Consider the following 56,706-nt stretch of genomic DNA (forward strand, 5'->3'; position numbering starts at 1 on the left):
AGGTAGGTCACTTCGCCGCCGGTCGGCTCGATCAGGCCGGCGATGATGCGCAGCAGCGTCGACTTGCCCGAGCCGGAACGGCCGAGCAGCCCGACGATCTCGCCTTCGCGCAGCGACAGGTTCGCATCGTCGAGCACGAGCAGCTCGCCCTGCGACTTGTTGAAGCCGCGATTCACGTGCTCCACGCGCAGGATTTCTTCGCCGAGACGCGGCGGCTGGAGCGGCTGGGACGTCTTGGCGGGTGCGTTGATAACGGTCGAATTTTGCATCGCGCTTACTCTCAATCGAGACGGAGCCGGGATTCCGCGTAGGCGTACATCGGACGCCACAGCAGACGGTTGAATAAGGTAACGAACAGGGACATCACGGCGATGCCCAGGATGATCTTCGGAAAATCGCCGGCGGCGGTCGTCTGTGCAATGTACGAGCCAAGGCCGTGCGCGACGACCTTCGTGTCGCCCCACTGCACGAACTCGGACACGATGCTCGCGTTCCATGCGCCGCCCGACGCGGTGATGGCACCCGTCACGTAGTACGGGAAGATGCCCGGCAGGATCGCCTGCCGCCACCACTGCCAGCCGCGGATGCGGAAATTCTTCGTCGCTTCCTTGTAATCGTTCGGATAGGACATCGCGCCGGCGATCACGTTGAACAGGATGTACCACTGCGTGCCGAGCACGATCAGCGGCGACAGCCAGATATCCGCGTTCAGGTGGAAGTGGACGATCACGATCACGAACACCGGAAACAGCAGGTTGGCCGGGAACGCCGCGAGGAACTGCGCGAGCGGCTGGATCTTCTCGGCCAGCTTCGGACGCAGCCCGATCAGCACGCCGAGCGGCACCCATACCACCGACGCGATCGCGATCAGCACCAGCACGCGCAGCAGCGTGATGAGCCCGAGCACGAGCACGTGCCCGACCTCGCCCATCGTCACGCCGGTCGCGACGAAACTGACGACGCGCCACGCGACGTACGCCGTCAACAGGATCACGAACGTGCCCCACACGATGTCGCCGATGCGCGACGAACGGCGTGCCGACGCGCCGCGCGAGCGCGTGCCCTTCATCGACGGCAGGCGCAGCGGAATCCGCGCGGCCTGCGACAGCAGCCAGCCGGCCGGCACGAGCAGCTGATGGATCAGGTGGGTGCGGCGCATCATGTCGAGCAGCCAGGACTGCGGCGCATCGCCCGACGCGGTGTTCTCCATCCGGAACTTGTCGGCCCATGCGACGAGCGGACGGAACAGGAACTGGTCGTACGCCAGGATCACGACCGACATCGCGACGATCACCCAGCCGACCGCGCCGAGGTTCTTGTCCGAGATCGCCTGTGCGAGATACGCGCCGATGCCCGGCAGCGTGATGGTCTGGTTGCCGACGGTGATCGCCTCCGACGCGACGACGAAGAACCAGCCGCCCGACATCGACATCATCATGTTCCAGATCAGGCCCGGCATCGAGAACGGCACCTCTAGCTTCCAGAAGCGCTGCCACGGCGTCAGGTGGAAGCCGCGCGACACTTCGCTCAGGTCGCGCGGCACCGTGCGCAGCGACTGGTAGAAGCTGAACGTCATGTTCCACGCCTGGCTCGTGAAGATCGCGAAGATCGCCGCGAGCTCGGCGCCGAGCACGCGGCCCGGAAACAGCGCGAGGAAGAACGTGACGGTGAACGAGATGTAGCCGAGCACCGGCACCGACTGCAGGATGTCGAGGATCGGGATCAGCACCATGCCCGCGCGGCGGCTTTTCGCGGCGAGCGTGCCGTAGACGAGCGTGAACGCGAGCGACGCGACCATTGCCGCGAGCATCCGCAGCGTGGTGCGCAGCGCGTATTCAGGCAGGTTCGACGGATCGAGCGAGATCTTCTGCGTCTGCAGTACGCCGATCGGCGCCATCGTTTCGTGGAAACCGACGATCGCCATCGCGAGTATGCCGATGATCAGCGGAAACGCGACGGCGTCCCAGCGATTGGGGAGCACGCGCCACGCGGACGCGTTGGCGGTGCGGTTCGGGTCGAAGAAACTGAGATCCATCGGTAGCGTCTTGTGTCGAATTGAAAGTCGATGGGTCCGGCCGCGTCCCGCGCGGCCGGGCGTCGCGCCCCCCGGCGCGAATCAGAACAGCCCGTGCAGCGCCCAGTACAACGCAGCCGACAGTGCGATCGATGCGGGCAGCGTCAGCACCCACGCGAGCACGAGGTTGCGCACGGTATCCCAGCGCAGGCCCGCGCCGCTCGCCGTCATCGTGCCGGCCACGCCCGACGCGAGCACGTGCGTGGTCGACACCGGCAGCCCGTATGCGTCGGCCATCCCGATCGTCAGCATCGCGACGGCTTCGGCCGACGCGCCCTGCCCGTACGTGAGATGCGACTTGCCGATCTTCTCGCCGACCGTCACGACGATCCGCTTCCAGCCGACCATCGTGCCGAGGCCGAGTGCAATCGCGACCGCGACCTTCACCCAGGTCGGGATGAATTTCGTCGCGCGGTCCATCTGCTTCTTGAACGCTTCGAGCGCGCTCGCGTCCTCGACCGAGAACGCCGGCGCCTTCGCCTTCTCCATCAGGCGGATCGCCTCGGACGCGACGTACATGTTGTTGCGCACGTTGTCGACGAGGTTCTGCGGCACGCTCGAGATGCCGCCGGCCTGCGCGACCTGGTCGGCGATCGTGTCGGTGAGCTTGCCGAGCGCGGGAATCGTCACGGGCGCCAGCTTGTGCGTGCGCACGTACGCTTCGACATCGGCACGCGGGTTGGCGGACTGCACGGCCGGGTCCGCGTACTTGACGAGCGTGGTCGACGCATGGCGCGCGACCGCGACGAACGTGCTCGTCTGGTCCGGCGTCACGGCCTTGTTCAGTGCATACGCGGTCGGCATCACGCCGATCAGGATCAGCATGATCAGGCCCATGCCCTTCTGACCGTCGTTCGAGCCGTGCGCGAACGACACGCCCGTGCAGGTCAGGATCAGCAGCAGGCGAATCCAGAACGGCGGCGGCTTGTTGCCCTTCGGCTCCTGGTACAGCGCCGGCACGCGCACGAGCGCCTTCAGCAACAACAGCACCAGCGCGGACAGCACGAAGCCGATCAGCGGCGAGAACAGCAGCGCCTTGCCGACGCCGAGCGCCTGGTTCCAGTCGACGCCGCTCGTGCCCGACGGGCCGCTGACGATCTGGTTCATCAGGCCGACGCCGATGATCGAGCCGACGAGCGTGTGCGAGCTCGACGACGGCAGGCCGAAATACCAGGTCGCGAGGTTCCACGTGACGGCCGCGATCAGCAGCGCGAACACCATCGCGAAGCCCGAGCCGCTGCCGACCTGCAGGATCAGCTCGACCGGCAGCAACTGCAGGATGCCGAACGCGACGGCGCCGCTCGACACGAGCACGCCGCACAGGTTCCACAGGCCCGACCAGACGACCGCGAGGTGCGGGTCGAGCGAATGCGTATAGATGACGGTCGCGACCGCGTTCGCGGTGTCGTGAAAGCCGTTCACGAATTCGAAGCCGAGCGCGATCAGCAACGCGACGATCAGCAGCAGAAACGGGAGGACCGAGCTTTCCTTGACGGGGCTGAGATCGGCACTGAGATGAACGCCGACATAGACGATGCCGCAGGCAATGATCAGAAAAAACAGCGCGAGGCTGATGGTGCGCGTGCGGTTGCTGACCGCACCGCTGGTTTCCGTTGCCGCGAGATTCGGCATGAAGGGCTCCGGAGAGGTGATTCGGAGTGGCAGGCTATCGGGCGGCCGTGACGCAAATGTGACGTGTCACTTACAAGACATTGACAGGTCATCCTTCGGGAATCGCGCATCGCCCCGCAGGCAGCACACACGGGTGTTCGACCTTGTAACGCACGGGAATAAATCCGCCGCTTCGCCGGTATGGCATGCGAAGGCGCCGGCTTATTCCAGGACGATCCGGCCGTCCGGTTTCGTCACACGATTGCGAGGCTCACATGTCTTCATCGACCCCTACCCGCCCGTCACGCCGCAAAGCCCTGCAATGCATGGCCTTCGGCGGCCTCGGCACGCTGTTTACGCTGTCGGGCGGCATCCTGACGCCGTTCGACCTCGCGCTCGCGCAGACCGGCGACGCGCGCCCGGCCGATGCGGGCAAGCCGCTGTTCGTGCAGATCAGCGACACGCACATCGGCTTCAACAAGGACGCGAATCCCGACGTATCGGCCACGCTGAAGCAGACGATCGATCTGGTCAACGGGATGCCCGCGATGCCCGCGCTGGCGATCCATACGGGCGACATCACACACCTGTCCAAGCCCGAGGAATTCGACCACGCGTCGCAGCTGCTGTCCGCGCTGCGCGTGCCGGAACTGCACACGGTGCCTGGCGAACACGACGTCACCGATGGTTCGGGCGCCGAATATTTCGGCCGGTTCGGCAAGGCGTCGGACAACCGCGGCTACTACAGCTTCGATCACGCGGGCGTGCATTTCATCGGCCTCGTCAACGTGATGCATTTCAAGCCGAACGGGCTCGGCAGCTTCGGCGACGAACAGCTCGCGTGGCTCGCGCAGGACCTGAAGGGGCGCTCGTCGAGCACGCCGATCGTGGTGTTCTCGCACATGCCGATGTGGACCATCTACGAACCGTGGGGCTGGGGCACCGGCGACGCGCCGCAGACGATGGCGCTGCTGCGCCGCTTCGGCTCGGTCACCGTGCTGAACGGGCACATCCACCAGATCGTGTCGAAAGTCGAAGGCAACGTGACGTTCCACACCGCGCGCTCCACCGCGTTCCCGCAGCCGACGGCCGGCAACGGCCCGGGCCCCGTGCCGCTCACGGTGCCGCATGACCGGCTGCCGTCGATGCTCGGCGTGACGACCGTCGAATTCGCCGGCCATCCGGTCACGTCGTCGCTGCACGATGCGACGCTGGCCTGATCGACATAAGGAGACCGACATGATCCGCTTCAAGCCATCCCGAATCGTCGCGGCGCTGATCCTGTGCGCGGCAGCCGCCGGCACGCCGCTCGCCGCATTCGCGCAGGGCCCGGACGGCACGCTCGTGACGATCCGCAATTTCATGTTTTCGCCGATGTCGACCACGATCAAGGCCGGCACGACGATCACGTGGAAGAATCTCGACGGGGAACCGCACACCGTCGTCAACGATGCCGGCATCTTTCACTCGTCGGCACTCGACCAGGGCGACACGTACTCGTTCCGCTTCGACAAGCCCGGTGTCTACAAGGTGTTCTGCGGGATTCACCCGTACATGAAGGAGACCATCACCGTCGAATGACGCGGCCCGCCGCGCAACACGCGGACGAACGGCGGGCGGCGGCCGCCTACAATGGCCACCGTCCCATTCGCCCGCGTGGCAGACGGAGCCGCCCATGCCCAGGATCGACCTCAGCACCGTGCCCGAGCGCCGCGGCAGCGGCTATCCGCGGCCGTTCGACGCGCCGTGCGCGCAGCGCGTCCGCCAGCGTCTCGGCGACGCCGGCGGGCTGCGCGATTTCGGCGTCAACCTGATGCGCGTGCCGCCGGGCGGCTGGTCGGCGCAGCGCCACTGGCATTCCGACGAGGACGAATTCGTCTATGTACTCGAAGGCGAACTCGTGATGATCGAGGACGGCGGCGAGACCGTGCTGCGCGCCGGCGACTGCGCGGCGTTTCCGAAAAACTCGGGCAACGGTCATCACCTGGTCAACCGCTCGGACGCGCTCGCCGTCTATCTCGAGGTGGGCTCGCGTTCGCCGGACGACGTGATCACCTGCGCGGACATCGACATGATGAGCCCGAGCCGCGACGGCCGGTTCCTCCACAAGGACGGCACGCCTTACCCGGATGCGTGACGCGTGACGCCCGCTGGCGACCGGCCGCATCAAAGGGTCGGAAGCATCGGCCGAAGTCGACACCGCGCGTCATTGCATGGCGGGCGACCCCGCGCCGTCGATCGCCTAAACTGAATCGAACTGTTCGGATCCGACCCACCGTCACACGCAGCGAGGCAAGCCATGACCGCGAGCCAGCCGGCACGCATGGACCTCCCCGGGCAAGTCGTGCTCGTGCTCCAGGGCGGCGGCGCACTGGGCGCGTTCCAGCTCGGCGTCTTCCAGGCGATGGACGAAGCCGGGATCCGGCCCGACTGGGTGGTCGGCACGTCGATCGGCGCGATCAACGCGGCGCTGATCGCCGGCAATCCGCCGGAACGGCGCTACGAAAAACTGTCGGCGTTCTGGCAGCGCGTGACCGAACATACCCGTTTCGACACCGCGCCGCTGCTGCCCGGCTGGGACCGGACACTGGCCGAGCTGATGATCATCGGCGGCGGCATCGCGGGATTCTTCCAGCCCAATCCGGCGTCGTGGCTCGGGCCGATGGCGCGCCTCGGCGTCGACCGCGCGTCGTATTACCGGATCGCGCCGCTGCGCGACACGCTCGCGTCGCTGATCGATCCCGACCTGCTGAACGCGGGCCATCCGCGCCTGACCGTCAGCGCGGTCAATGCGTGCACCGGCACGATGCGCTATTTCGATTCGCGCGATACGCGGCTCGGGATCGAGCACATCATGAGCTCGGGCGCGCTGCCGCCCGCGTTTCCGGCGATACGGATCGACGGCGAGCCTTTCTGGGACGGCGGTGTGTATTCGAATACGCCGGTCGAGGTCGTGCTCGACGACAACCCGCGCCGCAGCTCGATCATCTTCTCGGTGCAGATGTGGAATCCCGCGGGCCCCGAACCCGAGAGCATCTGGGAAGTGTCGGAACGGCAGAAGGACATCCAGTACGCGAGCCGCACCGACAGCCACATCGCGCGCCAGCAACAGATTCACCGGCTGCGCCACGTGATCCGCGAACTGGTCCGGCACGTGCCGGAAGCCGAACGCGCGTCGCCGGCCGTGCGCCGGCTTGCCGCGTGGGGATGCGAGACGACGATGCACCTGGTCAAGCTCGCGGCGCCGCGCCTCGCCAGCGACAACCAGTTGAAGGACATCGATTTCACGCCGGCCGGCATCGCGGCGCGCCGGCAGGCCGGCTACGACGCGGCGAAACGGGCGATCGCCGCGCGTCCGTGGGACATGCCGACAGACCCGACGGAAGGCTTGACGGTGTTCGATCCGGACGCCACGCCGGCCGCAGAAAAAACGGCATGACGCGCGGGGGCACCGCCGCGCGCCGGCCGCCCCCTACGGTCAGGCGCGCGCGGCCCGGACATGGGCGCGGCCGGCTTCGCTCACTTCGACCTCCGCCACGCCGCCCGGCGCATGGTGGCGTACCACGTAGCCGCGCGCGCACGCCTCTTCCCACACCGGCAGGCGCGGGCATGATGTGCGCCATGCGTCGATCACCTCGTCGTACGGCCGCGCGCCGGGGCCGATCCATTCGAGCAGGTCGAGGATCAGCGGCTCGATCGATGCCGCTTCACGCGCGAGCACGTCCGGATTGACCACGTGGATCGGCTGTCCGGCCGCATAGGACACGATCTGGTCGAACACATCGGAGAACTGCGTTTCGTACTCGTCTTCGGTCACGTAGCCGATATGCGGCGTGCACACGACATTGGGCAAGCGCAGCAACGGATGCTGCGGGTCGCGCAGCGGCTCCGTCTCGTACACGTCGACCGCCGCCATCCCGGGCCGGCCGGCCTGCAATGCCGCTTCGAGCGCACCCGGTGCGACGAGGCCCGCGCGGCTCGTGTTCACCAGCAGCGCGGCGGGCTTCATCCACGCCAGATCCTCGGCCGTCACGATGCCGCGCGTGGCCGGCACGAGCCGCATGTGCAGCGAAAGCACGTCGCAGGTTTCGAAGAAGGTGCGTTCGTCCGGCGCCGTATGCCAGCCGTCGTCGCGTGCGCGCTGCCGCGACGCTTCGCTCGCCCAGACCAGCACGTTCATCCCGAACGCGGCGCCGTATCGCGCGACCTCCGCACCGATCCGGCCATAGCCGTAAATGCCCAGCGTGCGCCCGCGCAACGTGCGTCCGACGCCGATCTGCCAGTTGCCGGCCTGCAACGCGCGCATCTGCTGCGGAATCTGGCGCATCGCGGCCAGCACGAGGCCCCACGTGAGTTCGGCGGCCGCATGGGAAGGCGTGCCTGCATGCTGGTTCGACGACACGATCACGCCGTGCGCGGTGCACGCCTCGATGTCGATATGCGGATAGACGCTGCGCTGGCTGATCAGCCGCAGCTTCGGCAACCGGGCGATGAGCGGCGCGCGAATCTGCGTCCGCTCGCGAATCAGCACCAGCACCTCCGTATCGCGCAGGCGTTCGGCCAGTGCGTCGACATCCTGCACGTGGTCGTTCCAGATCGTGACCGCATGCCCGTCCAGCTTGCCGAAGCTCGGCAGCGTGCGCAGCGTGTCGAAATAATCGTCGAGGATCGTGATGTTCATGGGGGCGCTCCTGGGAACGCCGTCATCCTGAACCGCAACCGCCGCACAGGGAAATGAATTTATCTTGCCGATTCATGCATTTTTCTGATCGATCGGTTTTCGTCGGGCGCGGGCAAGTCCGGCGCGGTGCCGGCCACCACCGGACACGATTGCGGCAAGGCCTGCCCGAACAGCACGGCCAGCCCGCAGGCGGACGTGAACATGCCGAGACCGTCGTGCCCGACACCCGGTACTTCGACGACCTGTTGCGCGAGATCGTCCGGGTGCCGCTTCTTCAGGTAATCGAAATACGCGAGCCCGCGCGCGAGCCGATACGGGCCCTGCGCCATCGCCGCGCACGAACGGTCGATGAAATGCGTGTACGGGTTCGTGTCGGCCTGCCCGAGCAGGTACACGACATGGCGCGCGACGTAGCGCGTTTCGAGTTCGTGCGCGTCCTGCGACGCGACATAAGGCGGCGCCGACTTCAGCCCGTATTTCCATTGCGTCGCGCGCGGGCAGGCGCCACCCGCGATCGCGTCGGCGTTCGGCCGTTCGTCGTCGAAATACAGGTAGCTCGACGGGTTCGCGACCACGTAGCGCACGGCGATGCCGGCGCGCGCGAGCGCGTCGCCTTCGCGCCCGGCCACCGCGTAGCGCTGCAGCAACTGCGCGCCGGCGGAATGGCCGATCACGACGACCGTCGACAGAGACGGATACAGGCTTCGGTCGGCGAAATGCGCGAGCAACGCGTCGAGCGCGGCAAACGAGCTGATCGGGCCCGGCTGGCGGGCCGGTTCGCCGCCCTTCCATCCTTCCTGGGTCCACGCGAGCGTCGATGCGGGCAACGAGAACGCGCGCGTATCGGCGCGTGTCAGGAACTGCGGCGCGACGACCATCGTGCCGTCGCCAGCCGCACCGGCTTTCTCGACGACCTGGCGCCCCGACGCGTAGTAGGCGTCGGCGTTGCGCAGCGTGCCGTGAATCACGATGAACACGCGCGTGACGTCGGGTGCCGCTTTGTCGACCGGATGGTCGGCATACACGGGCAACATCGCGGGCGGCATCGCGCTGCCCTGCGGCGTATCGACGGTCAAGCGCTGGTCGGCGACGGCCTTCACCGGCGCTTCGAGACGTTCGCGCTGGGTGGGCGTCGCGGCTTCGGCCCGGTGCGCGCCACCCAGGACGCAGATGGCTACCGCGAGCGGAATCGCGAGCGACAGGAAGCGGGCGACCGGCGGCACGCGTGAGCGCCGGATGCTTGCAAAGGCAACGGAAATGAGGGACATGGCGGCGGATCGAGTGGCGGATATCGCTTTAACGACGATGGTCGCAGAATCCGTCGCGCGCTGCCGGGCCGTTGCGCAATACGGCTCAGTCGGCCGGCTCGGAAACCCGCCCGGCGTCGGCTCGGGTGTCGCGCGCGTCGCCGTGCGGCGCGTTCCGGCCCCCTGCCGCCGGCGGCAAACCGCCCGCCGCCACGGCGAGTAACGGGCGCTCGGGATGCACGAACAGCCACAGCACCGCGCCGCAAGCCGCCGCGGCGCCGATCACGACCATCCCGCTGCCCCAGCTGCCGGTGACCTTGACGACGAGCGCGAGCGCCATCGGACCCGCGACGTTCGACAGCGCGCCCCACACGTTGGTCCAGCCCGACATCACGCCGGCGAACGGCCGCCCGAGATCCTGCGCGGCCGACCACACGACGACCTGCACGAACCCGACGGCCGCAAACGACAGGCACAGCAGCGCGATGACGGCGGCCATCGCCTCCGCGCGCGACGCGGCGACCAGTGCCAGCGCGCTCACGACGAATCCCGCGATCGCGACCGGCGTGCGCGCCCAGTAGATCGAGCCCGTTTTCCTCAGTAACCGGTCGCTGACGGCGCCCGCGACGAATACCGCCACGAACACGGCAACCCACGGCAGCGACGCATACACCCCCATCGCCTTCAGCGACAGTCCGCGCGCGCGCATCAGGTAGGTCGGCAGCCACGTCGTGTAGAAACTCTGGATCAGCACCAGCAGGAAATACTGGATGCCGAAGATCCAGAAGCGCCCCAACCGCAGGCAACGCACGAGCGAACCCGACCCGACTGTCTGGCCGGGCGGCTGGCCGGCCGCGATGTAGTCGGCTTCGGCCTGCGTGATGAGCGGATGCGACGCCGGCGCATCGCGGTAGCAAAACCACCAGATTGCGCCGAGCAGCAGGCCGAGCGCACCGAATCCGTAGAAGACGGCATGCCAGCCGAAATGGACGATCGTCCAGGCCGTGAGCGGCGCCGACACGATCGGGCCCAGATACAGCCCCGCGAGCAGCACCGCGTTGCCTTTCGCGCGCTCGCCGGCTGGAAACCAGCGCTTGAGCGCGACGACGCTGCTCGACCAGTCGGCCGACTGCGCGCCGCCGAGCACCAGCCGGCAACCGAACAGCCAGGCGAACGAACTGCCGAACGGCGTGACGATCATCATCAGCGACCACAGCGTGCTCGTGCCGAACAGCACGCTGCGCGACCCGAAGCGTTCGGCCGCGCGTCCGGCCGGAATCTGGCCGATCGCATAGGCCCAGAAGTAGATCGTCAGGATCATCGACATCTCGACGATCGACAGGCCGAGTTCGCCCTGGATCGTCGGTGCGGCCACGGCCATCGCCGCGCGATCGAGCGTCATCACGAAGGTCAGCGGCGCGACCAGCAACGCGACGATCTTCCAGCGGAGATGGTTGACGTGGCGCGGCATCGTGCGGCTCCCGAATCCGGTGTCAGGCGTCGCGCGGGCCGGACGCCAGGCCCGACTCGCGCTGCATCTGCTGCACGATCGCGGCCAGTTCGCCGATATGCGTGGGGACCGCCTGCTTGCCCGCGCGCGCCCAGGCGTCGAACGACGTCACGCCGGTCACCGCGCCGACGAACCGCACGCCGGCGCGCTCGGCGGCCTGCGCATCCACCGCATGGTCGCCTACGTAGATCGCCGCGCGGGCCGGCAGATCGAGCCGCGAGAGTGCCTGCACGAGCCCCTCGGGATCCGGCTTGTGACGCTGCACGTCTTCCCCGCCGATCAACACGTCGACCAGCGTCTGCAAACCGTTGCGTTCGAGAATCGCCTCGATCCGGTAGCGAAACTTGGACGACACGATCGCGACCGCGAGCCCCTGCTCACGCAACTGCGCGAGCAGCGGCGGCACCTCGGGATAGATGCGCGTACCGGGCACCATGATCTCGTCGGCACGTGCCACGAAGTGCCGCGCGAACGCGTCGGCGCGCGCCGGTTCGGTTTCGCCCGTCAACGAGCGGAACATCTGCGGCAGCGTCAGCCCGATCACGGCACCGATCTGCGCCGGCGTCGCGCTTGCCGCGCCAAGCTGATGCAACGCGTATTCCGTGCATTCGATGATCGCCGCGGACGAATCCGCCAGCGTCAGATCGAAGTCGAAGATGACGGCGCGAACAGACATGAAAGGACTCCGCAAACAAAAAATGGATCACGCTCGACGCGTGACCCGGAACGAGGGCGCGACGCGCACCCGGGCGCGAACGATCAGCGCGCCCGGCCAGATTGCTCGCGATCGGCCGCGTCCAAGCCGTCCGGGTCGCGCTTCGCCCACTGTCTTGCCCACCCCAGCAACGGCTGCAGCGCCGCTTCGAGCCGCCGGCCTTCGGCGGTCATGCAATAACCGCCCTCCCCGTGCTCGACGAGGCCCGACGCCTTGAGCTCGGCCAGCCGCGTGTTGAGCAGGCGCGCGTTCGTTTCGCAGGCTTCCTGCAATGCGCGGAACGTGAGCGGCGAGCCGCGCAGTTCCCACAGAATGCGCAGCGCGGTGCGGCGCCCAAGCAGATCCAGCACGACCATGATGGGCCGCCCTGTCGTCGATCCGCGAACGCGTTGTCCGATTCTTGGTGTCGTCATGCTTTACTTTTTAAAGCAATCGACAGGCAGAGTCAACGGCGCGAATCGAGCGTCGCCTCTGCTTTACTTTTTAAAGCAGGGTGCCTACGCTACCACGCAGGCGCCTGAAGCGCAGGCGGCACGACTACCGTCCTGAGCGACGGCGCGAGCGCTTCGTTTCCGCAATTTTCCTACGGAGGATTGACCGTGATTACCGAAATCGTTTTCTTCAAGCTACAACCCGACGTCGATGTCGCCACGCTGAGGATGCGCTATGAAAGCACCGCGGCGAAGTGGGCGCAGAACCCGGATCTGCTGCACAAGTGGTACTTTTACGACGCGGCCACGCACGAAGGCGGCGACGTGTACGTGTGGCGCACGCGAGAAGCCGCGGCACGCTGGCACGGCGACGAATACAAGACGATGGTCGAGCGGGTGTACGGCCACCCGCCCGTGATACGCGTGCTCGATACGCTCGCGCACGTCGATGCGACGCAAGGGCGGTACGAGATCGTGGGGAGCGCGCTGACTGGTTGAAGCGATCTGCCGCCCGGGACGGCCAGTGACGGGCGGCTTTGCGCTTGTGCCGGGCGCCCGTCTACGCGGGAACTTCGCGCGTCGCGCAATGCACGCCGCCGCCCCCTGACGCAATGCCCAGAATATCGACCTGAACGATATCCCGCGAACCCGCATACGGCTGGATCGCCGTCAGCGCAGCGGAGTCGGCCGATGCATCGTTGAATTTCGGCATGATGATCGCGCCGTTGCATTTGTAGAAGTTGATGTAGCCGGCCGCGAAATTCGTCATCTGGCGCGTGGTCAACGTCACGCCGTTCGAGGTCCCGTAGTTTGCCGGCGTCGTCAGCTCGATCAATTGCAACGTTCGCCCGCTGGCGTCAGTCTGATTGTTCAGGCGCTGCCAGTTGGCTTCGCTCAGCGCCCGTTCCCCCATCGAATTCGACGCGTCATAACAGTACGCGACGACGCCCGGAGCAAGGAACTTTGCGTAGAAATCGACATGCCCGTTCGTGATGTCGGTCTCGTTTGCCGGCGTGGCGGCGCCGCCTTGCCCACCGGCTCCGCAGCCCTGCGGAAAGATCGCCGTTCCGGGAATCCAGATGATCTTCTGCACGCCGAGCGTGCGCTGCAGTTCCGCGAGCACCGTGTCCCTGGCCGTCGGCAGCAGTGTCGCGTTAGCGACGACGCCACCCGGAATATTGAACAACTGCGGATTGCGGTTGACGTGCAGCACGGCGGATTCGGTCAGGATCGCTGTTGCTTCCCCGTCGAATTCGATCGCCCCGCCTTCCAGCGTCAACGTACTCTGTATCAAAGTCGCGTTGTTTGCCTGCGCCATCCATCTCGCCAGCGTACGATCGTTGACGAACGGCTGGAAGAATTTGCCAGCCTTGGACTTGTTGCTGCTCGCGGCAACGGCAGGCGGCACCGTCATTCCCGCATTGAGGTTCAAGCCGTCGGTGTTCGCATTGCCCCAGCCATTGAAGTTGAAGTTCACCGCGCACAATGCGTTGCCGTTGGCCGTATCCTTCACGAAGACACAGCCGGTGTCGCGCGTCCACAGATCGTCGAAACCATCGGCCAGCGCAACCAGGTTGACGCCGCCCACGCCGGCGCCGCGCGCCAGGTAGTTCGCGTGGATCGCCGGGTTCGCGCCACTGGCCGTCGCCAGCAACGCCTGCGCGGCGCTCAGGTCGACCGGCAACACCAGCATGTTGACCGGCTCGTAGGTGCCGATCGCCTTCGCGACGTCCATCAGATCGGCGCGAACGCGGTCGATACCCGCATCCGTGCTCTGCGCGGCGAGCGGCGTCCAGATGCCTTCCGAACCCGACGCGAATGCCATGTACGTCGCCGAGTGCGGCGCATCCTCGCCCGGCAACAGATACGCCGCCGGATTGGCCGCCTGGCGCCTGGACGAGCGAAGTGCCGCGGGATTCGCCGACGCATCATCGCCGCCGCATCCCGCCAACGCGCCCACCCACGACGCGCCGAGCAGCACCGCCGATCCCTTGATAAAGCCGCGACGCGTGAGCGGCGACTCGCCGGTTGCCGCACACGACAGTTTGGTGCCCTTGTTTTTCATGGCATCTCCATTAGCAATGAACCTACTGGATGGGTCCGGCCGACGGCGAATCGCCGGCGGCCGGCACGACAGCGCTTTGTCCGGCGCTAGAACGAGTAGATGAACTGGGTCGCGAGCAAGTCGTTGCTCTTGCTGTACGAGCCGTCGTTTCGCAGGAACACCTTGTTATTGGCCCAGTCGTGTCGATACTCGACCTTCACCGTGATCTGGGCGGTCGGGAAAAACAGCAGATCGAGTGCGACGTCCTGACGATTCGAACCCTTGCACTGAAGGCCCATGCCACCGCTTGCCTGCGAATTGGCGAAACAGTCCGCGCCGATACCGAAGCCGTTGTACGGGTCGCGCCCCTGCCCGTTCAGCGCGACACCGCCGCCACCGCCGCCGTTCTTGCTGTCGGCGAGGAAGTCGTAGCGAAGCGTCGCGCCCATCCTGCCGACGCCCGGCAAGCTGAACTTCCGGTGTGCGAGCAGCGAAATGCCATACCATTGCGCCTGGCCGCCGTTGAACGCGGCATTCTGCTGCTGGCCGTAGTCGATTTCTGCGTTGTACTGAACGTCGGCGAGCTGATAAGTCAGATCGGCTTCCGAGAAGAAAAATGCGCCGAATCCACTGGGCGCCTGGCCGCCGATGCCATAGTTCACGGTACCGGTCGCGGGGTTGACCGCACTCGGCAACGTCTGCCGGCCGATGTTGAACGACGCGCCGATATCGAGCGCACTGGACCACGCGTAATCTGCGCGTGCGGTAAAAGTCGGCACCTTGTTGCTGGTCGTGACCGGATCGCCCAGCGCGTTGGTCCCCGTCTGCGTGATGGCGCCATTGGTCCGGTACTGTTCATTGCCGAGCAGGAACTTCCAGGTCCAGCTGCCCTTCGTATAGTTCGCACCGAGGCCGACATAGCCGCCGGGATCGGAAAAGTCGTACAGCAGGTTGTGGGTCAGCGTGAGCATCTGATTCGACTGCTGCACTTCGTAGCCGCCGAAGCTGGGCATCAGGCCCGCGACGAACGTCGTCGTGCCGGTGAGCGGCACACTGACGACCGCCGTATTCAGGATGTTGTTGCCGATCTGACCATGTTCGTTCTGCATCAGCGTGATGCCGTTGCCTCGGTTGGGCATCAGCGTGATTTCGGCCGATGGCGCCATCGGCCCGACACCGAAGGTCTTCTTGATGTCCAGGTACAGATCGCCGAACGTGCTGTTGAAGTAGCCGCCGGTACTTTCGTGATTGGCGAACAGGAACGACGAACCGCCTTGCGCGCGGTTGTACACATAGGTCGGATCGATGTAGCCCGTCACCGAGAGGCCCGCGATCGGGCCGGTGTTCGCCGCGTCCTCGAGCGTGTTCACCTTCAGCTGCTGGACGGCAAGCTGTTGCTTCATGGCCGTGACGTCGTCGTTGGTGAGTGCCGCCTGCGCCTTGCCATAGGCAGGCGACGACGGATCGAGCGGTGCGGGTGCAGGCTCGACGCCTGCCGGTCTCGCCGACGCGTGCGCCCGCAATCCCGCCACCTCTTTCTGCAATACGTCGAGTTGCGCCTGCAACGCCCGGATCTGGTCAGACAGGGTGTCCGCCGCCGCGACACCGGGCAGGCAGCCCGCCACCAGCAAACCGATCAGCTTTCTTCTCATACGAAGTCTCCATGTTTTTTTATTGCGGTTAACGCCGCTTTGGCCGGGCTGTCGAAGCAGCGGGTTCCGCTGGCGCGCACACGAACGCGCCCGTACGAGGCGCGCGAGGCGGCTCACAGGTGGCGCGGTGTTCGAGGAATGCGCCCGCTCGCTACCGGCGCAGGCAGCCCGGCGTGACTGCGGTTTCAGTGCGCACGGCAATCGGCGCTTGCCGCAGCCGCGCTATTCGATGCCGTCAGCGTCCGGCCTTCAGCTGCGCCCAGAGGCGGTTCTCGAGACGGACGATTTCGATCGGCAACGGCTTCATCAGCGTCATCCTGCGCAGCACGTCGTCGGGCGGATACACGCTCAGGTCCCGCGACACGACGGGGTTGACGAGCGGTCGAGCGGCGCGGTTCGCGGTCGGATAGAACACTTCATTGGTGATCGCCGCATTGACCTTCGGGTCTTCGATATAGTCGATCCACTTCATGGCTGCTTCGGGATGGGGCGCATCCTTCGGAATCGCCATCATGTCGAACCACATCAGGCCGCCCTCCTTGACGTTCGAGAAACGGATTTCGTAGGACCGCTTCGCATCTGCCGCGCGCCGCCGCGCAATACCCACGTCGCCCGACCAGCCGATCGCGACGCAGACATCGTTGTTGGCGAGGTCGTTGATGTAGCCGGACGAGTTGAACTGGGTGATGTACGGGCGCACCTTCTTCAGCAAATCGAAGGCTGCCTGATAGTCCGCGGGATTCGCGCTGTTCGGATCCTTGTGCAGGTACTGCAACGCGCTCGCGAACGCATCGGCGGCCTGATCCAGGAACGACACGCCGCACTGCTTCAGCTTCGACACGTTTTCCACGTCGTACACCAGCGCCCAGCTGTCGACCGGCGCGTTGTCGCCGAGTGCTTTCTTCACTTCCCGGACGTTGTAGCCGATCCCGTCCGTGCCGAACGCCCAGGGCACGCCGTACTGCGCGCCGGGGTCGACATCCGCGATCATTTTCATCAGGAGCGGGTCGAGATGCCTCAGGTTCGGAATTTTCGACTTGTCGAGCTTCTGAAGCATGCCGGCCTGAATCTGCCTCGCCATGTACAACGACGACGGCACCACGATGTCATAACCCGAACTCCCGGCCAGCAGCTTGGCCTGAAGCGTGTCGTCGCTGTCGTAGTTGTCGTACCGCACGTGAATGCCGGACTCCTTCTCGAAGTTCGGGATCGTGTCCTTGGCGATGTAGTCGGACCAGTTGTAGACGTTGAGCTCGGGAGCGGCCGCGAGCGCCGGCAGCGAACAGCATGGAAGAAGTCCTGCAATTGCAACGAGCGCAACACCCGCGACCTGCTGGCGAAGATGACAGAAGCGCATTGCGGTTTTCCTTGAAGGTAATGGATCGGCGTGAGGATCGACGGCAAATTGAAAGAAGCCGGTGCGCTCCGGCGTACAGGCTCCGGCGATGCTTTCTCTTGCATCGCAATTCGATGACAATTTGCTTTCTAGTCCTATATAATCGGACGATATGAACGGCGACGGGATTGAATGGAACCCGTTGCCCATCAGGTGCCGCTGTACTCGCCTGGCCGACGAGTGAGCCATTGTGGGTAGAACAATGTCTGGTGAAAATTGATGTTTTTTGGTTGATTCGATCAATTTTCCTCATGTCTCGCGGGCGTTCGGCAGGCGCCCCCGACCGGCCGGCGCGCAATCCGGGGCCGATACGCATACCTCCCTCACGCATCCCGACAAGCGCGTCCGGCCATGCTGCCGGCACCTATCAACCCCATTGACAGCAGTGCCTTCCCACATATCGTCGATTTACGATATAAGATTCGCCCATCGACGATACCCGTTTGCCCGACCGAAACGCCACACCCATCCATGCCGACCGAACTCGACATCGACGCCATCCTGAAAGCGCTCTCGAACCCCGTGCGCCGGGAGATCCTCGTCTGGCTGAAAACGCCCGGCGAGCATTTCCCGCAACAGACGCTGCCGTACGAACACGGCGTCTGCGCGGGCCAGATCGATGCGCGCTGCGGGCTGTCGCAGTCGACCGTCTCCGCGCACCTCGCCACGCTGCAACGCGCGGGGCTCGTGACGTCGACAAGGATCGGCCAGTGGGCGTTTTTCCAGCGCAACGAGGCCGTCATCGACGCATTTCACGACGCCCTGCGCCGCGAACTCTAGCCAACGGCCTAACCGGCCATGCGGTGCGCCGCCGCACATGACGCGACGGTGCTCCCGCCTTTCGTGAAGAGGTTTTCTGCCATGCCTACGCTGTTCGATCCCGTTACCCTCGGCGACCTGACCCTGCCGAACCGCATCGTGATGGCGCCGCTCACCCGCTCCCGTGCGGGCGCGGCGCGCGTGCCGAACGCACTGATGGCGCGCTATTACACCGAGCGCGCATCGGCCGGCCTGATCATTACCGAAGCAACGTCGGTCACGCCGCAGGGCGTCGGCTATGCGGACACGCCGGGCATCTGGTCCGACGAGCAGGTCGAAGGATGGAAGCAGGTGACGCAGGCCGTGCACGCGGCCGGCGGCCGCATCGTGCTGCAGCTCTGGCACGTGGGCCGGATCTCCGATCCGGTGTTCCTGGACGGCGACCTGCCGGTCGCGCCGAGCGCGATCGCCGCAGGCGGCCACGTGAGCCTCGTGCGCCCGCAGCGCCCGTACGTGACGCCGCGCGCACTCGAACTCGACGAAATCCCGGGCATCGTCGCCGCCTACCGCAAGGGTGCCGAGAACGCGAAGGCGGCCGGCTTCGACGGCGTCGAGATCCACGGCGCGAACGGCTACCTGCTCGACCAGTTCCTGCAGGACAGCACCAACCGCCGCACCGATGCGTACGGCGGCCCGATCGAGAACCGCGCACGCCTGCTGCTCGAAGTGGTCGACGCAGCGATCGACGTGTGGGGCGCCGGCCGTGTCGGCGTGCACCTCGCGCCGCGCGGCGACGCGCACACGATGGGTGATTCCGATCCGGCAGCGACGTTCGGTTATGTCGCGCGCGAACTCGGCCGCCGCAAGATCGCGTTCATCTTCACGCGCGAGTCGTATTCGGGCGACCACCTGAGCCCGCGGCTGAAGGAAGCGTTCGGCGGCCCGCTGATCGCAAACGAGCAGTTCACGCTCGACACCGCGCAGGCCGCGCTCGCAAGCGGCAACGCCGACGCGATCGCGTGGGGCAAGCTGTTCATCGCGAACCCGGACCTGCCGCGCCGCCTCGAACTCGGTGCACCGCTCAACAAGCCGGTGCCGGAGACGTTCTATGCGGAAGGCGAAACGGGTTACACCGATTACCCGGCGCTGAGCGACGCGGCCTGACGGCCGGGCAGCACGTGTTCAGGCGCGCACGTCCGCGCGCATGAACACGCGCCGTGTTTCGTCGAGACCGAGCGCGACGTGGTGCGCGCGGATCGCGCGCAGCGTATCGTCGAGCGATGCGTCGTCGACGACGCTGAAACCGAGGCGCGCGTAGTACGGCGCATTCCACGGCGCATCGCGGAACGTCGACAGCACGACCTGCTCGACGTGTTCCTGCGCCGCGCGCGCCATCACCTGCTCGATCAGGCGCGCGCCGATCCGCTGTCCGGCATGCGACGGCGCGACATCCAGTTCCTCCAGATACAACCGCTGCGCATCGAGCAGCCGGTAGAACGCAAACCCGACGCACGCGCCCTGCGGATCGACCGCGACATACGCGCGGCCATCGTTGATGCGCATGAGCACGGCGGCCGCATCGGTCGGCTCGCCGTCGGCGATGTCGGTCATGCCGATCTCGCGAAACCGCTGCGCGGCGGCGACTTCCACGGCGGCCATCGCGGCCGCGTCTTCCCGCGTGGCGGGGCGAATCAGGATCGATGCAGTCATGACGGCAATTCAGGCAGGCAGTCTGGAACGGCCGTCACTATAATCGAAACTTCATACGTTTCTAACGCCCCACTCACGAGGCTCGCCATGACGCTGTCCGCCCTCGCCGTCTTCGCCTTCGCGCTGCTCGTCACGGCCGGCACGCCCGGGCCCAGCATCGCCGCGCTCGTCGCACGCGTGCTGACGAACGGCGTGCGCGACGTGCTGCCGTTCCTCGCGGCGATGTGGCTCGGCGAAGCGCTGTGGCTCACGCTCGCGGTCGCGGGGCTGTCCGCGTTTGCGCGCACGTTCGCGACGGGCCTGGTCGTGCTGAAGCTGCTCGGCGTCGCGTACCTGCTGTTTCTTGCATGGAAGATGTGGACCGCGCCGACCGACACGGGTGCGGACGACCTGCCGCGCGGCCAGTCGCCGTGGCGCATGTTCGTCGCCGGCATGCTCGTGACGCTCGGCAATCCGAAGATCATGGTGTTCTATCTCGCACTGCTGCCGACCATCGTCGACCTCACGCATGTCGGTGTCGCTGCGTGGGCCGAGCTGGTCGGTACGATGCTCGCCGTGTTGATCCTGGCCGACTGCTTCTGGTCATTGCTCGCGTCGCGCGCACGCGCGTTCCTGACGTCGGCGCGCGCGAAACGGATGGCGAATCGCACAAGCGCAATCGCGATGGCCGGTGCGGCAGTGGCGATCGCGACGCGGTAAGCGCCCCGTTCCGGCGCACATCGCGCGCCCGCTCCCCTTGCCTCAGGACTGCACATGAAAACCTGGCTGCCGGCGCTCCTCCTCTGCCTGTCCGCCACGCTCGCACACGCGGCCGGCATCAAGCTCGTCCGGATTCCGGCCGACGCCGGCGGCCCCGAACTGAAGGCGGTCGTGTGGACACCCTGCGCAGACGCTGCCCAGACGCTCACGATCGGCCCCTACGAATTGAAAGGGAAACGAGACTGCCCGACCGTCGGCGACAAGCTGCCGCTCGTCGTGATCTCGCACGGCCACGGCGGCACGTTCCTCGACCACCACGATCTTCCGGAAACGCTCGCCGACGCGGGCTATGTGGTCGCGGCCATCAACCATCCCGGCGACACGGCGCTCGACATGAGCCATGCGGCCGACATTCACGAGTTCGTCGAACGCCCCGTCGACATCAAGCGCCTGATCGACTACATGCTCGTCAACTCGGCCGAGGCCGCTCGAATCGACCCCGCCCGGATCGGCTTCTTCGGATTCTCGCGCGGCGGTTACACCGGACTGGTGCTGGCCGGCGGCAATCCCGATTACGTGCATGCGCCGGTCGCGTGCACGGACCCGACCTTGCTCATCTGCCAGCAGATTCGCGACCGCGACCTCGTCCTGCCACCCCTGACACACGACCCGCGAATCAAGGCCTACGTGCTGGCCGATCCGCTCGACGAATTTCCGACCGCCGACTCGGTAAAGCATGTCCACGCGCCGATCCAGCTCTGGGCATCGGAGGATGGCGGCGACGGCGTCGAGCCGGCCACCATCCCCGCGCTGGCCGGCCTGTTGCCTCAGCGGCCGGAATTCCACGTCGTTCGGGATGCCGCGCATTTCGCGTTCGTCGCGCCGTGTTCCGACGCATTGAAAAAAATATCGCCGCGCGTGTGCGTCGACGCGGGCGAATTCGATCGCGCCGCCTTTCACCGGACACTCGACGCCCGCGCGCTCGCGTTCTTCAACGCGAATCTGCGCTGACTAGCAGCGAAACGCCTTGCGCCAGACGCCCTGCTCCGGCGCATGGTCGTTGCACGCGATCAGCGCGCGCACCAGCGCCCAGTCGTCGTCATCGCAGAAATCGAGCAGCATCGCGCCATACGAGCCGCGCTGCTCGCGCAACCGTTCGGCCAGTCGCGCATGAATGCCCTGCACCCGTCCGTCGCCGTGCGCGACGACGGACGGATTCGCGCCCATCCCCGTCCCGCTGCAGAAGCTGATCGCCCAGCGGCCGCTGTCGGGCAACGGCAGGTGCGTCAGCAGCGCATCGATCGCGCGCCACTTCCACGCGATCGATCCCGCCACCGGCACGCGATATTCGTCCTGGATCACGAACGCGCCGTCGGGATGATCGATCGTGAACGTCGCGTTGTCGGGCCACGCAGTCAGGTCGATGCCGAGCGGCCGGCCGCTGCGAAAGCGCCGCAGCAGCACGATCGCGCCGCGCACGTCGCCGAGCGCAGGCAGCGTGCCGCCGGCGTGCCAGCGCAGCCGCGGATGCCGCGCGCGATGCGCGTCGAACGTCGCGTCGAAACCGCGCGTGCATGCCTGCGCGGGCCACTCGTCCTTCACCGACATCACGATGCATTCGCGCGGATGCGCGTCGAGAAAGCGCGTACAGGTTGCCAGCACGTCGTCGAACGTCATCCCGAGCGCGATACCGCCGTGATGGATGTCGAATGCATCGCGCACGTGCCGGCAGCGGATGTCGAGCAGCCGCACGCCATGCGCGAGCTGCGCGTCGAGCGGCGCGCGCTGCGTGCGCACGAGCAAATCGTCGACCGTATACGCACAGGTGTCATGGCTGCCCGGTAGGGTCAGCGTATGCAGCAGCCGCGCATCGTCGAGCGCCGACATCCAGTCGGTGAGCGGCATGCACGTTTCGTGGCTCGAAGGGATCATGAATCGATGAATGACAAGGAAAGAAAACCGTGGGTCACGGCGTCGGATGTCGCGGCGCGGGCCGGTGTCTCGCGCTCCGCGGTGTCGCGCGCATTTTCGCCGACGGCAAGCATCGCACCGCAGACGCGCGAACGCGTGATGGTCGCCGCGCGTGCGCTCGGCTACCAGGTCAACCTGATCGCGCGCGACATGATCACGCAGCGCAGCAGCATGATCGGCGTCGTGACGGCCGGGTTCGAGAACCCGTTCCGCGCACGGTTGCTGTCGGACCTGATGGCCACGCTCGGGCAGCGTGCGCTCACGCCGCTCGTGACCAACGCGGAAGATCCGCGCCAGGTCCGGCAATCGCTCGAGCAACTGCTCAGCTACCGGATCGCGGGGCTCGTGATGACGTCCGCGTCGCCGCCGCTGTCGGTCGCGCAGCAGTATCTCGAACACCGGATTCCGGTCGTGATGATCAATCGCGAGGCGAACCTGCCGGGCGCCGATGTCGTCGTCAGCGACAACGCGGCGGGCGCCGTCCATGCGGCGCAGCGGCTCGTGCGGGCCGGCGCGCGCCGGCTCGCGTTCGTCGGGCCGCGCGGCGCGAGCTACAGCGCGCGGTCGCGCGCCGCGGCATTCGAACACGCGATCGGGCAAGGCGATGCATTCGACGCGACGCTCGCGCACGTGATCGACACACCGTCCGACACCCATGCCAGCGGGATCGACGCGGCGCGGCGACTGTTCGCAGCGAGCGAACGGCCTGATGGCGTGTTCTGCTCGTCCGACCTGCTCGCGCTCGGCGTGATCGATGTCGCGCGCGGCGAATTCGGGTTGCGCGTGCCGGACGACCTGTGCGTGATCGGCTTCGACGACATCCCGGCCGCCGAGTACGACGCGTATCGGCTGACGACGCTGCGGCAGGACACGCGCGGCCTCGCGCACGCGGCGATCGACCTGCTCGCCGACCGCATGCAGACCTTCGACGGCCCGTCGCGCACGCGCGTCGTGCCGGTCACGCAGGTGGTACGGGACAGCTGCGTGTGACGAAGTGAAATCGGGCGCGGCGCGGCCGCGCGTCACTTCAGCCCGCCCGCGAACCCGCGCAACAGGTAGCGCTGCACATAGCCGGCCACGGCCAGCGTGGGCAGCGACGCCATCAGCCCCGCGCTCATCAGGTCGCCCCAGTCGATGCCGTTCTCCGTCACGTAGCCGGCAATCGCGAGCGGCAGCGTGAAACGGCTCGGCGTCGACACGAACAGCAACGCGATCAGGAATTCGTTCCACGCGGCGATGAACACGAAGATCGCGGTTGCGATCAGCCCCGGCGCGCACAGCGGCAGCACGATCTGCACGAGCCGTCGCGCGAGCCCCGCACCGTCGATGCAGGCCGCTTCTTCGTACTCGATCGGCACTTCGCGAACGAATGCGAGCAGCATCCAGATCGCCATCGGCAACGCATAAATCTGATACGCGAGCATCAGGCCAAGCGTCGAATCAAGCAGGTGCAGCCGCTTCGCGAGTGCGAACAGCGGCACCGCGATCGTGATCGGCGGCATCAGCTTCAACGCGAGCACGAGCACCAGGAACAGCAGGTCGAGCCGTGCCGGAAACCGCAGCCGCACGAGCGCATACGCGGCCGGAAACGCGAGCGCCAGCGCGAGCAGCGTCGTGCCGAAACCGACCAGCAGCGAATTGAACAGCGGCGCGCCAATGCCGTTGGACCATACCGATGCGAAATGCTCGAGCGTCGGCGCGGCCGGCCAGATTCGCAACGGATGATCGAGGCGTTCGAGCGTCGGCATGAAAGCCGCGCCGGCCATCCACAGGCATGGCAGCAGCAACAGCGCGAGCGCGACGATGCGCAACACCCACGGCATCGCGCGACCGAATGCGGCGCCCGTTCGCGCGCCCGTGATGCCTGCGGGATGCGCCGTCATGCGCGCCGCTTGCGAACCGTCTGCCATACGTACCCCGAAACCAGCACCGCGGACGCCGCGAGCATCAGCACCGACGCGGCGCTCGCCGGCCCGACGTTGAAGAAGCGGAAGCCCGTGTCGTAGATATAGGTCGACAAGGTCTGCGTCGCATTGCCGGGGCCGCCGCCCGTCAGCGCATAGACCTTGTCGAACAGCTTGAACGTGTCGATCGAGCGCAGCAGCAGCGCAAGGCCGATCTGCGGCGCCGCGAGCGGCAGCGTGATGTCGCGCAGGCACTGCCACTCGCTCGCGCCGTCGGTGCGTGCGGCTTCGTACAGTTCCTGCGGAATCGACTGCAGCCCGGCCAGCACGATCAGGAACGCCATCGGCGTCCACTGCCATACGTCGACGAGCGCGAGCGACCAAAGCGCGAGATGCGGATCGGACAGCCAGCGCACGCCGTCGATGCCGAACACCGCTAGCAGCGCGTTCAGGAAGCCGTCGAAGTTGAGCCAGTTGCGCCAGATCGCCGAGCACACGAGCGTGGACAGCATCATCGGCAGGATCGCGAGCGGCAGCGCGATGCGCCGCCCCGGAAACGCGCGCACGAACAGCAGCGCGAGGCCGAAACCCAGCGCGACTTCGGCGAGCGACGCGACGATCGTGAAGCGCAGCGTGTTGCCGAAGCCGGCCGTGAACGCGTCGTCGCCGAGCACCGCGCGATAGTTCGCGAGCCCGGTGAACGCGCGGCGCCCGGCCGAGTAGTCGACCTGGCAGAACGAATCGATCAGCACCTGCGCGACCGGATACAGCGCGAGCGCGGCGAGCACCAGCAGCGCGGGCCCGAGCAGCGCGACGAACGGCAGGCTGCGGCCGACGGACTTCATGCGCGACCTCCGGCCGCCGAGTCGACGCGCGCCGTCACTTGCCGGCCGCGGCCATCGCCTGCGCGATCTTCTGCTGCGCCTGGCGCAGCGCCGCGTCGGGTGCGGCCTGCCCCGTCAGCGCGAGCTGCAGCTGGTCGCCGAGAATGCTTTCGACCTGCTGCCAGTCCTTCACGCGCGGCCGCGCACGGCCGGCTTCGAGCGCCTTCAGCTGATCGGGATACCAGCGGTACTGGCGCACCAGTGCCGGATCGTTGAACACGCTGCGGCGGGTCGGCGGAATGCCGATGCCGGCGAGGCGCGTCTGTGTATCGCGGTTGGTCAGGTACGCCAGGAAGTCCTGCGCGAGCTTCGCGTGCGGCGCATCCTTCGGAATGCCCATCTGCCAGATGCCGAGCATCGGCGCCGGGCCGGCGGTCTGCCCGGGCGGCGGCTGCAGCGCGATCTGCCCGACCACGCGCGACTGCTTCGGATCGTCGAGCGCCGGCACCCATGCCGGCCACACCTCGATCGACTGCGCTGCCGTGCCGCGCTGCAGCGCATCGCGCACTTCGGCCGCGCCGTACACGTCGACATCCTTCGGCGCGGACGCCTTCAGCGCGAGGAACGTCTTCAGCGCGGCCTGCGCTTCGCGCGAATCGATCGTCACGTTGCCGGCGTGGTCGAACACGTCGCCGCCGTACGCCCACAGGATCGGCAGGAAGCCCGTCACGACCGGGTTGCCCTTGGTGCCGCGGAATACGACACCCGACACGCTCTTGTCCGCGCCGCCGACGGTCTGCGCGATCTTCAGCACGTCGTCCCAGTTGCGCGGCGGCTGCAGCTTGTACTTCGCGAGCAGGTCCTTGCGGTACGCGAACATCTCGACGTTGCCGACGATCGGCAGCGCGTACAGCGCACCGGCCGCGTTGCGGCCGAGCGCGACGGCGGACGGCACGAGATCGGCGTCCGCGAGCGATGCCGGCAGCGGCTTCAGCCAGCCGTTGCCGATGAATTCGGGCGCCCACGTGTCGTCCATCATCACGAGGTCGTACGCGCCGGTGCCTTCGCGCATCGACAGCTTGAGCTTCTGGTACAGGTTCGCGTTCGGCAGCTTGAGCAGCTCGATCTCGGTGCCCGGGTGCAGCTTGTTGAAGCCGGCGACGGCGTCGGCCAGCCCCTTGCCATAGATGTCGTCGCGGCCCGCGATGACGAGATCCGCGGCACCGGCGTGCGTGGCGGCGAAGGACAACGCAAGGGCGGCGGACAGCGCGCGCAGGCGGCTCAGCAAGGTCATGAGGTCTCTCTCGTTCGACGTGGTGGCGGGACAGCCATGCATTGCACACGTGTGCAACGCGGGCGGCGCTTCTGGCCGCCTGATGCGAACGCCATTGTTCACGCCGATCGTTAAGAATTTATGGCACGCGGCGAGAGAGGCCGCCGCCGTACCTGGCCGCCCCGCCCGCCTGGCTGCCTCGGTCCGGCCGCCACGGGAAGACATCTCCGGGCAGACCTCCCCGGCCGGACCTCCCCGGCCAGACCTCCCCGGCCAGGTCAGAAATTCACGCGGATCCCGGCCATCACGGCCAGTTGCCGGCTCGAATTGCTGTTCGCGAGCACCGGAATCTGCGCGTAGTTCACCGCGTTGCCGTCCGCGTCGGTGCCCAGCCCCGTCCCGCTCGCGATCTGACCGATCGCGACCGCATACAGCGCCGTGCGCTTCGACAGGCTGTAGTTCGTGCCGACGTTCACCTGGTGGAACCGCGTCGTGCCGCGTCCGTCGGTATGCGCCGCGTTGAAGATGTACGCGACGCCGCCCTGCAGCGCGGGCGTGAACATGTACGTGACGTTCAGCTCGCCGATGTCGAACGTGAACGCCTGCGTGCGCGGCTGCGCCGTGGTCGAGAAATAGCGGCTGTCGCCGAGGCGCGTATGCGTGTAGGTCAGCGCGACCGTCGCCGCGCCGAGCGTGACCGAGCCGCCCGCGCCGAACGCGCGCATCGAGCCGGCATCCTGCAGCAGGCAGTACATCGCACCCGGGTTGCTGCACGCGAAATCGCCGATGTAGCCGCTCGCGCCGCCGAGCGCCGCGTCGAGCGGCTGGTGCAGGTCGAGGTAGCCGACCGAGAACGCCACCGGCGCACGCGTGTACGTCGCGGCCACCGCATAACCACGCTTCGCGGAAAAATCGCCGGCCTGCCCGCCGAAGCTGAACGTGCCGCCGAACGTGAGGCCGTTGAAATCGGCGCTGGTGAACTTCACCGCGTTGTTGAAGTTGAATGCGGCGTTCAGGTTGTCGACGTCGCCGATGTGCGACCCGTACGGCGTCGCCCAGTTGTTGCTCGACACGTACGCGCCGAGCATGTCCGTGTATGAGTCGTATTGGCGGCCGAGGCCGAGCGTGCCGATGCCGTCCTGGCGCAGCCCGACCCACGCCTGCCGGCTGAATGCCGTGCCGCCCTGCAGCGCCTGCCCGTTCGCGGACAGGAACTGCTGCTCGAGCGTGAACACCGCGTCGAGCCCGCCGCCGAGCGGCTCGGCGCCCTGGAAGCCGAAGCGGGATGGTACGAGGTTGCCGCCGCCCATCTGCCACGCATGGCCGCCGCCCGTGCTGCCGTCGGCGCGCGTGAACTGCTGGTTCGTCGAGTAGATGATGCCGGTATCCACCGTGCCGTACAGCGTCACGCTCCCCGAGGTCTGCGCGTGTGCGTGCATGCATCCCAGCGTCGCCGCGGCTGCGGCCAGTCGTCGTCCGATTTTCATGTCCCGCCCTCTGTGGTCATCGATTCGCAGTGCAAATCGATGGTGTTGTCGATATGGGTGACAGGACTCTATCCAGCGAAAATTCAGGACCTCTATCGCAAATCGGCAAACGGTGGAATGCGCTGCGCGCAACGGTGCCGGGCGGCGCCGTTGCAGCGTGCGCGCGTCACTCGGGACGCGTCGTCTGGGAAGGCAGTTCGCCGAACAGGTCGCGATACTCGCGCGCAAAATAGCCGAGATGCGTGAATCCCCAGCTTGCAGCGGCCTCGCCGACGCCGAGCTGCTGCACCGACGTCGTACGCAGCATGCGGCGCACGGCATTCAGCCGGATCGTGCGCAGATAGCCGACCGGCGTGACGTCGGCCACGCGTTGAAAACTCGTTTGCAGCGTGCGGCGGCTGCAGCGCAGCGCGCGGCACAGTTCGAGCACGGTGACGGGTTCCTCGGGCCGGTCGCGCAGATGCTTCTCGCAACGGCTCACGATATCGCTGTAGGTCGCGTGCGTGATGTCGCGGCGCTCGACGCCGATGCCCTGTTCGAGCGCGTCGAGGAACATGCCGAGCATCGCGTCGCGGAACATTTTGCGTGTGGCCGCGTATTCGAGGTGGCCCGGATTGCGCTGCGCTTCGTCGATCAGCGCCGACAGCCGCACGCCGAGCGCGACGCCCTGTTCGTCGGACAGCCGCGTCACATGCCGCAGCTTGCGCGCGCCGGACGCGCCGAATTCGGCCTCGCACAGCTCGTCGACCATGTCGGACGCCGCGCTGATCCCGACGAGCCCCATCCCTTCCGGCGTGTGGAATTCGAAATCCTCGCCGGCGCGCAGCGCGAGCAGCGCATAACCGTCGATCGGCTGACCCTGGAAGGTGCCCGCGAGCGGCACGGATAGCGGCACCGCGAGCGACGTGCGTCCGGCCGGCGCGAGCCCCGTTTGCGCGACGCGCCGGTTGGTCGTTTCGCGGAAGAAGTGGAAATCGTCGTACAGCACCTGCGTGACGGTGCCCTTGAAGCGGCCGGGCGTCATCTGGCGGTAGACCTGATGCCAGCCCGCGATCGCGAGCCCGTGATCGTGCACGTCTTCGTGTGAGCGTGACTGGAACAGCATCGGCATCTCCGGTAAAACCCTTAAACGCGGCCGCCGGGTGCCCCCGGCGCGCAACGCCACAGCTTACCCGTGCAAAATCCTGCGTAGTGCGGTTTCGAACGCAAGCAAGGCCGCCGACAATGCGGCGGCCTGCTCGCCCGTCAGGCGAACGTAGCGGCGAAACGACGGCATCCGGTTCACGACCTCGCTGCCGCCGAACGGCACGATCGCGAGCGTCCAGCGGCCGTCGCACGCGTCGATCGTGCAATCGGTCAGGTGCAGCGGCCGCAGCGCGTCGGCCAGCGACGGTTCGGCGACCAGCGCGGTCAGCGTGCGGGCGAATACGGGGTCGCATCCCGATGCAGGCATGGCGTCGATCCCCGTGCTGCGCAGCCAGCCGGTCTGCCGCACCCGGGCACTGCCCTGCGCGGCCGGACCGCGTGCGGTCGCCGCCACCTTCACGCTGACCGTATGCATCAGGAACTGACGCTCGACACGCTCGTCCACGCTCACGCGCACGCCGTTCGGCAGCCGCGCCGTGGCACCGCCGACACCGTCGGCGTCGCGCGCGGCCTGCAGATCGGCGAGCACGCGCGCGGCGATCGCGCCGGGCCGATGGCCGGGCGGCGGTGCGTCGGGCGCCGCGCGCCAGCGGGCGAGCGCGGCCCTCACGATGCGACGTGCTCGTTGCGCAGCACTTCCTCGACCGGCACCGGCTTGAACGGATGCCGGCGCTGCACGACGAGCGTCCAGAACAGCGCGTACAGCGCGGTGAGCCCGAGCATCGCGCCGAACGGCACGTAGATGTCGCGCGGATTCATGCCGGGCGGCGTGATGTACCAGATCGCGAGCACGATGCCGACGCTCGACACGATCTGCGGCAGCGGGAACAGCGGCGACCGGTACGGGCGCGGCAGGTCCGGACGGCGGATGCGCAGCATCACGACCGACGCGGTGACGAGCAGGTACGCGGTGCCCCACGCGCAGGTCGCCGCGAGCACGAGGTGCAGGATGCTGTCGAGATTGCCGTTGATCAGCCACGCGTGGAAGATCGGCACGATCGCCGCCGCCACGATGCCGACCACCGGCGTCTTGAAGCGCGGATGCAGGTACGCGAAGCAGCGCGGCAGCGCGCCGTCGATCGCCATCCCGTACAGGATGCGCGGCAGCCCGGCCATCAGCGTGTTGATCGTCGCGGCGCCCGCGCACAGGAACGCGATGCCGAACCAGATGCGACCGAAGGGCCCAAGCACCTGCAACGCGAACGCGGGAATCGCGCCCGGCGTGTCGAGCAGGTGCGTGAGGCCGTCGGGGCTCACCGGCACGTTCGCGACCTGGCGGCGAATCGCCGCGCCGTACAGGAACATGCAGATCGCGACGCCGACGAGGCCGAGCGCCATCGCGCGCGGGATCGTCCTGCCCGGCGCCTTCATCTCCGGCGCGAGCGGCGTGACGAATTCGCAGCCGACGAACATGAACATCGCCATCCCGACGAGCGACAGCACGGCCGGCACCGACGTGCCGACTTCCGAGCCGCCGAACCAGCCGTCGAGATGCACCGCCGGCGCGGCCGCGAGCCCGAGGATCCCGAAGATCATCAGCGACAGCCACATGCCGGCCGTCAGCACGATTTCGAGCTTGCTGAACACCTTGATGCCGATGATGTTGGTGATCGCGAACGTGACCACGAGGCCGACGCCGACGAGCCACGAGCTGTTGTGCTTCTCGAACGCCGCGTTCAGCGATTCGAAGTTGACGAGCGCCATGATGCCGCTCAGGATCGTTTCCGCCGTCCCGGCGAACACGTGCACGAGGAAATACGCGGAGATCGTGCCGGTAATGGCCCAGAAGCGGCCCAGCCCGCACGACAGGTAATCGTAGACCGAGCCGGCCGTCGGCAGCATCGCGGCCGCTTCGGAGAACGTGGTGGCCTGCGCCTGCATCATCACGAACGCGATGATCATCGCGACCGCGAACGCCCAGCCGCCCATCCCGAAGCCCGACGTCGCGGTGAGGATCACCGGGCTCGCCATGATGAGGCCGACGGCGCTCGCCAGCGCGGTCGGAAAACCGACCGCACCGGCCTTCAGCCCGATGCCGCCGCCCGCTTCCGCCGGCGAGCCTGCGGGCGACTCGCCCGCGGCGCCGGTCACTCCTGACCATCCCGACATCCTTGTCTCCTTCCTTGACTGGCCTGAACCGGCGCTTCGTCGGCGGCTGAGGCCACATGCTTTGCGGTCGGCCCGGGGCGGCGCTTCAGCGCTTCGGTACCCGGGTCCCCTGTCGATCACATCGTGATCCGATGTCGAAAAAATACGCAGGCAAAATAATCCGGTCATAGCGCAAATCGGCAAACCCGCAGCGGCATGCACGCTCCGCCCCAGGTTTGCCGTCGTGCGACTACCCCGTCATGCGGTCATGCGAACGGCACGGCCTCGAAACCGGCCGCCAGCGCGTCGACGATCCGGTCGAGCTGTTCGCGCTGGATCACGAGCGGCGGCGACAGGATGATCTTCGTGCCGACCGGGCGCACCAGCACGCCGTTCTCGCGCGCGACTTCCGCGACCGCGTTCGCATAGCCGGACAGCGGGTCGATCGGCTCGCGCGTGTCCTTGTTCGCGACGAGGTCGAGCGCAAGCATCAGCCCCTTGCCGCGCACTTCGCCGACCGCCGCGAAGCGTTCCGCGAACGGCTTCAGCGCCTCGAGCAGATACGCGCCCTGCTTCGCCGCATTCGCCGGCAAGTCTTCCTTCACGACGATGTCGAGGCTCGCGATCGCGGCCGCGCATGCGACCGGGTGGCCCGCATACGTGTAGCCGTGCATGATCGCACCGCCAAAATCGGCGTTCGCGGCAAACGCGTCCTCGATCCGCGCGTTCACGACCGTCGCGCCGAGCGGCACGTAACCCGACGAAATCCCCTTCGCGAGACACATGATGTCCGGGCGCACGCCCCAGCCGCGGCTGCCGAACATGCTGCCGCTGCGGCCGAAGCCCGTCACGACTTCGTCGGCGATCAGCAGCACACCGTAGCGATCGCACACCTCGCGCACGAGCGGCCAGTAGTTGGCCGGCGGCACGATTACGCCGCCCGCGCCCTGGATCGGCTCCGCGATGAACGCGGCGACCGTGTCGGGGCTCTGGAACTGGATCTCGCGCTCGAGCATTTCCGCGCAGATCCGGCCCAGTTCCTCGGGGTCCTGCGTGAACGGATTGCGGTACAGCCACGGCGTCTCGACGTGGAAGCAGCCCGGCAGGTTCGGTTCGTAGTTGCGGCGGAACACCGTGTTGCCGTTCACCGACGCACCGCCGAAGTGCGTGCCGTGATAGCCCTGCTTCAGCGAGATGAACTTCGTGCGGTCGGCCTGGCCGCGCACCTTCCAGTACTGGCGTGCGATCTTCAGCGCGGTCTCGATCGAATCGGAGCCGCCCGAGCTGTACAGCACGCGGCGCATCCCTTCCGGTTCGAGCATGTCGATCACCTTCTTCGACAGTTCTTCCGCGCGCGGATGCGAAATGCCGTCGAACAGCTGGAAGTATTCGAGTTCGTCGAGCTGGCGCACGATCGCGTCCTTCACTTCCTGGCGGTTGTGGCCGACGTTCACGTTCCACAGGCCCGCGACGCCGTCGACGAGCTTGCGCCCCTCTTCGTCGAACACGTAGCAGCCGTCGCCGCGCACGATGCGGATCGGCTTGCGCTGCTTCATCTCGTTCGGGTGCACCATCGGATGCCAGAATTTCGCTTCGTTGTAGCTCATTGCAGTCTCCACTGTCGGATCGTTTGAACCTCGATCGCCGAGGTTCGCGGTTTTCGTAATCGGAGCAACGCGTCAGTGCGCGATGCAGACGGATTTGGTTTCGGTGAAGCCTTCGATCGCGTACTGGCCGAATTCGCGGCCGATGCCCGATTGCTTGTAGCCGCCGAACGGCATCGACGGATCGAGCGGGATATGGCAGTTCACCCACACGGTGCCGGCCTCGATCTGCGGCACGAGGTTCATCACGCGCTTCAGGTCGTTGCTCCAGATGCTCGCGGCGAGACCGTACGGCGACGCATTCGCGAGACGCACGGCATCGGCCGCGTCGTCGAACGGCACGACGACGATCACCGGGCCGAACACCTCGTCGCGCACGATCGCGCTGTCCGGATGCGGATCGGCGATCACGGCCGGCTTCACGTAGTAGCCGGGCAGGTCGTCGGCCGGCGTGCCGCCCGCGAGGAACGTGAGGCCCGCGCGGCGCGCGCCCTCGATGTGCTGGACGACCTTGTCGCGATGGTGCGCGGATACCAGCGGGTTGATCTGCGCGGTCGTGTCGAGCCCCGCGCCGAGCTTCATCGACTGCGCGACGCCCGCGAGGCCGTCGGCCAGCTGCGCGAACTTGCTGCGGTGCACATAGATGCGCGACGCGGCCGCGCACACCTGGCCCTGGTTGAAGAACGCGCCGGCCGCGACGCCGTCGAGCGCTTGCGCGACGTCGACGTCGTCGAGCATCACGATCGGGTTCTTGCCGCCGAGCTCCAGCGAGAAGCGCGTCATGTTCTGCACGGCCGCCGCGCCGACCAGCTTGCCCGTCGCGGTCGAGCCCGTGAACGAGATCTTCGCGATCGACGGATGGCTCGCGAGCGCCGAGCCGCAGACGCGGCCGCCCGTGACGACGTTGAACACGCCGGGCGGCACGCCGGCCTCGCGTGCGAGTTCGGCGAGGCGCAGCGCGGTGAGCGGCGTTTCCGGCGACGGTTTCAACACGATCGTGCAGCCGGCCGCGAGCGCGGGAATCAGCTTCCACACCGCGATCATCAGCGGGAAATTCCACGGCACGATCGCCGCGACCACGCCGACGGGCTCCTTGCGCGTATAGGCCGTATAGCGCGCGCCGGGCGGGAACGGAATCGACACGTCGAGCGTCTGGCCGGTGATCTTGGTCGCCCAGCCGGCCATGTAGCGCACGTATTCGACGCTCGCGCCGACTTCGATCGCGCGCGACACGTGGATCGACTTGCCCTGGTTCAGCGTTTCGAGCTGCGCAAGCGTTTCGGCGTCGCCTTCGATCAGGTCGGCGAGTTTCAGCAGGATGCGTTCGCGGTCGGCCGGGCGCAACCCGCTCCACACGCGCGTGTCGAACGCGTGCTTCGCGCTGGCGACCGCACGGTCGACGTCGTGTGCGTCGGCATCCGCGACCGTTGCGAGCCGTTCGCCCGTGGCGGGGTCGTACACGTCGAGCCGCGCAGCCGCGTGCGCGGGCTGCATTTCACCGTCGATGAAGAGGCCGAAATCGCGCGCAACGAAGGTGCGCACGGTGTCGCTGACGGCGACGAAGTTCGTGTTGCTCATGGGCGTCTCGAGGATTGTCGTGGCTGGACCGCGTGCCGGTGAGGCACGCGGGCGTCGAACCACTGTATCGACGAGGGATCACGCCCGGTGAGCGCAAATTGGCAGCGCGTGGGGGGGGAAGGTGGCGGGTTCGAACCGCGCGGGGGCGTCTGGCGGGGCGAGGCCGGAAACCGGGCCGATATCGGCCCGGACAACCGCTGTTCAGACACCTGACTGCCAGTCCGGTCGTTGAATGGCTAGTTTCTGAAACCGTGCGCCATCGATGCGAGGAAGTCGCATGCCTGGTAATCCAGCCAGTAAACACCGAGCGCAAGCGGGATCAGGAAGTACAGCGAATCGTACGTCCCGCTTCCGACCGTTCTGATGATGAAAATCGGCAGCGCAATGCTCAAGGCGATGACCACAAGCGAAGCGGCAATGATCGCGACGTCCATGTTTCGGGCCCTTGGTTGTTATGGAAACGACGATCGCGCATGGTACTGCCCGATCTCAAGGGCCAGCGAACGGAACAATTACAAAAACAAAGCCCCGACCAGCTCCGTGCGGTTCGACACGCCGAGCTTGCGGTACATGCGCATCAGGTGAGTCTTGATCGTCGGTTGACCGAGCGCGAGATCGCGCGCGATCTCCTTGTTCGAGCAACCGTCGCGCACGAGGCGCGCGATCTGCTCCTCGCGATAGGTCAGACGCTCTTCGCAGCCGATCCGGTGGATCCCGCGCCGCGCGCGCAGCAGCGGGCTCAGCGCGGCTTCGGCCACCGGCTGCAGCCGCGCGAGCGCGTCGACTTCGCCGGGCGCGAACCGCCCTGCCGTGCTGTTGCCGGTCGCGTCCCCCTTCCCGAAACGCAGCAGCGAGAACGCGCCGACCGTGCGGCCCGCGTCGCGCAGCCAGATTTCGACGACGTCGGCCACGTCGTGCCGCCGCAGGAAACGGGTCCAGTACGCGGACGCCTCGCGTCTTTCGTCAGGCAATTGGGAAGCAAGCGTCACGACCGCGCATTCGCCCGCCGCGCAGCGTGACGGATGCAGCGGATCGAGCATCCGGTAGCGTGCGACATAGGTGCGGTGCATCGATTCCGGCATCCCGAACAGCTCGAAATCGGCCGGTTCGCCGCTCTGGTCGAGCCGATAAAACACGATCGCGGACGGGCTCGCGAACGCGTCGAACGCATCCACGCATGCACGCAGCGCACGCTGCCAGTCGGCGGCGTCCTGGTCGGCGGGAACGGAGAGGGTCGGCATGATGGAGTCGGCTGGCGTGCGAACGGATCGCGTAACGAAGTCCGGGCCAGCCTACCGGCGCCGAAAAGCGCCGGTGAGCACAAATCGGCAAATCGTCCCTGCCCGCCCACGGCGGCCGGTTCAGCCGGTTCAGCCGGTTCAGCCGGGACGATACGGGCGCGCGACGGTGCGCGCGCCGTCTTTCAGCGCGCGTTCGCGGCGAACGTGTCGCAGGCGCTCACCTGGCCCGACTCCATCCCGCGCCGCAGCCAGTACACGCGCTGGTCGCTGGTGCCGTGCGTAAAGCTTTCCGGTACGACGTAGCCCTGCCCTTGCTGCTGCAGCCGATCGTCGCCGATGGCCGCCGCCGCCTTGAGCCCCTGCTCGAAATCGCCCGGTTCCATCAGCCGCTGGTTGGCGCGCTGCGCGTTGTTCGCCCACACGCCGGCGAAGCAGTCGGCCTGCAGTTCCATCCGCACCGACAGCGCGTTCGAGCGCGCCTGGCTCGACCGCCGGCGCGCCGCGTCGACCTTGTCGGAAATGCCGAGCAGGTTCTGCACATGATGGCCGACTTCGTGCGCGACCACGTAGGCCTGTGCGAAATCGCCGCCCGCGCCGAAACGCTTGCGCAGTTCGTCGTAGAAACCGAGGTCGATATACACCTTGCGGTCGGCCGGGCAATAGAACGGCCCCATTGCCGTCTGGCCCGTGCCGCAGGCGGTCGGCGTCGAGTTCGTGAACATCACGAGCTTCGGCGCCTGATATTGCGCGTGCAGCTGGGTCGAGAAGACGCCTGTCCACGTGTCCTCGATGTTGGCGAGCACCTTGCGCGTGAACACTGCGCCCGGATCGTTCGCCGCCGCGCCCTGGCGTTGTGCCGGCGCGGGTTGCGCCTGCTGCTGGCGGCCCTGCAGCGCCGACGCGCCCTCGAGCACCACGCGCGGATCGATCCCGAAGAAATACGACGCGGCCAGCGCGACCACGATCGTGCCGATGCCGATCGTCGCACCGCGCCCGCCGCCGAAACCGCCGGCACCGCGGCGATCCTCGACGTTCATGCTTTCTCTTTCGTCGTCCAGCCTCATTGCCGGCCCCTCCCTGTTCTTGTCGATGGTCCGGCCGCGCCAGCGCGCAACCGGGCGATACGCCGCGGCGACACGATCCATCGGCGGACGCGATACCCGTGCATCGGATGCACGCTCGCGCCGATCCTGCCGGCCTGCCGCTCCGCTCGCACGACGGAATCGACCTGCCGACGCGCCGCGCGTCGATGCGCGCGCCCGCCCGCGCTATTTTGCCGGGCTTTCGTGACTTATCGCAAAAATGTGGAGGATAGAGCGATTCGGCGCCGCACATCGTCAGCCTTTGCAAAATGGGCCATGACCGCGCCGGCCGTCCGGACGACCCTCGTTCATCCTTTCGGCCGATACCGTCGCACGCCGGCGCCGCCTAAAGTGGCCGGTAACGACACCTTTCCGGAGAACGACATGACGCACCCGCAACCCCGCACGATCGCGATCACCGGCGCGGGCACCGGCATCGGCGCCGCGTGCGCGCGCCGCTTCGCCAGCCGCGGCGACCGCGTCGTACTGATCGGGCGCCGCCAGGCGCCGCTCGACGCACTGGCCGCCGAAACGGGCGGCCTCATCCTCGCGGGCGACGCCGCGAGCACCGCCGACTGGGCCGGGTTCCTGCCGCGCATCGCCGAGCGCTTCGGCCGCGTCGACGCGCTCATTGCGTGCGCGGGCGGCCACGGTGTCGGCCGCGCGGATGAAACCGACGACGCGCAGTGGCGCAACGCGATGCACGCGAACCTCGACACCGCGTTCGTCAGTGCACGCGCGTGCCTGCCCGACCTGATCGCGCAGCGCGGCAGCATCGTGCTGGTCGCGTCGATCGCGGCGCTCGCGGCCGGGCCCGGCGTATGTGGCTACACGGTCGGCAAGCATGCGCTGCTCGGGCTCGCGCGTTCGCTGGCACGCGACTACGGCCCGCACGGCGTGCGCGCGAACGCCGTGTGCCCGGGCTGGGTCCGCACGCCGATGGCCGATGCCGAAATGGAACCGCTGATGGCCGCGCATGGCGACACGCTCGACGGTGCGTACGCACGCGTCAGTGCCGACGTGCCGCTGCGGCGCGCCGCCGAACCGGACGAAATCGCGGCCGTCTGCGCGTTTCTCGCCTCGCCGGATGCGTCGTTCGTGACCGGCGCGACGCTCGTCGCCGACGGCGGCGCGATGGTCGTCGACGTGCCGACGCTCGCGTTCGACCGGCTTTGACGCATATCGGCCCGCCACCCGCGTGACGCGCGGTGGCAGGCAGCGTGCCGGCGCCAGGCTGCGGGCGCCCGTACCCGCCGCGACGCACTCGCCGCGTCGCCCGCTCGGTTCCCCGCGCCAAAAATCCGCTACCATCGACCGATCCCGCCGCCCCACCGGGCGCCGCCTCACTGTTCGGACATCGATGAACATCCGGTTTCTTGAAACCTTCGTCTGGCTCGCGAAGCTGGAAAACTTCCGGCTCACGGCCGAAAAGCTGCACACGACGCAGGCCGCCGTATCGAGCCGCATCGCGTCGCTCGAGGAGGCGTTCGACGTACGCCTGTTCGACCGCAACACGCGCTCGGCCACGCTCACGCCCGCGGGCCGGCGCATGCTCGCGTACGCGGAGCGGATCGTGCGGCTCGACGGCGAAATGCGCCGCGACATCGATGCAGCAAGCGACGCGGGCCTGATTCGCATCGGCGTGATCGAATCGATCGTACACAGCTGGTTCCCCGCGCTGATGGCGCAACTGCGCGAGCGCTATCCGCGCCTCGACGTCGAGATCACGAGCGACACGACGCTGCACCTGATCCGTCTGCTCAGCACCGACGGCGTCGACCTGATCCTGCAGACCGACCCGGTGCCGGGCCCCGACTTCACGAACCTGCCGCTGTGCGAATTCCCGGTGCGCTGGGCCGCGAGCCCGCGCCTCGGGCTCGGCGGCCAGCCGCTCGACGTCGCGCGCCTGGCCGAGTTTCCGATCATCAGCTTCTCGCGCCACTCGGGTCCGCACGCGACGATCGAGCGGCTGTTCGCGGCCGTCGAGCGGCCGGCCAGCATCAACTGCATCACGTCGGTCGCCGCGATGATCCGCCTCGTCGCCGACGGCTTCGGCGTGGCCGCGCTGCCGCCCGCGATCATCGGGCGCGAGCTGCACGAAGGCGCACTCGAACTGCTCGACGTCGAACCCGAATTCCCCGCGCTGCCGCTCGTCGCGACGTACCGCAGCCAGGGGTTGCCGGTGGCCGCGCGCATCGCGGAACTCGCGAGCGAAGTCGCACGCGCAATGGCGGCCGCCGCCAGCCACGCGAAGCCGGCCGCACCGGCCGCGCCCGATCGCGTCGACGCAACACCCGCTCGACAGGCGACCAGGACGAAAACGAATCCGCCGGCAAAAACAACGCGCGCGACGAAAGCCGCACCGGCCACCCCCGCCGCGAAACGCCGCCCGCGCCGCTCATAAGAAAACCTGTTCACCGCGAATTTGTTTTCTTGTTGGACGGGCGCGGCCCGTCTTCGGGAAACTGCGGTTCCTGACATACCCCCGTCACGAGGAACCCGCGATGACACGCTTTTCCCTTCCGCACGGCCAGCTTTGCGTCTGGACGGATATCGACCCCGCGCACGAAGCCGATTTCAACGCGTGGTACGACCGCGAGCACATGCAGGAACGTGTCGCAATTCCGGGCTTCACGCATGCGCGCCGCTTTCGCGCGACCGACAGCGGCCCGCGCAAGTACCTCGCGCTGTACGTGACGGACGCGCTCGACGTGTTCCGCGGCGAGGCGTACCGGCGCGCGTTCACGCAGCAGACCGCGTGGTCGCTCGCGAACTTCGAACGCATGACGGGCACGCAGCGGCGCGTCGGCGAACTGACGATCGAGGCCGGCGACGGTGAAGGCGCGCACCTCGCGCTGTTCGTGCTGCCGCCGGACCAGATCGACGTGCCGCAACTGCGCGAACGATTCGACGACGCCCTGCACGAACCGGGCATCCATGCCGCACGACTCTTCCGCACCGCGCCCGACCTGTCCGCCCCGATCGGCGCCGATGCGGCCGCCCGCCCGGCCGCCGACGCGCTCGTGCTGATCGAAGGCAGCGATGCCGCCACGACGCGCCGCGTGGCCGCCGCGCTCGCCGGGCACGACGACGTCCGTACGTTCGACCTGCTGTGGCGCGCTGCCGCGCCGCTGCAGGTCGAACACCGCGACGCCGAAGCCGAACCGACTGCCGCTGCCGCATTGCCTGCCTGAACGTCGAGCGCCAAACGCCGAACGCCGGCGCCCGCCGTACCGCACGCGCACACGGCCGGCACGCCGGCCGTGCGCTTCCTCCTGTCATCCGTCACGACCTGCCCGATACCATGAGCACTCTCGCCCAGCCCGCCGCCCACGCGCCCCGCCGCGTCCGCACTAGCCGACTCGCGACCGCGAGCATGATCGGCACGTCGCTCGAGTGGTACGACTTCACGATCTACAACACGCTCGCCGCGCTCGTTTTCAATCACCTGTTCTTCCCGTCGGTCGATCCGCTGGCCGGCACGATCCTCGCGTTCTCGACCTATGCGGTCGGCTACGTGTCACGCCCGCTCGGCGGGTTCGTGTTCGGCAACCTCGGTGACCGCATCGGCCGCCGCGCGGTGCTGATGCTCACGCTCGTGCTGATGGGCGTGACGACCGCCTTGATGGGCGCGCTGCCGACCTATGCGCAGGCCGGCATCCTGAGCCCGATCCTGCTCGTCGCGCTGCGCTTCGTGCAGGGCGTCGCGCTCGGCGGCGAATGGGCCGGTGCGGTGCTGCTGTCGGTCGAGCATGGCGACCAGAACCGGCGCGGCCTGTCCGCGTCGTGGACGCAGATCGGCCCGTCATTCGGCACGCTGCTCGGCACCGGCTGCATCGCACTCGTGACGCTGTCGACCACGTCCGACAACTTCCTGTCGTGGGGCTGGCGCGTGCCGTTCGCGGCCAGCGCGCTGCTCGTCGTGTTCGGTTTCTGGCTGCGGCGCGGCGTCGACGAAACGCCGCAGTTCGAGCAACTCGCCGAATCGCACGCGACCGCCGAAGTGCCCGTTGCCGACGTGCTGAAGTATCACTGGAAGCGCCTGTTGATCGCGGGCGGCTCGCGGATCGGCTCGGACGTGCTGTATGCGCTGATCGTCGTGTTCACGCTGACCTACGTGACGACCGTGCTGCACCTGTCGCGCCCCGTTGCACTGACGGCCGTGATGATCGGCACGGCGTGCAACGCGCTCGCGGTGCCATTCTTCGGCGCACTGTCGGACCGCTTCGGCCGACGACCCGTGTATCTCGCCGGCGCAATCGCCGGCATCGTGTGGGCGTTCGTGTTCTTCGTGATGCTCGATTCGGCACGCCCCACGGCGATCGTCGCGGCCGTTGCGATCGGTCTCGTGATCCACGCGGTGATGTACGGCCCGCAGGGCGCGTTCGTGACCGAGCAGTTCCCGACCCGCGTGCGCTATGCCGGCTCGTCGCTCGCGTACACGCTCGCGGGCATCGTCGGCGGCGGCTTCGCACCGCTCGTGATCGCCGCGCTGTTCCGGCAGACGGGCACGACGACGGCCGTATCGCTGTACGTCACCGCCGCGCTCGTCGTCACGTCGATCGCGCTGCTCGCCGCGCGCGAGACCGCGCACCGGCCGCTCGAGGACTGAGCGTCGCCGTCAGCCGCTTCCTTTCTTCGCACTTCAAACGGATATCCGCATGCAAGCCCTGTCGTTCAACGTGATTTCCCGCCAAGGCGCGCCGGCCGCCGTCGACGCCGACATCGAGCGCGTCGTGATTGCCGGCTGGGCCGGCCGCGACCCGGCCGCGATCCAGGCGCATATCGACGAACTCGCGGCGCTCGGCGTCGCGCCGCCGTCGACCACGCCGTGCTTCTATCGCGTCTCGGCCGAGCTGCTCACGCAGGCACCGTCGATCGGCGTGCTCGGCGCGCGCTCGGGCGGCGAGATCGAGTGCGTGCTCGTCGACAGCCCGGCCGGCACGCTGGTCACGGTCGGCTCCGATCATACGGATCGAGAAGTCGAGGCATACGGCGTCGCGGTGTCAAAGCAGGTGTGCGCGAAACCGCTCGGTCGCGACGCGTGGCTTTACGCGGACGTCGCGGAGCACTGGGATGCGATCGAGATGCGTTCGTGGCTGATCTCGCGCGATGGCGAGCGTGCGGCATACCAGCACGGCGCGGTCAGCAGCCTGCTCGCGCCCGACGCGCTGTGGCATCGCTTCGACGACCGCCGCACGATGCCCGCGCGCTGCGCGATGTATGGCGGCACGGTCGCCGTGCATGGCGCGATCGCGACGATGGGCGACGGCGATGCGTTCGAAATGGAGCTGCACGATCCGGTGCTCGGGCGCAGCCTGCGGCACCGTTATGCGGTGGAAGTGTTGCCGATTGTCACATGACGGGCGATGAGAAATCGTGGGGCACACGGGCGCGGCGGCTTTCGGTCGTCGCGCCCGTTCCTACCTGTACGACTCGAAGCACTGGTAGTCCGGGAAGTTGAACTGCGAATGTTCGCAGTTCAGTACACCTGCCAGGTTGATACACCCGCTCAATGTGAACATGATTGCTCCCGCAACCGACACTTTCCATCCGAAATACCCCATCACGCCCCCGTCCTCTCCTTATCGGTGTTGACCGACATGATGCGCATCGGACGCGCTCGGGTATGTGGAGAATTGTTGTCCTGCGGATCTTCAGTTCGCGATGACGCTTTCCCGTGCCCGGGCGTGGCCAAGGCACGGCCCTGGCTCACTTGAGACACCCCAGCCCCGCCAGCGTCGCTTCCACCGCCGTATCGAGCGGCGTCACCGGCTCGCGGCCGAGCACCGCGGTCACGCGCGCATTGTCCATCCGGATCGGCTCGCGCCACAGGTAACGCATCTCGAGCAATTCGCGCAGCGTCGTGACGAACGGCGCCGCGGCCCAGACGAGCCACCACGGGAAATCACGCAGCGCCGGCCGCATCCCGTGCCGCTGCGCGACGCGTTGCACGGCTTTCGCCATCTGCGTGCCGTCCGCGTCCCAATGCCCGCCCAGATGAAAGCGCGCGAACGGCTCCAGCGTCTCGCGGCGCTCGATCAGCTCGAGCATCGTGCGCGCCACGTCCGGCACATACGCCCATTGATGGCCGACGCCGCGGCTCGGCACGCTGATCGCCGCGACGGGCCGGCCGGGCTTGACCAGCCCCTGCGAAAACCAGCTGTTGCCGAGACGCGGCCCGAAGAAATCGCCTGCACGCACGACGATCGCCCGCACGCCATGCTCGCTGGCGTCCTGCAGCCGCCGCTCCAGTTCGACGCGGATCGCGCCCTTGCGGGTCGACGGATGCTGCGGCGCATCCTCCCGCAGCACCGGGAACGCGTCGGCGCCGAAGTTGTAGACCGTGCCCGGCAGCACGACGGTCGCCTGCGCGGCACGGGCCGCCGCGATCGTGTTGTCGATCATCGGCAGCACCTGCTGCGCCCAGTTCCGGTATCCGGGCGGGTTCACCGCATGCACGATCACGCTGCAGCCGCGCGCGGCACGGACCACCGCCTCGCGATCCAGCGCGTCGCCGCGCATCCACGCAATGCCGTCACGCTCCACGACCTCCGCATCGAGCCCGCGCTTGAGCGCGCGCACCTGCCAGCCCGCATCGCGCAACTGCCGCGCGACTTCCCCGCCAATCCCGCCGCTCGCACCGAGCACGAGTGCCTGCCGTTGCGTCCCGCCTGTGTTCGTCGTCATTGCCGCGCCCCTTGAATGAACCATCGTGAGACGCATTCTGGCGCGCCGGCGGTCAACAATAAATTGCCTAACCTGGAAGATCATCTATACATTTATGTATGGCCATCGACTTGAACTGGGAACGTTACCGGACCTTCCTCGCCGTGCTGACGGAGGGCTCGCTTTCCGGTGCGGCGCGCGCACTCGGCATTACGCAGCCAACGGCCGGCCGCCACGTCGCGGCGCTCGAAGCCGCGTTCGGCCAGACGCTGTTCACGCGCTCGCCGTCGGGCCTGCTGCCGACCGAGGCGGCGCTTGCGCTGCGCGGCCACGCGGAAGCGCTGCGCAGCGCGGCCGCTGCGTTCGAGCGCGCGGCCGCGAGCCACGGCGCGGGCGTGCGCGGCATCGTGCGGATCTCGGCCAGCGACGTGATCGCCGTCGAGGTGCTGCCGCCGATGCTCGCGCAGTTGCGGCGCGAACATCCGGGGCTCGTGATCGAACTGGTGCCGACCGACCGCATCCAGGACGTGCTGAAGCGCGAGGCCGACATCGCGGTCCGGATGGCGCCGCCCGCGCAGGACGCACTCGTCGCGCGGCGCGTCGGCGAAATCGAGGTCGGGCTGTATGCGCGCGACGACTACCTCGCGCACAACGGGGCGCCCGCGACGATCGACGCGCTCGCGCATCACGCGCTGATCGGCTTCGATACGGTCACGCCGTTCATCCGCTCGGCGGGGCGCGGGATGCCGTTATGGAAGCGCGATGCGTTCGCGCTGCGCACCGACAGCAACCTCGCGCAACTCGCGATGATCCGCGCCGGCTTCGGAATCGGCTTCTGCCAGTCGGCACTCGCGAAACGCGATGCACGGATCGTGCGCGTGCTGCCGGACGAACTTGCGATGCGGCTGGAAACCTGGGTCGTGATGCATGAGGACCTGCGGACGAGCCCGCGCTGCCGCGCCGTGTTCGACGCACTGGCCAACGGGTTGCGGGCGTATGCCGATGGCGAGGCCGACGAATAGACAGCGGCTCGCGTGAATCGCGCGGGCCGCGCTACTCGTAGCTTTTTCCGGCGAACAGGATGTCCGCGATACGGCGCCACGGGTTCTCGGGCACCTCGTAGAAACGCAGCCCCTCCTCCGACGCCTCGGCCCAGTCGACCATCGCCTCCAGGTACTCGCCGATCGCGCGGTTTTCCCAGCCGAGCGCGGCGCGGGCGTAGGGCGACGGCGGCACGTCGGCCTCGAGCTGCCGCTCCTTGTGCCAGTCATGGCCGAGCACGCGCAGGAAATGGATCAGCGAGCGCTCGTCGACCACACGTTCCAGCGCATCCTGCAACCTTTCGGCCATCTGGCTCTTCAGATCGTCGTTCATGCTTGTCGTCCCTTGGCGCGCCTCTCGATACGCGCCGCCGCGTGTCGCGCGGCAAGGTTTTACATCAGCAAGTGGCGCGACAGCACCTCGCGCGCCTGGGTGACGGTCTCGCGTTCGCCCGGTATCGGCGGCGTCAGCGAAAACACCGCTTCCGGCAGCGGCGGCAGCCGGTATTTCGCGCCGAGCCGCGTCAGACCGTCGCCGATCGCCGACGCGCACAGGCAGCCGACCCCGAGCCCCGCCGCCAGCATCGACAGCAGCCCCGCGACACCCGACGCGCTGTGCACGAGCACGTACGGCGTGTGCTGTTCGTCGAGCGAGCGCACGGCCACCTGATGCATCAGGCAGTCGTCCGGCAGCAGCACGAGCGGCAGCGGCTCGGGCAACTGCTCGGCGAGCGCGGGCGATGCAACCCACGACAGCGGCTCGCGCCGCAGCACCCGGCGCGTATCGGCCGACGCCGGCCGGAACGGCCCGCTCGACATGTTCATCACGACGCCGAGATCGATCTGCCCCCGCGCGTGCGCCGCCTCGATGTCCACGCTCTTCATCGCGCTCACGTGCAGGCTCAACTGCGGATAGCACTCCCGCAGCCGCGCCAGCATCCCCGCCACTTCATTCGTGCGGTAGTAGTCGGTGATCGCGACGCGCAGCTCGCCCTTGATCGCCTGCCCGCGCAGCTCGTCGAACGCGGCCTCGTTCAGCGCGACGATGCGCCGCGCGTGCTGCAGCAGCCGCGAGCCGGCCGCCGTCGGCTCGACTCCGCGCTTGCTGCGCACGAACAGCGGCACGCCGGCGCGCGATTCGAGCTTGCGCACCTGCTCGCTGACCGTCGACTGCGACAGGTGCAGCAGCGGCGCGGCGGCCGACAGGCTGCCGGCATCCGCGACCGCCGCGAACGTGCGCAACTGGTCCAGGTCGAAACCACGCATCGCCATCCTCCATCCATCGAATAACCCGATGGATGCTACCACTCTTTCCCGCTTTTCCGAACCATAGGCCATCGCCAGAATACGGGGTCAACGGCCTGCGTGCGTTGCTTGCACATACGGCCCTCATTTTTTTCGGACCCTGCTTCCATGACGAACCCCACCCTTGCTCCCTGCGCGCCGGCCGGCGCGGCTACCGCGGCGACGCCGCGCAGCCATCACGGCTGGGCGCTCGTGGTCCTGCTGGTCGGCGCCATTCTGCCGCCGCTCGACTACTTCATCGTGAATCTTGCGTTACCGGCCATCCGCGACGGCATCGGCGCGCAACCGGCCGAATTGCAGCTCGTCGTGTCGGCTTATGCGTGCGCGAGCGCGGTCGTGCAGATCACCGGCGGCCGCCTCGGCGACCTGTACGGCCGCAAGCGCATGTTCATGATCGGCATGGCCGGCTTCGTGCTCGCGTCGACGCTGTGCGGCCTCGCCGGCAACGGCACGGTGCTCGTCGGCGGCCGCGTGCTGCAGGGCCTGTTCGCCGCGATCCTCGCGCCGCAGGTGCTCGCGACGATCCGCAGCGTGTTCAGTCCGCAGGAACAGGTGCGCGTGATGGGCTTCTACGGGTTCGCGTTCGGCCTCGCGGCCGTGATCGGCCAGCTCGGCGGCGGCGCGCTGATCAGCCTGCATCCGTTCGGGCTCGGCTGGCGCGCGATCTTCCTCGTCAATTTGCCGATCGGCATCCTGGCGCTGATCGGCAGCTGGCGCTTCATTCCGGAAAACCGGCCGCCGCGCGGCCAGCGCATCGACGTACCGGGCACGGTGCTGATGTCGCTGTTCCTGCTGATGCTCGTGTACCCGCTCACGCACGGTCGCGAGGCCGGCTGGCCGCTGTGGATGATCGCGTGCCTCGTCGGCACGCTGCCGATGCTCGGTGCGCTGCTGGCGGTCGAATCGCGCCGGCTCGCCGGCGGCCGCGATCCGCTGCTCGACGTGCGTCTGCTCCGCAACCCGGTCGTCGCGCTCGGGCTCCTGCTCGCGTTCCTGTTCTACATGCTGAGCGCATTCTTCCTGAGCTACGGGATCTATCTGCAGGGGTGCCTGAACTGGTCGCCGCTCGCGTCGGGGTTCGCGATCCTGCCGCTCGGGCTCGGCTTCCTCGCGAGCCCGCTGCTGATGCCGCGCCTCGTCGGCCGGTTCGGCGGCTATCGCGTGCTCACGCTCGGCTTCGTGATGCTCGCGGCCGGCGTCACGCTCGCTGCCGCGCTCGCGCGCGAAGGCGCGCCAGGGCCCGGCTTCTATGCAGGCATCGCGGCGATCGGGATCGGGCAAGGGCTCGTGCTGCCGTCGGTCGTGCGGATCGTGCTCGCGGAAGTCGACGCGGCCCGCGCGGGCGTCGCGTCCGGCATGGTCAGCGCGATGCTGCAGATCGGCGCGGCCGTCGGCGCCGCGACGATCGGCGGCGTATTCTTCGCGCGGCTCGGCATGCATCCGGCGGCGGCCGACTACGTGCTGGGATTCAGGACGTCGATGTTCACGCTGACGGTCGTGTTGCTGGCGTGCATCGCGTTGTCGACAGCGCTCGGGCCGCTGCATCGTCGGCTGCATGCAGGCGCGTGAACGGCCTGGATACGAGCTCGCCGGCAGGCCGACCGGGGCGGGAAACAGGAAATGCGCGCGCGGCGCCCGGTTCAATGGTGCTGCTTGCGCTGCGCTTGCCGCGCCTCCCATTCGGCCAGTTCGATGCGATAGCGCGCAAGCGCTTCGTCATACAGGTCGAAGACGCACGGCGAGCAGCCGCTGTTGCAGCAGTCTTCCAGTTCGGGCTGGACGGGCGGGGTCGGACGGGGATCGTCGACGGACGGATCCCCTGAAACTTGGTTCGGCACGGCGTGGTCCGGTGATGTGGAACGGCAAGTATAGGTCGATCCGGGCCACGGCCGCTTTCGGCAAACCGGACGGGGCGACGATGAATGCCGCCATAATGCGGCGATAGCCGGGCGCCGCGATCGGTGGCGCTCGCCCCGTTCCCGCCCCACCGGAGCCGCGCAATGGCCGAAGCCTTGAATCCGCCGGAAGTCTGGGCGCCGTTCGGCGCATTCTCGATGGCCGTGATCCAGGGCGACGGGCGGATCGTGTATCTGAAGGGGCAAGTCGCGCTCGACCGCGACGGACAGGTTGTCGGCCAGGGCGACATGCGCGCCCAGGTACGCCAGACGCTCGACAACATCCGCGCCGTGCTGGCCGCGATGGGCGGGCAGATGCAGGACGTGATCTCGCTCGTCCATTACGCGACCGACATCGACGCATTCATGCAGGCGGGCGACATCCGCAAGCAGTATTTCGTCGAGCCCTATCCCGTGACGACGACCGTTCAGGTCGAACGGCTCTACCATCCCGACCTGCTGATCGAAATCACGGCCATCGCCGAGATTCCGCAGGCGCGCTTTCACCGGCCCGCATCGCCCACATGAAACGCGAAGGCGCGCACGACATCACGCGCCGGCCGCGGCATTCCCGACCGGCGCGCTGGCTCGCGACCCGTACGCTTACTTCGCCGGCGCTCCCGGCTTCGCGGCCGCCGCACCCTGCTTGTCGGCCAGCGGCTGCCACGCAGCGCCAAGCGAATACCAGTCGACACGGCGCGTCAGCGTCATGATGCCGGCAAGAATCGCGAACAGCAGCAGCGAACCGAGCATCAGCGCATTGTCTTCCGACAGCAGCAGCCCGTAGAGCGCCGCATACAGCATCGCGAGCAGCACCGTGAACGTCGCACCGCGCTTCACGCTGTGCAGCACGAACGACAGGTAGAAGCCGAGCAGCCCGATGCATGCGCCGCTCGCCGCGAGATACGCGTAGCCGAACGCGATGTGCTCGGACAGGCTCAGCAGCAGCAGGAAGAACAGCGCGAGCGACAGGCCGACCAGCGTGTACTGGATCGGGTGAATGCGCAGCCGCTTCACGAGTTCGTACATGAAGAAGCTCGCGAACGTGAGCATCACGAACAATGCACCGTACTTCGTCGCACGCTCGGCCTGCAGATAGACGTTCACCGGTTCGATCACCGATACCGACGCCATCTCGATCTCGCCCCCCCCGTTGCCGGACGCGACCTGTTCGCGCGCCTTCGTGTTGAACGACGTCACGTGCCAGTTGCTCGTGAAACCGCGCGCGTCGATCGTGCGCTCGGCCGGCAGGAATTCGCCGCCGAAGCTCGGATGCGGCCATGTCGATTTCAGCGAGAAGTCGTTCTGGTCGCCCACCGGTGCGAACGCAACCGATTCCGCCCCCGCCAGCGGCAGGCCGATGCTGAACGGCACGACCGCCGCGCCGGCGTTTGCCTCCGCCAGCGCCGCGAGATCGACGTTCGCGTGCACGCCCTGGCGCAGGCTGTCGAGCCGCGTGCCCTGCTCCACGTCGAGCGGCTTGCCGCCGATGCGCAGGTCGGGTTGCGCCTTCAGCCCGCGAAGATCGCCGATGCCGAGCGCGACATACGCGCCGTCGATCTTGAAGCTCACGTGGCCGTCGGCCTCAGGCAGCTTCTTCAGGTCCGGCAGCGGCAGCGTGCCCGTCATCCGGCTGTCGAGCCCGTACACCAGCGCCTTGTGGATGCCGCGATAGCGCACGCTGACCGACAGCGTGCCGTCGAGTTTCAGCGTCTTCGGAAACACGAGCAGGCGTTTCGACTCGCTCCTCAGGCTCGTCCTGGTCTTGCCGCCGGCCGGCGAATCGTCGCGCACGCGCGTGACTTCCGTGTAACGCACGACGAGCACGGGGCCCGTCACCGTCTGCGGGCCCGCGTAGCTCGCCCAGATGCTCTGCAGCGCGCTCTGCCGGTAGTCGGCGCGTTCCCGCACGATGCTCTGGACCATCTGCAGCGGGATCAGGATCGCCAGCGCGAGAAACGCGGTGATCACGGACTTGAACAACAGGACTCGATTCATTGCTGACGGATACCGAAGTGGATGATGCGGTCAGCATGAGCGGCCCCGGTGAAGGGCGATTGAAGCCGGTGTGAAGCGAATGTGTGGCGAGGGTGAAGCGCGGTCAGCCGGCCGACGGCAGCGTGAGCGTCGCGCACGCGCCGCCTTCGTCGCGGTTCGCGAGCGCGACCTGGCCGCGGTGCAGCATCGCGACTTCGCGGACGAAACACAGCCCGAGGCCCGTGCTGCGATCCTGGCCGTCGGGGCGCGGCAGCGAATAGAAACGCTCGAACACGCGCCCAAGCGCGTAGTCGGGCACGCCGGGGCCGTCGTCGTCGACGCGCACGACCGCGACGTGCGCCCTGCCCGCCGGCTGCCGTTCAAGCGCGATCCGGATCGTGCTGCCCTGCGGCGCGAAATCCAGTGCGTTGTCGAGCAGGTTGCCGAGCGCCTGGCGCAGCAGGAACGGATCGCCTTCGACGACCGCCGGATCGGCCGCATCGTTCGCGTCGATCCGCAGGCTCACGCCGCGCTGCCGCGCGCGCGGCTCGATATCGTCGACGAGCTGTTCGAGCACCGGCCGCAGCGCGACCGGTTCGTGCACCGACAGGCGCTGCTTCTGCTCGACCTCGGCCAGCGCGAGCAGCTTGCGGATCATCTGTTCGAGGCGGCCGGCCTGGCGGCGGATGTTCTCGGTGAAACGCCGGCGGTTCGCGACCGGCATGTCTTCCTGCAGCAGCTCGGCCGCGCCGCTGATCGCGGCCAGCGGGCTCTTCATCTCGTGCGTGAGCGTGTGGATGTAGGTTTCGACGTACTGCCGGTCCTCCAGCCGCTGATGCATGCTTTCCACCGCGCGCCCGAGCTCGGCCAGCTCGTTCGCGCCCTGCAGCGGCATCGCCGCGCGCTCGCCGGCCGCGATCGCGCGCGCATAGCGCTGCAGGCGCCGCAGCCCGAGCACCAGCCACCACGTGCACGCCACGCCGATCAGGATCGCGCCGCCCATCAGCAACGCGCCGTACAGCATGATCTTGCGCTGGCTGCGCGCGATGAACGGTGCGACCGTCTGATTCGGCTTCGCGATCGTCAGCACGCCGATGATCTCGTTGCCGCGCCGGATCGGCGCCGCAACGTGCATCACGGTGCTGCTGTCGTCGTTCGGATCGCTGCGCGTGCTGCGCGCGCCGTATTCGCCGCGCAGCGTCCGGTACACGTCGTTCCAGCGCGAATAGTCTTGCCCGACCGCGCTGCCGGACGAGTCGTAGCGCACGATGCCGTGCGCGTCGGTGATGTAGAGGCGGTAGCCGATCGCGTTCTTCTGGATGCCCCACACGTTCGCGCTGACCGGACGCTCGTGCAGCTTCCCGAGCTGCCGCGCGAACGCGCCGTCGGCGATATGCCCGTTCGCCATGTCGTCGGCGGCCAGCGTCGCGAGCACCTGCGCGGTATCGACGAGCGTGTCCTCCATCGCCTCGCGCACGCCGGGCTTCACCTCCTGCACGAACACGCGCAGCGTGATCAGCGCAGCGAGACCGACGATCAGGAAAAAACCGAAGAAGATGCGCAGGCCGATATGCATGGGCGGTGCCGGTCGTTACGGTTGCAGCGAATAACCCATTCCGCGATGCGTGCGGATCGGGTCGCGCTCGGGATCGATCGCGCGCAGCTTGGCGCGCAGCGTCTTGATGTGCGTGTCGACCGTGCGATCGGCCGAATCGAATGCCTCGTGCCACACGAGGTCCATCAGCTGTTCACGCGAATAGATGCGCCCCGGATGCCGGACCAGCAGCGCCAGCAGGCCGAATTCGTAGCGCGTGAGGTCCAGCGCGTGGCCGAGCCACGAGACGCGCGCGCCGTCCGTATCGAGCGTGAAGCCGGGGGCGGTCGTTTCGGCCGGCGATCCCGCGGGCGCGGGTGCAGGCGCCGGTTCCGGCGCGGCCGTCCGGTAGAAGCGGCGCAGGATCACGCGCACCCGCGCCGCCAGCTCGCGCGGCGAGAACGGCTTGACCACGTAATCGTCGGCGCCGATTTCGAGCCCGACGATCCGGTCGATCTCGTCGTGCCGCGCGGTCAGGAAGATCACCGGAATATCGGTGAACGTGCGCAGACGCCGGCACACTTCGAAGCCGCTCAGGTCCGGCAGGCCGACGTCGAGCACCACGAGATCGAAACGCGTGTCGCGCAAGTGGTCGAGCGCCGCCTGTCCGAGCGTGCAGTGGACGGTCTGCATGCCGTCGGTGCCGAGGGCGTAGACGATCGTGTCCGCGATCGCCATTTCGTCTTCGACGATCAGGATATTGGGCTGATTCATGGTCTCGGGTTTGGGTCGCGCAAGCCGGTGCGACATTGTACGCACGGCCGGCCCCGGTCAGCCCCGCCCGGGCGCGTTACGCCACGCGGCCGCTCACCGGAATCGATGCGCCGGTGATCGCCTGCGCATCGGCCGACAGCAGGAACCCGATCGTCGCCGCGATCTGTTCCGGCCGCACCCAGCGCGAAAAATCCGCGTCCGGCATGTCCGCGCGGTTCGGCGGCGTATCGATGATGCTCGGCAGGATCGCGTTCACCGTCACGCCGCGGTCGAGCAGTTCGGCCGCCAATGCCTCGGTGAGCCGCGCGACGCCGGCCTTCGCGGCCGCATACGCGCCCATGCCCGCGCCGGCCTTGAACGCCGCGCCCGCGCCGATGTTGACGACGCGGCCGGCCGGGCTCGCCAGCAGGTACGGCAGCGCGGCCTTCGACGCGTTCAGCGCCGTCTTCACGTTCAGCTCGTACATGCGGTCCCACGTGGCGGCATCGCCGTCGGCGATGGTCTGCCACACGAATGCGCCGGCGATGTTCAGCAGTGCGTCGACCCGGCCGAATTCGCGGTTGATCGATTCGAGCGCCCGCACGGCAGCCTGCGGATCGACGAGATCGATTCCGCCGATGCGCAGCGCATCTGCCGGCACGCCGGGCAGCGCCTGCGCCGCCGGGGCCGCACCGCGCCCGATCAACGCGACGCGTGCGCCGCGCTCGGCGAGCCACACCGCCGTTGCGACGCCCAGATGGCCGAATCCGCCGGTGATCGCAACTGCCTTGCCTTTCAGGTCGTGTTCCATCGATAGGTTCTCCAGGATCGAGGGTGAATGGTCGAAGTTCCGACAGCGTAGCGCCGTTCACGCATCCGTGCGCACGGCGACGAGCCTGCGGCGGCGCAGTTCCTCCGTCGTTTCGCCCTGGTTGCCCGGCCGCCAGCCCGGCGGCAACATCACGAAACGGATCGCGGTCCACACGTCGCGGGCCGTCGCGACGTCGCGTGCCAGGCTCGCCCAGTGCTCGAGCTCGACGACGAACGGATTGCGCGAACGCGTCGGCGTGACGAGGCCGTAGCGGCACGGCTCGTCGGCGCGCTCGGCGACATAGGTGCCGAACAGCCGGTCGAACACGATCAGCACGCCGCCGTAGTTCGCATCGAGGTAATCGAGGTTCGACGCATGGTGCACGCGATGCGCGGACGGCGTGTTGAACACGTATTCGAGCCAGCCGAGCTTCGGCATCCACGTGTTGTGCAGCCAGAACTGGTACATCAGGTTGAACGACAGGATCGCGAGCACGGCTTCCGGACGCACGCCGAGCCACACGAGCGGCGTGAAGAACATCGCGGCCCCGGCGATCTTGCCGGTCCAGCCGAGGCGGAACGCCGACGACAGCGTCAACTGGTTCGGCGAATGATGCACCGCATGCGTCGACCAGAAGAAGCGCACGCGGTGCGACGCGCGGTGATACCAGTAGTAGCAGAACTCCTGCCCGACGAACACGAGCAGCGCGAGCGCGACGCTGTGGAGCGGGATCGTGAAGAGCCGGTGCGCCCATGCGAAATCGAACAGCGGCGTGGCGAGCGACAGCGGCACCAGCGCGAGCAGCTTGCGGCCCGCGAGATCGGCCAGCGACAGCCACACCTCGTTCCAGTCGAACGGTTCGGGCTGGCGGCTGCGGCGCCAGGTGAGCACGGCCGCCTCGACGAGCGAGACGGCGACGATGAAGAGCGTGACGAAGTACGCGAGCTTTCCGGTGGTGGTGAGCATGATGGGTCTTTCCTTCGGTTGAATCGGACGCGTCATGGGCGGCACGTGCTGCCGTCGCGTCGAATGGAACGCACTGTAGTGGGCGACGAACGGAAAAACCACGCAGGAAATATGTCGCCGTGTGTCGCGGTATGTCGCGGTGAAATGCGTTCGCGCGGTGGACGGCGGTCGCGGGCATTCATGGGCGCGCGATCGGACCGGCGGTTGTCGGGCGTGTGTGCGTCCGGCGAGAACTGTGTCGCGGCACGTCGCGGCGGAGCCAGCCGGCAGCGTGCGAAATGGATGTCGATGGATTCGACGGCGACTGTGCGACCCATGTGGATCGACACGGCTCGTCCATGAACCGGTGGGCAAATGTGTCGTCGCATGTCGCCGCGACACATATCCGGACCGTGTACGACATGCGCCGGCCGATGCCGCCCAACATCAACCGGTCGTCACCGCATCGCCGTCAGCCTTGCCTGGCGCGCCACACCTGCGATCGACGCGACCGATGCACGCATTCGTCGTACCGAAAAACACCGCGCCGCGTGTAACACCGCGACATCTTTCATGACGCGACGGGCGCGCGTCGCCGTCCTAAAGTTCGTCCCGTCGCCACGCCACCGCGTGCACCGAAACGAACCGCAAGGACACCCGATGAAAACCCGCTTCCTCGTCACCGCCGCCGCCCTCGTCACACTCGCCAGCGCGCCGGCCTTCGCCGGCTGGTCCGGCCACGGCACGGCCTACACGCCGCGCGGCACCTACAGCGGCGCGCATGCCGGCTCGTGCGGCGCTGGCAGCTGCTCGCATGCGGGCGGCGTGATCGGCCCCGGCGGTGGTCTCGCCACCAATACGGGCACCGTCACGCGCACCGCGCCGGGCCAGTTCTCGAACAGCGGCACGGCCGTCGGCCCGAACGGGCGCTCGGTCGAGCACAACGGCGACACGAGCTGCGCGGGCGGCACCTGCTCGCACACCGGTTCGCTGACGGGCTCGGACGGTCGCAGCGCGTCGACGTCCGGCAGCGTGACGCGCACCGGCCCGGGCCAGTACACGTCGAGCGGCACGATCACGGGTTCGGGCGGCAACACGGCCAGCCACACCGCCTCGACGAACTGTGCAGGCTCGACCTGCTCGCGCTCGGGCACCGTGACCGGCACGGACGGCGGGAGCGTCACGCATTCCGGCAGCGCGACGCGCGTGGCGCCGGGCGTCGTGACGACGTCGGGTGGTTCGACGATCGTCCATGGCGGCACGGTGTCGGCCGGCGGCACGACGGTGATCCACGGCAGCACGGCCGCAGGCGGCGCGGTTGTCGTGGCCGGCGGGCCGGTGCCGGTGCCGATCCCGGTTCCGGTTCCGGTCGCGCCGCCCCCGCCGGCCGCCGTGGTCGTGGCGGCGCCGCCGGCTACCGCCACGGTCGCCGTTGCGCCGTCCGCGCCAGCACCGGCCGCTGTCGTGGTCGCGGCGCCGCCGCCCGCCCCGGCGGCCGTCATCGTCACGCCGCCGCCGCCGAAAGTCGTGCATGTCGCACCGCCGAAGGCCGTCGTGGTCGCCCCCGCGCCGCGCGTCGTCTACGTCGCTCCGCCGCCGCCGAAAGTGCTGTACCTCGCGCCGCCGCTGCCGCGCTCCGTGTACGTCGCCCCACGCGCCGTGTATGTCGCTCACCCGCCGCGCGCCGTCGTCTGGGTGCCGGCCCACTGGGCCGGCCGCGTCTGGGTTCCCGCGCACTGGGCGTAATCCCGCAGCGATCCGTTTCGCATGCCATCCGATTCAGTTTCATCAACCACCCGGCCGGCGCAGACCGTCGGCCACGCAAGGAGAAACCCCATGAAGTCCATCAAGAAGATGATTGCCGCCGTCGTTTTGTGTATCGTCTCAGCAGCAGCGTCGGCCCAGCAGGTGCCGCCGGGTGCGGCGGCCGGCGGCGCACGCGCCGAACATGCGCTGATGCAGTTGCAGACCCGCTTCGCCAACGCGAACACGACGCACGACGGCAAGCTCACCCGCGAGCAGGCCGCCGCGGGCATGCCGATGGTGGCGCAGCATTTCGACGAGATCGACGTGCAGCACAACGGCTACGTCACGCTCGCGCAGCTCGCCGGTTTCATGCGCCAGCGCATGGCGGCCCGCTGATCGCGGCGCGAGTCCGGCCGCGCGGCACGCACCGGGAGGCAGCCGATGGAACAGACCTGCAGGATCGTCGTGCTCGACGACGAAGCCGAGTTGCGCAACATGCTGCAGCGCTTCCTGACCGGCCACGGCTTCCAGGTCCGCGCGGTGGCCGACGGCAAGCGGCTCGACCGCCTGCTGCAGCGCGAACCGTACGACCTGCTGGTGCTCGACCTGATGATGGAGCCCGAGGACGGCTTGAGCGTGTGCCGGCGACTGCGTGCCGAAGGCCAGACGCTGCCGATCCTGATGCTCACCGCGAAAGGCGACGCGGCGGACAAGGTCGTCGGCCTCGAGACGGGCGCCGACGATTACCTGGCCAAGCCGTTTCTCCCCGACGAACTCGTGGCCCGCATCCGGGCGCTGTTGCGGCGGCAGAAGATGGCCGCCGGCGAACCGACGGTGACGTCGCAGCGGTTGCGCTTCGGCGCATTCACGTTCGACGTCGGCCAGCAGACGCTGATGCGCGACGGCGTGCCCGTCGAGATCCATTCGGCGCAGATGCTGCTGTTGCATGCGCTCGGCTCGTCGCCGAACCGCGCGGTGAGCCGCGAGAACCTGCTCGCCCGCGCTCGCGGCCGCGACCACGCCGCGCTCGACCGCAGCGTCGACGTACAGATCCTGCGGCTGCGCCAGATCGTCGAGGACGATCCCGGCAAGCCGCGCTTCATCAAGACGGTCTGGGGCATCGGCTACATGCTGGTGGCCGGCGTCGAAGCGTGATGCGCATCCCGCTGCCGCGCTCGCTGCTCGCGCGCAACATCGCGCTGCTGGTCGCGCTCGTCGCGCTGTCGCTCGTCTGTTCCCTCGGCGTTCTGTTGCACTACGTGCAGCGTCCGCGCATCGAGCGCGCGTCGATCATCTTTTCCGAC

The 56,706-nt window shown here is 67.8% G+C and carries 55 protein-coding genes and 1 pseudogene (1 of these 56 only partly in view); 22 read left to right on the forward strand and 34 right to left on the reverse strand.

Annotated features, from left to right (window positions below):
• The 3 genes from HWX87_RS25465 to HWX87_RS25475 all read right to left on the reverse strand — a co-directional run.
• A partial coding sequence (locus tag HWX87_RS25465; RefSeq protein ID WP_176049857.1) for an ATP-binding cassette domain-containing protein occupies positions 1–269 on the reverse strand: 269 nt, incomplete at its 3' end.
• Positions 270–280: 11 nt separating this feature from the next.
• Positions 281–2,035, reverse strand: coding sequence for an ABC transporter permease subunit (locus HWX87_RS25470; protein WP_176049858.1), 1,755 nt, complete (start codon positions 2,033–2,035; stop codon positions 281–283).
• Between the two features lie 81 nt (positions 2,036–2,116).
• Positions 2,117–3,706, reverse strand: coding sequence for an inorganic phosphate transporter (locus tag HWX87_RS25475; RefSeq protein ID WP_176049859.1), 1,590 nt, complete (start codon positions 3,704–3,706; stop codon positions 2,117–2,119).
• Between the two features lie 254 nt (positions 3,707–3,960).
• Here HWX87_RS25475 and HWX87_RS25480 point away from each other — a divergent pair, with 254 nt between their 5' ends.
• The 4 genes from HWX87_RS25480 (at position 3,961) to HWX87_RS25495 (ending at position 7,124) form a co-directional block, all read left to right on the forward strand.
• Positions 3,961–4,905, forward strand: a complete 945-nt coding sequence (locus HWX87_RS25480) for a metallophosphoesterase (protein ID WP_176049860.1) — start codon at positions 3,961–3,963, stop codon at positions 4,903–4,905.
• A gap of 19 nt (positions 4,906–4,924) precedes the next feature.
• The gene (locus HWX87_RS25485) at positions 4,925–5,266 is read left to right on the forward strand and encodes a cupredoxin family copper-binding protein (protein ID WP_176049861.1); all 342 of its coding nucleotides are present in this window, start codon (positions 4,925–4,927) and stop codon (positions 5,264–5,266) included.
• A 94-nt stretch (positions 5,267–5,360) separates the two neighbouring features.
• Positions 5,361–5,822, forward strand: coding sequence for a cupin domain-containing protein (locus tag HWX87_RS25490; RefSeq protein ID WP_176049862.1), 462 nt, complete (start codon positions 5,361–5,363; stop codon positions 5,820–5,822).
• A gap of 162 nt (positions 5,823–5,984) precedes the next feature.
• Positions 5,985–7,124, forward strand: coding sequence for a patatin-like phospholipase family protein (locus HWX87_RS25495; protein ID WP_176049863.1), 1,140 nt, complete (start codon positions 5,985–5,987; stop codon positions 7,122–7,124).
• A 273-nt stretch (positions 7,125–7,397) separates the two neighbouring features.
• On the opposite strand, the pseudogene HWX87_RS25500 reads toward HWX87_RS25495, so the two are convergent.
• The 5 genes and pseudogenes from HWX87_RS25500 to HWX87_RS25520 all read right to left on the reverse strand — a co-directional run.
• Positions 7,398–8,366 (reverse strand): annotated as a pseudogene (locus HWX87_RS25500) (D-2-hydroxyacid dehydrogenase family protein); the annotation flags it as partial.
• Between the two features lie 59 nt (positions 8,367–8,425).
• Positions 8,426–9,634, reverse strand: a complete 1,209-nt coding sequence (locus tag HWX87_RS25505) for an alpha/beta fold hydrolase (RefSeq protein WP_176049865.1) — start codon at positions 9,632–9,634, stop codon at positions 8,426–8,428.
• A gap of 85 nt (positions 9,635–9,719) precedes the next feature.
• Positions 9,720–11,084, reverse strand: a complete 1,365-nt coding sequence (locus HWX87_RS25510; RefSeq protein ID WP_176049866.1) for an MFS transporter — start codon at positions 11,082–11,084, stop codon at positions 9,720–9,722.
• A gap of 22 nt (positions 11,085–11,106) precedes the next feature.
• Positions 11,107–11,799, reverse strand: coding sequence for an HAD family hydrolase (locus HWX87_RS25515; RefSeq protein ID WP_176049867.1), 693 nt, complete (start codon positions 11,797–11,799; stop codon positions 11,107–11,109).
• Positions 11,800–11,882: 83 nt separating this feature from the next.
• Positions 11,883–12,194 (reverse strand): winged helix-turn-helix transcriptional regulator, encoded by a 312-nt coding sequence (locus HWX87_RS25520; RefSeq protein WP_244137757.1) that lies wholly within the window; start codon positions 12,192–12,194, stop codon positions 11,883–11,885.
• 243 nt (positions 12,195–12,437) lie between these two features.
• On the opposite strand from HWX87_RS25520, the gene HWX87_RS25525 reads away from it, so the two are divergent.
• The gene (locus tag HWX87_RS25525) at positions 12,438–12,767 is read left to right on the forward strand and encodes a hypothetical protein (protein ID WP_176049869.1); all 330 of its coding nucleotides are present in this window, start codon (positions 12,438–12,440) and stop codon (positions 12,765–12,767) included.
• Between the two features lie 61 nt (positions 12,768–12,828).
• On the opposite strand, the gene HWX87_RS25530 is transcribed toward HWX87_RS25525, so the two are convergent.
• From HWX87_RS25530 to HWX87_RS25540, 3 genes are all read right to left on the reverse strand, one after another.
• A complete protein-coding gene (locus HWX87_RS25530) occupies positions 12,829–14,334 on the reverse strand; it encodes an agmatine deiminase family protein (protein WP_176049870.1) in 1,506 nt (501 codons plus the stop codon).
• A gap of 86 nt (positions 14,335–14,420) precedes the next feature.
• Positions 14,421–15,965: a DUF3138 family protein gene (locus HWX87_RS25535; RefSeq protein ID WP_176049871.1), complete on the reverse strand. Its 1,545-nt coding sequence runs from the start codon at positions 15,963–15,965 to the stop codon at positions 14,421–14,423.
• Positions 15,966–16,200: 235 nt separating this feature from the next.
• The gene (locus HWX87_RS25540; protein WP_176050033.1) at positions 16,201–17,322 is read right to left on the reverse strand and encodes a polyamine ABC transporter substrate-binding protein; all 1,122 of its coding nucleotides are present in this window, start codon (positions 17,320–17,322) and stop codon (positions 16,201–16,203) included.
• 510 nt (positions 17,323–17,832) lie between these two features.
• Between HWX87_RS25540 and HWX87_RS25545 the strand changes: the two genes are divergently transcribed.
• Together HWX87_RS25545 and HWX87_RS25550 are read left to right on the forward strand one after the other, a co-directional pair.
• Complete coding sequence (locus HWX87_RS25545; protein WP_006496873.1) at positions 17,833–18,141, forward strand: helix-turn-helix transcriptional regulator; 309 nt, start codon at positions 17,833–17,835, stop codon at positions 18,139–18,141.
• A gap of 81 nt (positions 18,142–18,222) precedes the next feature.
• Complete coding sequence (locus tag HWX87_RS25550) at positions 18,223–19,284, forward strand: alkene reductase (RefSeq protein WP_176049872.1); 1,062 nt, start codon at positions 18,223–18,225, stop codon at positions 19,282–19,284.
• Between the two features lie 18 nt (positions 19,285–19,302).
• On the opposite strand, the gene HWX87_RS25555 is transcribed toward HWX87_RS25550, so the two are convergent.
• Complete coding sequence (locus tag HWX87_RS25555; protein ID WP_176049873.1) at positions 19,303–19,830, reverse strand: GNAT family N-acetyltransferase; 528 nt, start codon at positions 19,828–19,830, stop codon at positions 19,303–19,305.
• 87 nt (positions 19,831–19,917) lie between these two features.
• Here HWX87_RS25555 and HWX87_RS25560 point away from each other — a divergent pair, with 87 nt between their 5' ends.
• Together HWX87_RS25560 and HWX87_RS25565 are read left to right on the forward strand one after the other, a co-directional pair.
• A complete protein-coding gene (locus HWX87_RS25560) occupies positions 19,918–20,529 on the forward strand; it encodes a LysE family translocator (protein ID WP_176049874.1) in 612 nt (203 codons plus the stop codon).
• Positions 20,530–20,583: 54 nt separating this feature from the next.
• Entirely contained in the window at positions 20,584–21,540 is a 957-nt protein-coding gene (locus tag HWX87_RS25565; RefSeq protein WP_176049875.1) for a dienelactone hydrolase family protein, read from the forward strand.
• Here the strand turns inward: HWX87_RS25565 and HWX87_RS25570 are convergent, their stop codons facing one another.
• Complete coding sequence (locus HWX87_RS25570; RefSeq protein WP_176049876.1) at positions 21,541–22,461, reverse strand: phosphatidylinositol-specific phospholipase C; 921 nt, start codon at positions 22,459–22,461, stop codon at positions 21,541–21,543.
• 6 nt (positions 22,462–22,467) lie between these two features.
• Here HWX87_RS25570 and HWX87_RS25575 point away from each other — a divergent pair, with 6 nt between their 5' ends.
• Positions 22,468–23,490 (forward strand): LacI family DNA-binding transcriptional regulator, encoded by a 1,023-nt coding sequence (locus HWX87_RS25575; RefSeq protein WP_176049877.1) that lies wholly within the window; start codon positions 22,468–22,470, stop codon positions 23,488–23,490.
• 32 nt (positions 23,491–23,522) lie between these two features.
• Here the strand turns inward: HWX87_RS25575 and HWX87_RS25580 are convergent, their stop codons facing one another.
• The 12 genes from HWX87_RS25580 to HWX87_RS25635 form a co-directional block, all read right to left on the reverse strand.
• A complete protein-coding gene (locus tag HWX87_RS25580) occupies positions 23,523–24,383 on the reverse strand; it encodes a carbohydrate ABC transporter permease (protein ID WP_176049878.1) in 861 nt (286 codons plus the stop codon).
• Complete coding sequence (locus tag HWX87_RS25585; RefSeq protein ID WP_176049879.1) at positions 24,380–25,249, reverse strand: sugar ABC transporter permease; 870 nt, start codon at positions 25,247–25,249, stop codon at positions 24,380–24,382. Before HWX87_RS25585 ends, HWX87_RS25580 begins: the two co-directional genes overlap by 4 nt.
• 34 nt (positions 25,250–25,283) lie before the next feature.
• The gene (locus tag HWX87_RS25590; RefSeq protein WP_176049880.1) at positions 25,284–26,522 is read right to left on the reverse strand and encodes an ABC transporter substrate-binding protein; all 1,239 of its coding nucleotides are present in this window, start codon (positions 26,520–26,522) and stop codon (positions 25,284–25,286) included.
• A 257-nt stretch (positions 26,523–26,779) separates the two neighbouring features.
• Positions 26,780–27,988, reverse strand: coding sequence for a porin (locus tag HWX87_RS25595; RefSeq protein WP_176049881.1), 1,209 nt, complete (start codon positions 27,986–27,988; stop codon positions 26,780–26,782).
• Between the two features lie 166 nt (positions 27,989–28,154).
• A complete protein-coding gene (locus HWX87_RS25600; protein WP_174952483.1) occupies positions 28,155–29,093 on the reverse strand; it encodes a helix-turn-helix domain-containing protein in 939 nt (312 codons plus the stop codon).
• A gap of 63 nt (positions 29,094–29,156) precedes the next feature.
• Entirely contained in the window at positions 29,157–29,744 is a 588-nt protein-coding gene (locus tag HWX87_RS25605; protein ID WP_176049882.1) for a DUF3156 family protein, read from the reverse strand.
• Positions 29,741–31,243, reverse strand: coding sequence for an APC family permease (locus tag HWX87_RS25610; protein WP_176049883.1), 1,503 nt, complete (start codon positions 31,241–31,243; stop codon positions 29,741–29,743). The genes HWX87_RS25605 and HWX87_RS25610 overlap by 4 nt, the downstream gene beginning before the upstream one ends.
• A 245-nt stretch (positions 31,244–31,488) precedes the next feature.
• A complete protein-coding gene (locus tag HWX87_RS25615) occupies positions 31,489–32,829 on the reverse strand; it encodes an aspartate aminotransferase family protein (RefSeq protein ID WP_011354541.1) in 1,341 nt (446 codons plus the stop codon).
• 72 nt (positions 32,830–32,901) lie between these two features.
• The gene (locus HWX87_RS25620; protein WP_176049884.1) at positions 32,902–34,404 is read right to left on the reverse strand and encodes an aldehyde dehydrogenase family protein; all 1,503 of its coding nucleotides are present in this window, start codon (positions 34,402–34,404) and stop codon (positions 32,902–32,904) included.
• A 236-nt stretch (positions 34,405–34,640) separates the two neighbouring features.
• Entirely contained in the window at positions 34,641–34,838 is a 198-nt protein-coding gene (locus HWX87_RS25625) for a hypothetical protein (RefSeq protein ID WP_176049885.1), read from the reverse strand.
• A gap of 78 nt (positions 34,839–34,916) precedes the next feature.
• Entirely contained in the window at positions 34,917–35,645 is a 729-nt protein-coding gene (locus tag HWX87_RS25630) for a LuxR C-terminal-related transcriptional regulator (protein WP_176049886.1), read from the reverse strand.
• Positions 35,646–35,827: 182 nt separating this feature from the next.
• A complete protein-coding gene (locus tag HWX87_RS25635; RefSeq protein ID WP_176049887.1) occupies positions 35,828–36,709 on the reverse strand; it encodes a neutral zinc metallopeptidase in 882 nt (293 codons plus the stop codon).
• A 402-nt stretch (positions 36,710–37,111) separates the two neighbouring features.
• Here HWX87_RS25635 and HWX87_RS25640 point away from each other — a divergent pair, with 402 nt between their 5' ends.
• From HWX87_RS25640 to HWX87_RS25660, 5 genes are all read left to right on the forward strand, one after another.
• Entirely contained in the window at positions 37,112–37,903 is a 792-nt protein-coding gene (locus HWX87_RS25640) for an SDR family oxidoreductase (RefSeq protein WP_176049888.1), read from the forward strand.
• Between the two features lie 184 nt (positions 37,904–38,087).
• Positions 38,088–39,131 carry a LysR family transcriptional regulator gene (locus HWX87_RS25645; protein ID WP_176049889.1) on the forward strand — a complete coding sequence of 348 codons (1,044 nt, stop codon included), beginning with the start codon at positions 38,088–38,090 and terminating at the stop codon, positions 39,129–39,131.
• Positions 39,132–39,231: 100 nt separating this feature from the next.
• Positions 39,232–39,921, forward strand: a complete 690-nt coding sequence (locus HWX87_RS25650; protein WP_176049890.1) for a DUF4286 family protein — start codon at positions 39,232–39,234, stop codon at positions 39,919–39,921.
• A gap of 98 nt (positions 39,922–40,019) precedes the next feature.
• On the forward strand, positions 40,020–41,339 hold the full coding sequence (locus HWX87_RS25655) for an MFS transporter (RefSeq protein ID WP_176050034.1): 1,320 nt from the start codon (positions 40,020–40,022) through the stop codon (positions 41,337–41,339).
• A 49-nt stretch (positions 41,340–41,388) separates the two neighbouring features.
• The gene (locus tag HWX87_RS25660) at positions 41,389–42,090 is read left to right on the forward strand and encodes a DUF2848 domain-containing protein (RefSeq protein ID WP_176049891.1); all 702 of its coding nucleotides are present in this window, start codon (positions 41,389–41,391) and stop codon (positions 42,088–42,090) included.
• Between the two features lie 349 nt (positions 42,091–42,439).
• Here the strand turns inward: HWX87_RS25660 and HWX87_RS25665 are convergent, their stop codons facing one another.
• Positions 42,440–43,417: an NAD-dependent epimerase/dehydratase family protein gene (locus tag HWX87_RS25665; RefSeq protein ID WP_176049892.1), complete on the reverse strand. Its 978-nt coding sequence runs from the start codon at positions 43,415–43,417 to the stop codon at positions 42,440–42,442.
• Between the two features lie 98 nt (positions 43,418–43,515).
• Between HWX87_RS25665 and HWX87_RS25670 the strand changes: the two genes are divergently transcribed.
• Positions 43,516–44,418, forward strand: coding sequence for a LysR family transcriptional regulator (locus HWX87_RS25670; protein WP_176049893.1), 903 nt, complete (start codon positions 43,516–43,518; stop codon positions 44,416–44,418).
• 31 nt (positions 44,419–44,449) lie between these two features.
• On the opposite strand, the gene HWX87_RS25675 is transcribed toward HWX87_RS25670, so the two are convergent.
• Complete coding sequence (locus tag HWX87_RS25675) at positions 44,450–44,770, reverse strand: hypothetical protein (RefSeq protein WP_176049894.1); 321 nt, start codon at positions 44,768–44,770, stop codon at positions 44,450–44,452.
• A gap of 59 nt (positions 44,771–44,829) precedes the next feature.
• Entirely contained in the window at positions 44,830–45,702 is an 873-nt protein-coding gene (locus HWX87_RS25680) for a LysR family transcriptional regulator (RefSeq protein ID WP_176049895.1), read from the reverse strand.
• Between the two features lie 147 nt (positions 45,703–45,849).
• Here HWX87_RS25680 and HWX87_RS25685 point away from each other — a divergent pair, with 147 nt between their 5' ends.
• Entirely contained in the window at positions 45,850–47,310 is a 1,461-nt protein-coding gene (locus tag HWX87_RS25685; RefSeq protein ID WP_176049896.1) for an MFS transporter, read from the forward strand.
• A 71-nt stretch (positions 47,311–47,381) separates the two neighbouring features.
• On the opposite strand, the gene HWX87_RS25690 is transcribed toward HWX87_RS25685, so the two are convergent.
• Positions 47,382–47,579, reverse strand: coding sequence for an oxidoreductase-like domain-containing protein (locus HWX87_RS25690; protein ID WP_176049897.1), 198 nt, complete (start codon positions 47,577–47,579; stop codon positions 47,382–47,384).
• 162 nt (positions 47,580–47,741) lie between these two features.
• Here HWX87_RS25690 and HWX87_RS25695 point away from each other — a divergent pair, with 162 nt between their 5' ends.
• Positions 47,742–48,164: a RidA family protein gene (locus HWX87_RS25695; RefSeq protein WP_176049898.1), complete on the forward strand. Its 423-nt coding sequence runs from the start codon at positions 47,742–47,744 to the stop codon at positions 48,162–48,164.
• 75 nt (positions 48,165–48,239) lie between these two features.
• On the opposite strand, the gene creD is transcribed toward HWX87_RS25695, so the two are convergent.
• The 5 genes from creD to HWX87_RS25720 form a co-directional block, all read right to left on the reverse strand.
• Positions 48,240–49,634 (reverse strand): cell envelope integrity protein CreD, encoded by a 1,395-nt coding sequence (gene creD, locus HWX87_RS25700; protein WP_176049899.1) that lies wholly within the window; start codon positions 49,632–49,634, stop codon positions 48,240–48,242.
• A gap of 103 nt (positions 49,635–49,737) precedes the next feature.
• Positions 49,738–51,189 carry a two-component system sensor histidine kinase CreC gene (gene creC, locus HWX87_RS25705; protein ID WP_176049900.1) on the reverse strand — a complete coding sequence of 484 codons (1,452 nt, stop codon included), beginning with the start codon at positions 51,187–51,189 and terminating at the stop codon, positions 49,738–49,740.
• A gap of 15 nt (positions 51,190–51,204) precedes the next feature.
• Positions 51,205–51,921: a two-component system response regulator CreB gene (gene creB / locus HWX87_RS25710; protein ID WP_176049901.1), complete on the reverse strand. Its 717-nt coding sequence runs from the start codon at positions 51,919–51,921 to the stop codon at positions 51,205–51,207.
• 76 nt (positions 51,922–51,997) lie between these two features.
• Positions 51,998–52,711 carry an SDR family NAD(P)-dependent oxidoreductase gene (locus HWX87_RS25715; protein WP_176049902.1) on the reverse strand — a complete coding sequence of 238 codons (714 nt, stop codon included), beginning with the start codon at positions 52,709–52,711 and terminating at the stop codon, positions 51,998–52,000.
• Between the two features lie 57 nt (positions 52,712–52,768).
• Entirely contained in the window at positions 52,769–53,677 is a 909-nt protein-coding gene (locus HWX87_RS25720) for a sterol desaturase family protein (RefSeq protein ID WP_176049903.1), read from the reverse strand.
• Positions 53,678–54,316: 639 nt separating this feature from the next.
• Between HWX87_RS25720 and HWX87_RS25725 the strand changes: the two genes are divergently transcribed.
• The 4 genes from HWX87_RS25725 to HWX87_RS25740 form a co-directional block, all read left to right on the forward strand.
• Positions 54,317–55,402 carry a hypothetical protein gene (locus HWX87_RS25725; protein ID WP_176049904.1) on the forward strand — a complete coding sequence of 362 codons (1,086 nt, stop codon included), beginning with the start codon at positions 54,317–54,319 and terminating at the stop codon, positions 55,400–55,402.
• A 90-nt stretch (positions 55,403–55,492) separates the two neighbouring features.
• Positions 55,493–55,798, forward strand: a complete 306-nt coding sequence (locus HWX87_RS25730) for an EF-hand domain-containing protein (protein ID WP_244137758.1) — start codon at positions 55,493–55,495, stop codon at positions 55,796–55,798.
• Positions 55,799–55,843: 45 nt separating this feature from the next.
• The gene (locus HWX87_RS25735; RefSeq protein WP_176049905.1) at positions 55,844–56,557 is read left to right on the forward strand and encodes a response regulator; all 714 of its coding nucleotides are present in this window, start codon (positions 55,844–55,846) and stop codon (positions 56,555–56,557) included.
• Positions 56,557–56,706 carry the 5' portion of an ATP-binding protein gene (locus HWX87_RS25740; protein WP_176049906.1) on the forward strand. 1,197 nt of this gene lie beyond the right edge of the window, so the window shows 150 of its 1,347 coding nt (coding positions 1–150); the start codon lies at positions 56,557–56,559; the stop codon falls past the right edge of the window. Before HWX87_RS25735 ends, HWX87_RS25740 begins: the two co-directional genes overlap by 1 nt.

It is taken from the genome of Burkholderia sp. BCC1644 (assembly GCF_902833225.1).
In the GTDB taxonomy this organism is placed as follows: Bacteria; Pseudomonadota; Gammaproteobacteria; order Burkholderiales; family Burkholderiaceae; genus Burkholderia.

Coding starts and splice junctions, on each gene's coding strand:
- HWX87_RS25470 (WP_176049858.1), bottom strand. CDS start 2,035: ATGGATCTCAGTTTCTTCGACCCGAACCGCACCGCCAACGCGTCCGCG.
- HWX87_RS25475 (WP_176049859.1), bottom strand. CDS start 3,706: ATGCCGAATCTCGCGGCAACGGAAACCAGCGGTGCGGTCAGCAACCGC.
- HWX87_RS25480 (WP_176049860.1), top strand. CDS start 3,961: ATGTCTTCATCGACCCCTACCCGCCCGTCACGCCGCAAAGCCCTGCAA.
- HWX87_RS25485 (WP_176049861.1), top strand. CDS start 4,925: ATGATCCGCTTCAAGCCATCCCGAATCGTCGCGGCGCTGATCCTGTGC.
- HWX87_RS25490 (WP_176049862.1), top strand. CDS start 5,361: ATGCCCAGGATCGACCTCAGCACCGTGCCCGAGCGCCGCGGCAGCGGC.
- HWX87_RS25495 (WP_176049863.1), top strand. CDS start 5,985: ATGACCGCGAGCCAGCCGGCACGCATGGACCTCCCCGGGCAAGTCGTG.
- HWX87_RS25505 (WP_176049865.1), bottom strand. CDS start 9,634: ATGTCCCTCATTTCCGTTGCCTTTGCAAGCATCCGGCGCTCACGCGTG.
- HWX87_RS25510 (WP_176049866.1), bottom strand. CDS start 11,084: ATGCCGCGCCACGTCAACCATCTCCGCTGGAAGATCGTCGCGTTGCTG.
- HWX87_RS25515 (WP_176049867.1), bottom strand. CDS start 11,799: ATGTCTGTTCGCGCCGTCATCTTCGACTTCGATCTGACGCTGGCGGAT.
- HWX87_RS25520 (WP_244137757.1), bottom strand. CDS start 12,194: ATGGTCGTGCTGGATCTGCTTGGGCGCCGCACCGCGCTGCGCATTCTG.
- HWX87_RS25530 (WP_176049870.1), bottom strand. CDS start 14,334: ATGAAAAACAAGGGCACCAAACTGTCGTGTGCGGCAACCGGCGAGTCG.
- HWX87_RS25535 (WP_176049871.1), bottom strand. CDS start 15,965: ATGAGAAGAAAGCTGATCGGTTTGCTGGTGGCGGGCTGCCTGCCCGGT.
- HWX87_RS25540 (WP_176050033.1), bottom strand. CDS start 17,322: ATGCGCTTCTGTCATCTTCGCCAGCAGGTCGCGGGTGTTGCGCTCGTT.
- HWX87_RS25545 (WP_006496873.1), top strand. CDS start 17,833: ATGCCGACCGAACTCGACATCGACGCCATCCTGAAAGCGCTCTCGAAC.
- HWX87_RS25550 (WP_176049872.1), top strand. CDS start 18,223: ATGCCTACGCTGTTCGATCCCGTTACCCTCGGCGACCTGACCCTGCCG.
- HWX87_RS25555 (WP_176049873.1), bottom strand. CDS start 19,830: ATGACTGCATCGATCCTGATTCGCCCCGCCACGCGGGAAGACGCGGCC.
- HWX87_RS25560 (WP_176049874.1), top strand. CDS start 19,918: ATGACGCTGTCCGCCCTCGCCGTCTTCGCCTTCGCGCTGCTCGTCACG.
- HWX87_RS25565 (WP_176049875.1), top strand. CDS start 20,584: ATGAAAACCTGGCTGCCGGCGCTCCTCCTCTGCCTGTCCGCCACGCTC.
- HWX87_RS25570 (WP_176049876.1), bottom strand. CDS start 22,461: ATGATCCCTTCGAGCCACGAAACGTGCATGCCGCTCACCGACTGGATG.
- HWX87_RS25575 (WP_176049877.1), top strand. CDS start 22,468: ATGAATGACAAGGAAAGAAAACCGTGGGTCACGGCGTCGGATGTCGCG.
- HWX87_RS25580 (WP_176049878.1), bottom strand. CDS start 24,383: ATGACGGCGCATCCCGCAGGCATCACGGGCGCGCGAACGGGCGCCGCA.
- HWX87_RS25585 (WP_176049879.1), bottom strand. CDS start 25,249: ATGAAGTCCGTCGGCCGCAGCCTGCCGTTCGTCGCGCTGCTCGGGCCC.
- HWX87_RS25590 (WP_176049880.1), bottom strand. CDS start 26,522: ATGACCTTGCTGAGCCGCCTGCGCGCGCTGTCCGCCGCCCTTGCGTTG.
- HWX87_RS25595 (WP_176049881.1), bottom strand. CDS start 27,988: ATGAAAATCGGACGACGACTGGCCGCAGCCGCGGCGACGCTGGGATGC.
- HWX87_RS25600 (WP_174952483.1), bottom strand. CDS start 29,093: ATGCTGTTCCAGTCACGCTCACACGAAGACGTGCACGATCACGGGCTC.
- HWX87_RS25610 (WP_176049883.1), bottom strand. CDS start 31,243: ATGTCGGGATGGTCAGGAGTGACCGGCGCCGCGGGCGAGTCGCCCGCA.
- HWX87_RS25615 (WP_011354541.1), bottom strand. CDS start 32,829: ATGAGCTACAACGAAGCGAAATTCTGGCATCCGATGGTGCACCCGAAC.
- HWX87_RS25620 (WP_176049884.1), bottom strand. CDS start 34,404: ATGAGCAACACGAACTTCGTCGCCGTCAGCGACACCGTGCGCACCTTC.
- HWX87_RS25625 (WP_176049885.1), bottom strand. CDS start 34,838: ATGGACGTCGCGATCATTGCCGCTTCGCTTGTGGTCATCGCCTTGAGC.
- HWX87_RS25630 (WP_176049886.1), bottom strand. CDS start 35,645: ATGCCGACCCTCTCCGTTCCCGCCGACCAGGACGCCGCCGACTGGCAG.
- HWX87_RS25635 (WP_176049887.1), bottom strand. CDS start 36,709: ATGAGGCTGGACGACGAAAGAGAAAGCATGAACGTCGAGGATCGCCGC.
- HWX87_RS25640 (WP_176049888.1), top strand. CDS start 37,112: ATGACGCACCCGCAACCCCGCACGATCGCGATCACCGGCGCGGGCACC.
- HWX87_RS25645 (WP_176049889.1), top strand. CDS start 38,088: ATGAACATCCGGTTTCTTGAAACCTTCGTCTGGCTCGCGAAGCTGGAA.
- HWX87_RS25650 (WP_176049890.1), top strand. CDS start 39,232: ATGACACGCTTTTCCCTTCCGCACGGCCAGCTTTGCGTCTGGACGGAT.
- HWX87_RS25660 (WP_176049891.1), top strand. CDS start 41,389: ATGCAAGCCCTGTCGTTCAACGTGATTTCCCGCCAAGGCGCGCCGGCC.
- HWX87_RS25665 (WP_176049892.1), bottom strand. CDS start 43,417: ATGACGACGAACACAGGCGGGACGCAACGGCAGGCACTCGTGCTCGGT.
- HWX87_RS25670 (WP_176049893.1), top strand. CDS start 43,516: ATGGCCATCGACTTGAACTGGGAACGTTACCGGACCTTCCTCGCCGTG.
- HWX87_RS25675 (WP_176049894.1), bottom strand. CDS start 44,770: ATGAACGACGATCTGAAGAGCCAGATGGCCGAAAGGTTGCAGGATGCG.
- HWX87_RS25680 (WP_176049895.1), bottom strand. CDS start 45,702: ATGCGTGGTTTCGACCTGGACCAGTTGCGCACGTTCGCGGCGGTCGCG.
- HWX87_RS25685 (WP_176049896.1), top strand. CDS start 45,850: ATGACGAACCCCACCCTTGCTCCCTGCGCGCCGGCCGGCGCGGCTACC.
- HWX87_RS25695 (WP_176049898.1), top strand. CDS start 47,742: ATGGCCGAAGCCTTGAATCCGCCGGAAGTCTGGGCGCCGTTCGGCGCA.
- creD (WP_176049899.1), bottom strand. CDS start 49,634: ATGAATCGAGTCCTGTTGTTCAAGTCCGTGATCACCGCGTTTCTCGCG.
- creC (WP_176049900.1), bottom strand. CDS start 51,189: ATGCATATCGGCCTGCGCATCTTCTTCGGTTTTTTCCTGATCGTCGGT.
- creB (WP_176049901.1), bottom strand. CDS start 51,921: ATGAATCAGCCCAATATCCTGATCGTCGAAGACGAAATGGCGATCGCG.
- HWX87_RS25715 (WP_176049902.1), bottom strand. CDS start 52,711: ATGGAACACGACCTGAAAGGCAAGGCAGTTGCGATCACCGGCGGATTC.
- HWX87_RS25720 (WP_176049903.1), bottom strand. CDS start 53,677: ATGCTCACCACCACCGGAAAGCTCGCGTACTTCGTCACGCTCTTCATC.
- HWX87_RS25725 (WP_176049904.1), top strand. CDS start 54,317: ATGAAAACCCGCTTCCTCGTCACCGCCGCCGCCCTCGTCACACTCGCC.
- HWX87_RS25730 (WP_244137758.1), top strand. CDS start 55,493: ATGAAGTCCATCAAGAAGATGATTGCCGCCGTCGTTTTGTGTATCGTC.
- HWX87_RS25735 (WP_176049905.1), top strand. CDS start 55,844: ATGGAACAGACCTGCAGGATCGTCGTGCTCGACGACGAAGCCGAGTTG.